At 72.6% G+C, this 57,671-nt stretch carries 45 protein-coding genes and 1 pseudogene (2 of these 46 only partly in view); 23 read left to right on the top strand and 23 right to left on the bottom strand.

Annotated elements, in window-relative coordinates; translation table 11 throughout:
• Window positions 1-1,183, bottom strand: the 5' portion of a protein-coding gene (locus QWJ41_RS04910; RefSeq protein WP_302706090.1) for a DNA polymerase IV. Its footprint begins 185 nt before the window's first position; 1,183 of the gene's 1,368 nt are visible here — the first part of the coding sequence; the start codon lies at window positions 1,181-1,183; the stop codon falls past the left edge of the window.
• A gap of 118 nt (window positions 1,184-1,301) precedes the next feature.
• Here QWJ41_RS04910 and QWJ41_RS04915 point away from each other — a divergent pair, with 118 nt between their 5' ends.
• Both QWJ41_RS04915 and QWJ41_RS04920 read left to right on the top strand, forming a co-directional pair.
• Window positions 1,302-2,264, top strand: a complete 963-nt coding sequence (locus tag QWJ41_RS04915; RefSeq protein WP_302706092.1) for a DUF4192 domain-containing protein — start codon at window positions 1,302-1,304, stop codon at window positions 2,262-2,264.
• A 41-nt stretch (window positions 2,265-2,305) separates the two neighbouring features.
• The gene (locus QWJ41_RS04920; RefSeq protein ID WP_302706094.1) at window positions 2,306-3,769 is read left to right on the top strand and encodes a glutamate-cysteine ligase family protein; all 1,464 of its coding nucleotides are present in this window, start codon (window positions 2,306-2,308) and stop codon (window positions 3,767-3,769) included.
• Here QWJ41_RS04920 and QWJ41_RS04925 read toward each other — a convergent pair.
• Window positions 3,766-4,230: a hypothetical protein gene (locus QWJ41_RS04925; protein WP_302706096.1), complete on the bottom strand. Its 465-nt coding sequence runs from the start codon at window positions 4,228-4,230 to the stop codon at window positions 3,766-3,768. The genes QWJ41_RS04920 and QWJ41_RS04925 overlap by 4 nt on opposite strands.
• A gap of 131 nt (window positions 4,231-4,361) precedes the next feature.
• Between QWJ41_RS04925 and QWJ41_RS04930 the strand changes: the two genes are divergently transcribed.
• Complete coding sequence (locus QWJ41_RS04930; RefSeq protein WP_302706098.1) at window positions 4,362-4,760, top strand: universal stress protein; 399 nt, start codon at window positions 4,362-4,364, stop codon at window positions 4,758-4,760.
• 56 nt (window positions 4,761-4,816) lie between these two features.
• A complete protein-coding gene (tpx, locus tag QWJ41_RS04935) occupies window positions 4,817-5,311 on the top strand; it encodes a thiol peroxidase (protein ID WP_302706100.1) in 495 nt (164 codons plus the stop codon).
• A 92-nt stretch (window positions 5,312-5,403) separates the two neighbouring features.
• On the opposite strand, the gene QWJ41_RS04940 is transcribed toward tpx, so the two are convergent.
• Entirely contained in the window at window positions 5,404-6,603 is a 1,200-nt protein-coding gene (locus QWJ41_RS04940) for an AI-2E family transporter (RefSeq protein WP_302706102.1), read from the bottom strand.
• 9 nt (window positions 6,604-6,612) lie between these two features.
• Complete coding sequence (locus tag QWJ41_RS04945; protein WP_302706104.1) at window positions 6,613-7,776, bottom strand: MFS transporter; 1,164 nt, start codon at window positions 7,774-7,776, stop codon at window positions 6,613-6,615.
• 85 nt (window positions 7,777-7,861) lie between these two features.
• Here QWJ41_RS04945 and QWJ41_RS04950 point away from each other — a divergent pair, with 85 nt between their 5' ends.
• Window positions 7,862-8,659 carry an SDR family NAD(P)-dependent oxidoreductase gene (locus QWJ41_RS04950; RefSeq protein ID WP_302706106.1) on the top strand — a complete coding sequence of 266 codons (798 nt, stop codon included), beginning with the start codon at window positions 7,862-7,864 and terminating at the stop codon, window positions 8,657-8,659.
• Between the two features lie 163 nt (window positions 8,660-8,822).
• A pseudogene (locus QWJ41_RS22035) lies at window positions 8,823-9,209 on the top strand (recombinase family protein); the annotation flags it as partial.
• Window positions 9,210-9,451: 242 nt separating this feature from the next.
• Here QWJ41_RS22035 and QWJ41_RS04955 read toward each other — a convergent pair.
• Window positions 9,452-9,838 carry a hypothetical protein gene (locus QWJ41_RS04955; RefSeq protein ID WP_302706108.1) on the bottom strand — a complete coding sequence of 129 codons (387 nt, stop codon included), beginning with the start codon at window positions 9,836-9,838 and terminating at the stop codon, window positions 9,452-9,454.
• A gap of 291 nt (window positions 9,839-10,129) precedes the next feature.
• Between QWJ41_RS04955 and QWJ41_RS04960 the strand changes: the two genes are divergently transcribed.
• Window positions 10,130-12,121, top strand: a complete 1,992-nt coding sequence (locus tag QWJ41_RS04960) for an ATP-dependent nuclease (RefSeq protein WP_302706110.1) — start codon at window positions 10,130-10,132, stop codon at window positions 12,119-12,121.
• A complete protein-coding gene (locus tag QWJ41_RS04965) occupies window positions 12,118-13,695 on the top strand; it encodes a UvrD-helicase domain-containing protein (RefSeq protein WP_302706112.1) in 1,578 nt (525 codons plus the stop codon). Before QWJ41_RS04960 ends, QWJ41_RS04965 begins: the two co-directional genes overlap by 4 nt.
• 73 nt (window positions 13,696-13,768) lie before the next feature.
• Here the strand turns inward: QWJ41_RS04965 and QWJ41_RS04970 are convergent, their stop codons facing one another.
• The 7 genes from QWJ41_RS04970 to QWJ41_RS05000 all read right to left on the bottom strand — a co-directional run bounded on the left by QWJ41_RS04970 (window position 13,769) and on the right by QWJ41_RS05000 (window position 27,778).
• Window positions 13,769-14,779 (bottom strand): putative endonuclease domain-containing protein, encoded by a 1,011-nt coding sequence (locus QWJ41_RS04970; protein ID WP_302706113.1) that lies wholly within the window; start codon window positions 14,777-14,779, stop codon window positions 13,769-13,771.
• The gene (locus QWJ41_RS04975; protein WP_302706114.1) at window positions 14,776-15,279 is read right to left on the bottom strand and encodes a hypothetical protein; all 504 of its coding nucleotides are present in this window, start codon (window positions 15,277-15,279) and stop codon (window positions 14,776-14,778) included. The genes QWJ41_RS04970 and QWJ41_RS04975 overlap by 4 nt, the downstream gene beginning before the upstream one ends.
• A 79-nt stretch (window positions 15,280-15,358) precedes the next feature.
• Window positions 15,359-16,465, bottom strand: a complete 1,107-nt coding sequence (locus QWJ41_RS04980) for a Wadjet anti-phage system protein JetD domain-containing protein (RefSeq protein WP_302706115.1) — start codon at window positions 16,463-16,465, stop codon at window positions 15,359-15,361.
• Entirely contained in the window at window positions 16,462-21,144 is a 4,683-nt protein-coding gene (locus QWJ41_RS04985; protein ID WP_302706117.1) for a hypothetical protein, read from the bottom strand. Before QWJ41_RS04985 ends, QWJ41_RS04980 begins: the two co-directional genes overlap by 4 nt.
• Window positions 21,145-21,227: 83 nt before the next feature.
• A complete protein-coding gene (locus QWJ41_RS04990; protein ID WP_302706118.1) occupies window positions 21,228-21,929 on the bottom strand; it encodes a hypothetical protein in 702 nt (233 codons plus the stop codon).
• Between the two features lie 119 nt (window positions 21,930-22,048).
• Window positions 22,049-23,656, bottom strand: coding sequence for a hypothetical protein (locus tag QWJ41_RS04995; RefSeq protein WP_302706119.1), 1,608 nt, complete (start codon window positions 23,654-23,656; stop codon window positions 22,049-22,051).
• A 180-nt stretch (window positions 23,657-23,836) separates the two neighbouring features.
• On the bottom strand, window positions 23,837-27,778 hold the full coding sequence (locus QWJ41_RS05000; RefSeq protein WP_302706121.1) for an AAA family ATPase: 3,942 nt from the start codon (window positions 27,776-27,778) through the stop codon (window positions 23,837-23,839).
• A 372-nt stretch (window positions 27,779-28,150) separates the two neighbouring features.
• On the opposite strand from QWJ41_RS05000, the gene QWJ41_RS05005 reads away from it, so the two are divergent.
• Entirely contained in the window at window positions 28,151-28,726 is a 576-nt protein-coding gene (locus QWJ41_RS05005; protein WP_302706123.1) for an HhH-GPD-type base excision DNA repair protein, read from the top strand.
• A gap of 172 nt (window positions 28,727-28,898) precedes the next feature.
• The gene (locus tag QWJ41_RS05010; protein WP_302706124.1) at window positions 28,899-30,395 is read left to right on the top strand and encodes an RNA polymerase sigma factor; all 1,497 of its coding nucleotides are present in this window, start codon (window positions 28,899-28,901) and stop codon (window positions 30,393-30,395) included.
• A 145-nt stretch (window positions 30,396-30,540) separates the two neighbouring features.
• Here the strand turns inward: QWJ41_RS05010 and QWJ41_RS05015 are convergent, their stop codons facing one another.
• Window positions 30,541-30,777, bottom strand: coding sequence for a DUF7455 domain-containing protein (locus QWJ41_RS05015; RefSeq protein WP_193670307.1), 237 nt, complete (start codon window positions 30,775-30,777; stop codon window positions 30,541-30,543).
• Between the two features lie 319 nt (window positions 30,778-31,096).
• Here QWJ41_RS05015 and QWJ41_RS05020 point away from each other — a divergent pair, with 319 nt between their 5' ends.
• Genes QWJ41_RS05020 through QWJ41_RS05030 form a run of 3 tightly spaced genes read left to right on the top strand, consistent with a single transcriptional unit; the run spans window position 31,097 to window position 35,191 of the window.
• Window positions 31,097-33,211 (top strand): DNA gyrase/topoisomerase IV subunit B, encoded by a 2,115-nt coding sequence (locus tag QWJ41_RS05020; protein ID WP_302706127.1) that lies wholly within the window; start codon window positions 31,097-31,099, stop codon window positions 33,209-33,211.
• Entirely contained in the window at window positions 33,208-33,444 is a 237-nt protein-coding gene (locus QWJ41_RS05025) for a hypothetical protein (protein ID WP_302706129.1), read from the top strand. Before QWJ41_RS05020 ends, QWJ41_RS05025 begins: the two co-directional genes overlap by 4 nt.
• A gap of 37 nt (window positions 33,445-33,481) precedes the next feature.
• Window positions 33,482-35,191, top strand: a complete 1,710-nt coding sequence (locus tag QWJ41_RS05030; RefSeq protein WP_302706131.1) for a glycoside hydrolase family 3 protein — start codon at window positions 33,482-33,484, stop codon at window positions 35,189-35,191.
• Window positions 35,192-35,209: 18 nt separating this feature from the next.
• Here QWJ41_RS05030 and QWJ41_RS05035 read toward each other — a convergent pair whose 3' ends face one another.
• From QWJ41_RS05035 to QWJ41_RS05050, 4 genes are read right to left on the bottom strand one after another with little or no spacing between them, the layout of a single operon-like run.
• Window positions 35,210-35,725 carry a beta-class carbonic anhydrase gene (locus tag QWJ41_RS05035; protein WP_302706133.1) on the bottom strand — a complete coding sequence of 172 codons (516 nt, stop codon included), beginning with the start codon at window positions 35,723-35,725 and terminating at the stop codon, window positions 35,210-35,212.
• Between the two features lie 10 nt (window positions 35,726-35,735).
• Window positions 35,736-37,547 (bottom strand): MFS transporter, encoded by a 1,812-nt coding sequence (locus QWJ41_RS05040; protein WP_302706134.1) that lies wholly within the window; start codon window positions 37,545-37,547, stop codon window positions 35,736-35,738.
• Complete coding sequence (locus QWJ41_RS05045) at window positions 37,544-38,257, bottom strand: LppX_LprAFG lipoprotein (protein WP_302706136.1); 714 nt, start codon at window positions 38,255-38,257, stop codon at window positions 37,544-37,546. Before QWJ41_RS05045 ends, QWJ41_RS05040 begins: the two co-directional genes overlap by 4 nt.
• Before the next feature lie 5 nt (window positions 38,258-38,262).
• Window positions 38,263-40,782 (bottom strand): DNA gyrase/topoisomerase IV subunit A, encoded by a 2,520-nt coding sequence (locus QWJ41_RS05050; protein WP_302706138.1) that lies wholly within the window; start codon window positions 40,780-40,782, stop codon window positions 38,263-38,265.
• Between the two features lie 77 nt (window positions 40,783-40,859).
• On the opposite strand from QWJ41_RS05050, the gene QWJ41_RS05055 reads away from it, so the two are divergent.
• From QWJ41_RS05055 to QWJ41_RS05070, 4 genes are read left to right on the top strand one after another with little or no spacing between them, the layout of a single operon-like run.
• A complete protein-coding gene (locus tag QWJ41_RS05055) occupies window positions 40,860-43,595 on the top strand; it encodes a bifunctional acetate--CoA ligase family protein/GNAT family N-acetyltransferase (protein ID WP_302706140.1) in 2,736 nt (911 codons plus the stop codon).
• Between the two features lie 28 nt (window positions 43,596-43,623).
• Window positions 43,624-44,277, top strand: coding sequence for a sulfotransferase family 2 domain-containing protein (locus tag QWJ41_RS05060; RefSeq protein ID WP_302706142.1), 654 nt, complete (start codon window positions 43,624-43,626; stop codon window positions 44,275-44,277).
• A 2-nt stretch (window positions 44,278-44,279) separates the two neighbouring features.
• Entirely contained in the window at window positions 44,280-44,876 is a 597-nt protein-coding gene (locus QWJ41_RS05065) for a DUF5998 family protein (RefSeq protein WP_302706144.1), read from the top strand.
• Window positions 44,873-45,991 (top strand): alkaline phosphatase family protein, encoded by a 1,119-nt coding sequence (locus QWJ41_RS05070; protein ID WP_302706146.1) that lies wholly within the window; start codon window positions 44,873-44,875, stop codon window positions 45,989-45,991. The genes QWJ41_RS05065 and QWJ41_RS05070 overlap by 4 nt, the downstream gene beginning before the upstream one ends.
• A 129-nt stretch (window positions 45,992-46,120) precedes the next feature.
• On the opposite strand, the gene QWJ41_RS05075 is transcribed toward QWJ41_RS05070, so the two are convergent.
• On the bottom strand, window positions 46,121-46,822 hold the full coding sequence (locus QWJ41_RS05075) for a hypothetical protein (RefSeq protein ID WP_302706148.1): 702 nt from the start codon (window positions 46,820-46,822) through the stop codon (window positions 46,121-46,123).
• Window positions 46,823-46,938: 116 nt separating this feature from the next.
• Between QWJ41_RS05075 and QWJ41_RS05080 the strand changes: the two genes are divergently transcribed.
• A complete protein-coding gene (locus QWJ41_RS05080) occupies window positions 46,939-47,370 on the top strand; it encodes an SRPBCC family protein (protein ID WP_302706149.1) in 432 nt (143 codons plus the stop codon).
• 18 nt (window positions 47,371-47,388) lie between these two features.
• On the opposite strand, the gene QWJ41_RS05085 is transcribed toward QWJ41_RS05080, so the two are convergent.
• On the bottom strand, window positions 47,389-48,060 hold the full coding sequence (locus QWJ41_RS05085; protein ID WP_302706150.1) for a thymidine kinase: 672 nt from the start codon (window positions 48,058-48,060) through the stop codon (window positions 47,389-47,391).
• 47 nt (window positions 48,061-48,107) lie between these two features.
• Between QWJ41_RS05085 and QWJ41_RS05090 the strand changes: the two genes are divergently transcribed.
• A complete protein-coding gene (locus QWJ41_RS05090) occupies window positions 48,108-48,944 on the top strand; it encodes a sulfurtransferase (RefSeq protein WP_302706152.1) in 837 nt (278 codons plus the stop codon).
• 7 nt (window positions 48,945-48,951) lie between these two features.
• Here QWJ41_RS05090 and QWJ41_RS05095 read toward each other — a convergent pair whose 3' ends face one another.
• Window positions 48,952-50,937, bottom strand: a complete 1,986-nt coding sequence (locus tag QWJ41_RS05095) for an SDR family oxidoreductase (RefSeq protein ID WP_302706153.1) — start codon at window positions 50,935-50,937, stop codon at window positions 48,952-48,954.
• Between the two features lie 48 nt (window positions 50,938-50,985).
• Window positions 50,986-51,882, bottom strand: coding sequence for a septation protein SepH (gene sepH, locus QWJ41_RS05100; protein ID WP_302706155.1), 897 nt, complete (start codon window positions 51,880-51,882; stop codon window positions 50,986-50,988).
• A 128-nt stretch (window positions 51,883-52,010) separates the two neighbouring features.
• Between sepH and QWJ41_RS05105 the strand changes: the two genes are divergently transcribed.
• Entirely contained in the window at window positions 52,011-52,646 is a 636-nt protein-coding gene (locus QWJ41_RS05105) for a trimeric intracellular cation channel family protein (protein ID WP_302706157.1), read from the top strand.
• Between the two features lie 18 nt (window positions 52,647-52,664).
• On the opposite strand, the gene QWJ41_RS05110 is transcribed toward QWJ41_RS05105, so the two are convergent.
• On the bottom strand, window positions 52,665-53,963 hold the full coding sequence (locus QWJ41_RS05110) for a D-arabinono-1,4-lactone oxidase (RefSeq protein WP_302706159.1): 1,299 nt from the start codon (window positions 53,961-53,963) through the stop codon (window positions 52,665-52,667).
• Between the two features lie 102 nt (window positions 53,964-54,065).
• Window positions 54,066-55,256, bottom strand: coding sequence for an MFS transporter (locus QWJ41_RS05115; protein WP_302706160.1), 1,191 nt, complete (start codon window positions 55,254-55,256; stop codon window positions 54,066-54,068).
• An 81-nt stretch (window positions 55,257-55,337) separates the two neighbouring features.
• Between QWJ41_RS05115 and QWJ41_RS05120 the strand changes: the two genes are divergently transcribed.
• From QWJ41_RS05120 to QWJ41_RS05130, 3 genes are all read left to right on the top strand, one after another.
• A complete protein-coding gene (locus QWJ41_RS05120) occupies window positions 55,338-56,462 on the top strand; it encodes a ferrochelatase (RefSeq protein ID WP_302706161.1) in 1,125 nt (374 codons plus the stop codon).
• Window positions 56,459-57,289 carry an inositol monophosphatase family protein gene (locus QWJ41_RS05125; protein WP_302706163.1) on the top strand — a complete coding sequence of 277 codons (831 nt, stop codon included), beginning with the start codon at window positions 56,459-56,461 and terminating at the stop codon, window positions 57,287-57,289. Before QWJ41_RS05120 ends, QWJ41_RS05125 begins: the two co-directional genes overlap by 4 nt.
• Before the next feature lie 146 nt (window positions 57,290-57,435).
• Window positions 57,436-57,671, top strand: partial view of a DUF4193 domain-containing protein gene (locus tag QWJ41_RS05130; protein WP_179616771.1) — the 5' portion only. It continues 55 nt past the right edge of the window; the window shows 236 of its 291 coding nt (coding positions 1-236); its start codon is at window positions 57,436-57,438; the stop codon falls past the right edge of the window.

The following is a 57,671-nucleotide window of genomic DNA, read 5'->3' on the forward strand; positions in this document are numbered from 1 at the left end:
CGTCCATGCCGGGCGCCCAGGCTCCGAGGTGGCGGGCCCGCGGCGGCTCCGGCAGCTCCTCGTCCTCGGCCTCGTCGTCAGCCTCGGTGTCGGCGAAGAGGTCCTCCTGCACCCAGTCGGCCAGCCCCGAGACGCCGACGCCGAGCAGCCGGACGCCGGCGCGCACCTGCGGACCCGTGTCGGGACCGGCGACCAGCTCGGCGAGCAGGGCCCGGGCGCTGCGCGCGACCGTCGGGCCGTGGTCGGTGGGGGAGGCCAGCGTCATCGAGCGGCTCAGGGTGGTGAAGTCGTGGAATCGGACCTTGATGCTCACCGTGCGTCCCGAGAGGCCCGCCGCCCGCAGCCGGGCCGCGACCTCGCCGGCCTGGCGGGCCAGCAGCCCCTCGATCAGGCGCAGGTCGGAGAGGTCGGTGTCGTAGGTGCCCTCGACGCTGACCGACTTGGCCTCCCGCTCGGCCACCACCGCCCGGTCGTCGCGCCCGCGTGCCATCTGGTGCAGCCCGCCACCGTGGGCACGGCCCAGCAGGCGCACCAGCTCGTCGAGGCCGGCGGCCTCGAGGTCGGCGACGGTGACGATGCCGGCCCGGCGCAGCCGCTGGGCCGTCGCCGGGCCGACGCCGGGGATGATCGTGGCCCGCATCGGGCGCAGCAGCTCCAGCTCGGTGCCCGGGGCGACCACGACCAGCCCGTCGGGCTTGTCGAGGTCGCTGGCGATCTTGGCCACCAGCTTGCTGGTCGCCAGGCCCACCGAGGCGGTGAGGCCGTCGGTCGCCTCGTGCACCCGCCGGCGCAGGTCCTGGGCGAAGTCGGTGACCGTCGGCACCTCGAGGTCGGGCAGGTCGGCGCGCTCGAGGTCGACGAAGGCCTCGTCGAGCGAGAGCGGCTCCACCAGCGGGGAGACCTCCCGCAGGAGTCCCATCACCACCCGGCTCGCCTCGCGGTAGGCGTGGAAGCGGCCCGACAGGAACGCGGCGTGCGGGCAGCGCGAGCGGGCCTCGCGCGTCGACATCGCCGAGCGGACGCCGTGCACCCGCGCCTCGTACGACGCCGTGGCGACGACGCCGCGTCCGCCGACCCCGCCGACCACGACGGGCTTGCCGCGCAGCGAGGGCTTGTCGCGCTGCTCGACGGCCGCGAAGAAGGCGTCGAGGTCCAGGTGGAGGACCGAGGCCTGGGAGCGCACCCCGGCACGCTACCCGCGCCGGCCCACCAGGCGTGCACAGGCGGGGCCTGCGGGGGGTGCGTCCCCAGGTCGCGGCGGCCCGCCGCCCCGCCGGCCGCCACCGGGGCAGCCTCGCGCCATGACGACTCCCGAGATGCCCTCCCTGCCCGCCCCTCCACGCGGCTTCGTGGCCCGCGAGCCCGCCGACGTCCTGGCCGTGGTGCCGCTGCTGCTCGGCTTCGAGCCCGAGGACTGCGTGGTGATGATGACCTTCGGCGCCGAGCACCAGTTCCACGCGCGGCTCGACCTGCCGCCGGCCGGGGCCACCGACGCCGAGGTCGCCCAGGTCGCCGCGCTGCTGGTCGAGCCGGCCGTGCGCCACCACGTCACCGGGGTGCTGCTGGTGTTCTACTCCGACGACGCCGAGCGAGCGCGGCGCAGCGCCCGCTGCCTCGTCGACGCCTTCGGCGCCGCTGGGATCGCGGTGCTCGACGCCATCCGCGCCGACGGGCAGCGGCACTGGCCGGCGACCGGCCCCGGCGAGGGCACGGCGTACGACGTGAGCGCGCACCCGGTGCGCGCACAGGCCGTGCTCGACGGCCACGTGACCCGCCGCTCGCGGGCCGAGCTGGCCGCGACCCTCGACCCCGACGCCCGCGGTCGCGCCGACGTGGCCCGGGCGCTGGAGCACCGCTCCGCGCTGCCGGCCGACGAGGTGTCCGCGCTGCTGCTCGGGTGCCTGGTCACCGGCAGCGCACCCGGCGCCGACGAGGTGGCCGGGCTGGTGCGGGCGGTCGCCGACCCGGTCGTGCGCGACGTGGCCTGGCTGGGGATGACCCGGCACGACGCCGACCGTCACGTCGCGCTGTGGTCCGACGTGGTGCGCCGCACCCCCGACGAGTGGCTGCCCGGAGCAGCGGCCGTGCTGGGCTTCGCGGCCTGGCTCTCCGGCAGCGGGGCCCTGGCCTGGTGCGCCGTCGACCGGTGCCTGGCGGTGGATCCCGACCACGTCCTGGGCGGCTACGTCGGGCAGCTCCTCGAGCGCGCGGTGCCGCCGCAGGCCTGGGCCGAGGCGGGGGCCGACGCCGGGCGGCCCGCCTGAGGGGGGTCCCTCCGGAGCGGGGGTGGGCCTAGGGTCGGGGCATGGGTGAAGAGGTCGAGGCTCAGGAGTTCAGCCGCGCGGACCGCACGCGGCACCGCGCCAAGGTACGACGCTGCCTCGACGTGTTCGCGCGGATGCTGCGCGAGGCGGCCTTCGACACCGACGACCCGATGACCGGTCTGGAGGTCGAGCTCAACCTCATCGACGAGCGTGGCGACCCGGCGCTGAAGAACGCCGACGTGCTCGAGCGGATTGCCGACCCCGACTTCCAGACCGAGCTCGGCCAGTACAACATCGAGATCAACGTGCCCCCGGCCCGGTTGCGCGAGGGCGGGCTGACCCAGTTCGAGGACGAGCTGCGTCGCGACCTCGACGACGCGGAGGCCAAGGCCTCCGAGGTCGGTGCCCACCTGCTGATGATCGGCATCCTCCCGACGCTGGCCGACGGCCACATGACCCGGCAGACGCTCAGCGCGAACCCGCGCTACGCGCTGCTCAGCGACCAGATACTCGATGCACGCGGCGAGGACATCTCGATCTCGATCTCGGGCGCCGAGACCCTCGAGACCACCGCCGACTCGATCGTGCCCGAGGCCGCCTGCACCAGCACCCAGTTCCACGTGCAGACCTCGCCCGACCAGTTCGCGGCCTACTGGAACGCCTCGCAGGCGATCGCCGCCCCCCAGCTCGCGCTGGCCGCCAACTCGCCGTACCTGCTGGGCCGCGAGCTGTGGCGCGAGACCCGCATCCCCCTCTTCGAGCAGGCCACCGAGACCCGCAGCGAGGAGCTGAAGGCCCAGGGGGTGCGCCCGCGGGTGTGGTTCGGGGAGCGCTGGATCACCTCGGTCTTCGACCTGTTCGAGGAGAACGTGCGCTACTTCCCGGCCCTGCTGCCGGTCACCGAGGACGAGGACCCGCTCGAGGTGCTGGAGTCGGGTGGCACCCCGGCCCTCGCCGAGCTGCGCCTGCACAACGGCACCGTCTACCGCTGGAACCGGCCGGTCTACGACGTGGTCGACGACGTGCCGCACCTGCGGGTCGAGAACCGGCTGCTGGCCGCCGGCCCGACCGTGGTCGACACGGTCGCCAACGCCGCCTTCTACTACGGCCTGGTGCGCGCGCTGGTCGACTCGCCGCGTCCGTTGTGGTCGCAGATGTCCTTCAGCGCCGCGGAGGAGAACCTCCACGTCGCAGCCCAGCAGGGCATCGAGGCCCAGGTCTACTGGCCCGGGGTGGGCCAGGTGCCGGCCACCGAGCTGGTGCTGCGCCGGCTGCTGCCGATGGCCCACGAGGGCCTGGAGTCGTGGGGCGTCGAGGCCGACGTGCGCGACCGGCTCCTGGGCATCATCGAGCAGCGCTGCCTGACCGGCACCAACGGGGCGGAGTGGTTCGTGGAGCGGATGCGGCGCCGCAGCGGTGAGGACCGCTACGACGCGCTGCGCGCCACGGTGCTGGAGTACCGCGAGCGGATGCACACCAACGAGCCGGTGCACACCTGGGACTAGCCCGACCGGGAGCGCAGCCGCTTCCAGGTGCGCGAGAGCCCCGACCGCGGGTCGCGCCAGCCGTGCCGGCCGACCAGCACCATCTCGACGGGGCGGCCCAGCTCGCCCGCGGCCGCCCGGGTGGCAGCCACCCAGCAGGCGTCGTCGTCCTGGGTACTGAGCTCGCCGGGGCGGGTGACCCACACCAGCAGCTCCGGCCCGTGCTCCGGCCCGTGCTCGAGCCGGGGGACGCGGGCCAGGAGGGCGAGGAGGACGTCGGTGCGCACGCCGAGGTCGACGGGGTCGTCGGCGGTGCAGGCGAAGACGACCTCGTGGCCGCCGGGGTGGCCCACGTGCACCACGGCGGGGTGCCGGCGACGCCGCTCGGCCTCGACGTGGGCCAGCACCGCGAGCCGCAGCATGCGTTCGAGCGGGCGGGGCAGCGGCTCGTGCAGGCCCTCGCCGTCGGGTGGTGGGTGCACGCGTCCAGCCTGCCCGCCGCGGCGCCGGTGCGCGCCGCTCCTCCACAGGCGCACGGGGGTGAGCCGTGATCGGTTAGCGTGCCAGGGAGCGCGGTCGGCACGACCGGGCACCAGGCATTCGAGGAGGACCGATGGGCACCGTCGTGGTCGGGTACGTGAACAAGCCCGAGGGGCGCGCCGCGCTGGCGCGCGGGATCGAGGAGGCCAAGCTGCGCGGGTTGCGCCTGGTCGTGGTGTCCTCGCACCGCGGCGGCCAGGAGTACGACACCGAGGCCGCGGGCAAGGCCCAGGTCGAGCTCGACGAGGTGCGCGCCGAGCTGGAGGGCACCGGCGTCGACTTCGAGCTGCGACAGCTGGTGCGCGGCTTCGAGCCGGCCGAGGACCTGATCGGGCTGGCCTCCGACAGCGACGCCGAGCTGCTGGTGATCGGGCTGCGACGCCGCTCGCCGGTGGGCAAGCTGATCCTGGGCTCCAACGCCCAGCGCATCCTGCTCGACGCGGCGTGCCCGGTGCTGGCTGTCAAGGCCTGAGCCGTCGACGCGGACACCTGCACGTCGGATGTGGGGTGCGGTGGTAGAACCTCCGCATGACCACCACCGCACTCGGAGGCACCCCCGTCACGCTCGTGGGTGACCTCCCCGCCATCGGCAGCCCTGCCCCCGACTTCCGTCTCATCGGCACCGACCTGACCACCGAGGTCACGCGTCCCACCGACAAGCGCACCGTCCTCAACATCTTCCCCAGCGTCGACACCGGCGTCTGCGCGGCCAGCGTGCGGGCCTTCAACGAGATGGCCGCCGGCCTGGCCGACACCCAGGTCATCTGCGTCTCGCAGGACCTGCCCTTCGCCCAGGCGCGCTTCTGCGGCGCCGAGGGCATCGAGTCGGTCGTGGCCGCCTCCACGTTCCGCTCCACCTTCGGCCACGACTACGGCGTCGCGCTGACCGACGGCAAGTTCGAGGGGCTGCTGGCCCGGGCCGTGGTGGTCATCGACCGCGACGGCACCGTGCTGCACACCGAGCTGGTGCCCGAGATCGCCCAGGAGCCCGACTACGACGCGGTGGCCGCCGCGCTCGCCTGAGCCGCACCCCCACGACGTACGACGCCCGCTCCCGCACTGCGGGGGCGGGCGTCGTGCTGTGTCGTGCTGGGTCGTGCTCGCGTCGAGCAGCCTCAGGCGTGGTCCTGCTCGTGGCCCACCGGCTGGTCGGAGTCGCCCTCGGCGCCGGACTCGTCGTCGTCGACCTCGGCCGCGGGGTGGTCGGGCTCGTCCTTGAGCGGCTCGCCGGTGCGCTCGCGCACCTGGGCGTCGAGGTAGCGCACCACCACGGCCAGCACCGCCACCGCGGGCACGCCGAGGAACGCCCCGGCCACCCCGAAGAGGGTGGAGCCCAGCACGATGGTGAGGAGCACGACGCCGGCGTGCAGGCGCAGGCTGCGGCCCTGCAGCCACGGCAGCAGCACGTTGCCCTCGAGCTGCTGGACGCCCAGCACTATCGCCATCACGATCAGCGCGGAGACCCAGCCGTTGGCGACCAGCGCCACCAGCACGGCCAGCGCACCCACCGTGATCGCCCCCACGATGGGGGCGAAGGCGGCGATGAAGGTCAGCACCGCCAGCGGCACCGCCAGCGGCACGCCCACGAGCACCAGACCGGTGCCGATGAGCACCGCGTCGATCAGCCCGACGAGGGCCTGGGTGCGCACGAAGCCGCCCAGCGTCGACCAGGCCCGCGAGCCGACCTCGACCAGGTGCGGGCCGGCGCGGTCCCCGGTGAGCTGGTGCAGCCAGGGCAGGAAGCGCGGGCCGTCCTTGATGAAGAAGAACGACAGCACCAGGGTCAGGACCAGGGTGATCAGGGCCGAGGTCACCGCTCCGACGCCGACCAGCACCCCGGAGGCGATGCTGCTGGCGCTGGACTGCAACCGGTCCTGGGCGGCGGCGACGAAGGTCTCGACCTGGTTCTGGGTGATCTGCAGGGAGCTCTCGGCGACCAGCCGCTCGATCTCGCCGAGGCCCAACGAGGCGGAGTCGGCCAGCTCGACCGCCTGCTCGCCCACCGAGGGCGCGATGGTCACGCCCAGGGCGGTGACCAGCCCGAGCCCGACCAGGATCACGACCAGGGCGGCCACGGCCGCCGGCAGCCGCAACCGGCGCTCCAGCCACTGCGCCGGAGGCTGCAGCACCGTCGTGAGGATCAGCGCCAGCACGACCGGCAGCACGATCGACCAGCCTTTGCCGACGAGCCAGCCCAGGGCGACCGCCCCGAGCGCGACGAGCAGCCAGCGCACGGTCCAGCGGGCCAGCCAGTCGATGCCGTGGCCGACGACCTCCTCGCGGGACGGGCTGCGGGAGGAGAGTTGGGGGTGCATGCCAGCAGACTAGGTCGTGCGGGCGCGTGCCCTCCGCACGGCCGCGCGCACCGGGAGGCCGGCAGCGAGCGCCGCGGCGCTGGTCACGGCCACGGCACCCGAGAGCACCAGCACCGTGCCCAGCCCGGCGTTGGGCACCAGCGCACCGGTCACCGCCGGCGTCACGATCGAGGTGACCGCCCCCACGACGAGCGCGATGGTGAAGGCGGTGCCGGGCCGTTCGGGCTCGACATGGGCGGTCCAGATGGCCAGCACCGACGAGCCGACCATGAAGCCCGCGCCCAGCACCACCGCGGAGCCGAGCACCAGCGGCGCGCCGGAGGCGAGCCCGAGCCCGCACAGGGCGGCACCGACCACGCCGAGGCTGGCCGCCCCGACGCCGCCGGGGCCCAGGGCCGCGGTCATCCGTCCCGTCCAGAAGGCCACCAGGCCGCCGAGCCCGATCAGGGCGAAGACCAGCGCCGGCGCCCAGTCGGCCAGGCCGGCCTCCTCGGCCGCGTCGCTGGCGTAGGTGAAGTAGACGGTGATCGCCACGAAGTAGGCCACCGTGTAGAGGAGCGGGACCAGCAGCCGAGCCAGGTGCAGGGGAGCGCCCGCATCCTCACGGTCCGGCGGGGGGAGCGCGGGCACCAGCCGGAGGTTGAGCGTGGCGGCCAGCGCCGCGGCCACGGCGATGCCAGCCCAGGTCAGCCGCCACGAGACGAACGGCGCCAGCAGACCCAGCGCCCCCAGGCCGACGAGCCCGACGCCGGTGCCGGTGGTGACCACCGCCAGCAGCGTGGGCCGGTGCCGAGGAGCGGCCACGGCCCGGAGCACGTCGGAGTACGGCGCCCACACCCAGCCCGCCGCGCTGCCGGCCAGCACGGCTCCGGTGGCCAGCACCACGGGGTTCGGCGAGAGCGCCACCATGGTGCAGCCCAGCGCGCCGCAGGCTCCGCCGACCGACGTGGGGGCGCGGGGTCCGCGCCGGGCCACGAGCACGGGGACGCCGAGCAGGCCGATGAGGTAGCCGACGAAGGTGGCGCTGGCCACCAGCCCCGACAGCTGCTCGGACAGGTCGAACTCGGCCTGCATGTCGGGCAGGGTCAGGCCGTAGGCGTAGCGCGCCATGCCGAACGCCACCCCGACCACTGCTGCGCCCCCGGCCGCGGCGCGCACCTCGTGCTTCTCCATGCGGCTGGGCTACCCGTCCACGGCTCCGCCCACACGCGCACAGGGGTGAGGCGCCGGCCCTGCCGCGCCGGGGGAGACTCGGGATATGACGACGATCATGGTGACCGGGGCGACCGACGGACTCGGGCTGGCGGCCGCCCAGCGGCTCGCGGGGCAGGGCCACCGGCTCGTCCTGCACGGACGCGACGAGGCCCGGCTCGACCGGGCCGCGGCCGCGGTCGCGGACGTGCGCGACGACGCGGTCGCCGGGACCGTCCACGCCGACCTCTCCGACCTCGACGACGTCGGGCGGCTGGCCGACGCCGCGGCCGGGCTGGGGCTCGACGTGCTGGTCAACAACGCCGGCGTCCTGCGCACCGGTCACGCCCCGGCCGACGGGCTCGACGTCAGGTTCGTCGTCAACACGATCGCGCCGTACCTGCTCACCCGCCGCCTCCTGGGCTCGCTGCCCGACCACGGACGCGTCGTGAACCTCTCCTCGGCGGCCCAGGCGCCGGTCGACCTCGACGCGCTCGCTGGGCGGGCGCGCCTGGACGACGACATGGCGGCGTACGCCCAGAGCAAGCTGGCGCTGACGATGTGGTCGCGGCACGTCGCCGACGAGATCGGCCCCGACGGTCCGGCCGTGATCGCGCTGAACCCCGGCTCGCTGCTCGCGACCAAGATGGTCAAGGAGGGCTTCGGCATCGCCGGGCACGACATCGCCGTCGGTGCCGACGTCATCGCCCGGGCAGCCGTCGGCGACGACTTCGCGGGGGCGACGGGCCGCTACTACGACAACGACGCGAAGCGGTTCGCCCCGCCCCACGCCGACGCCGCGGACGCGACCCGGAACGCCGCGCTCGTGCAGGTCCTCGACGACCTGCTCGCGCGCCTGGGCTGAGGCCGGACCGACGAGGGTGGTGGAGGATGGGCGCATGGCCATCCACATCACCGGCGACGACGCCGCCGACCAGGTGCTCACCGACGACCCGTTCGCGCTGCTCGTGGGCATGATGCTCGACCAGCACATCTGAATACGAACACTAGTGACGTAGGCTCGCGCCATGGTTCGCGCGAGACATGCTGACAGGCTGAAGCGGGGCGCAGAGGCAGCTCTCCACGAAGCCGAGGAGGCTAGAAGCGGCCCGGCGGTCGTCGACGTCGGGGCGTACGAGCGAATCTCTGATGACCAGGAAGATGCCGAGACGGGTGACCGGGGGGCTGGCGTTGAGCGCCAGCGTGAGGCGATCGAGCACCTATGTGCCTCGGTGAGCCACGAACGGCAGACCTGGCGGATCAAGATGCACCGCGTCGACAACGACATCTCGGCGTTCAAGGACGTGGTGCGGCCTGACTTCGAGCGGCTCTTGGCGGATCTTGAGGACGGTGTGATCGACGGGATCGTCGTCTACGACCTCGATCGGCTAGCTCGCCGCCCGCGAGACCTGGAGCGCGTGATCGACATCTGGCCCTGGCCGGCATCAGCCAGCTCGACGAGGTCGGCCGCCTGGCCGTCCAAGCGCACAGGGCACTCGAGAAGCTCATCGCCCTGGGGCGCGACACGCAGGAGAAGGTCCGCGCAACCCTCACCGAGGGCATCACCCTGCTGCACCCGTGAACAAGATGGGGAGGAGAGCATTCCGCTCTCCTCCCCATCTTCGCGCGCGGAGATGGGGACAACCGCGAGCTCCTGTCACTGTGGACGGGCGCGCTCGACCCGCAGCAGCGTGCGGCCACCGCGCGTCATGACGACCCAGCCGGGGGACCGGCGGCGACGTGCGTCAAAGGCCGGACGCTCGGCGGCCACCTCCGGCTCGGGCGGAGCGGCGGTATCTGCCTCCTGTTCGGGTCGCATCGCCTCGGCGTAGCGCTTCTGGGCTGCCTGCTTGGAGATGCCAAGCCCGTCGCCAATGAGGCTCCACGGCACCTGGGACGCGCGCGCCTCACGGACCGCCCGGACCTCAAGGTCGACGAGAAGGCTCCTCAGCTCGGTCGCTGCTGCGAGTCTGGCGAGTGGGTCGCCGTCACCCTCGATCCGGGCCGCCAAGGCCGTCAACGTGGGTGGTGCGGCGTCATCCATGGTTGTCGTCATTACCGCCACCGTGCGGGAGTGTGGCCTCGCGTCAATGGGCTCGGAATGCCGCCGACGTCGTCGAGCATGGCAGCGCCGGTGAGCGGCCAGCCCCGTCGAGTTCGGCCGTAGCCAACCTCGACTGTCGAGGCAGAGGGCGCGCCTCGCGGGCCTCCTGGCTGTGGGTGACCGCAGCTCGCAGACCCGGTCGGACCGGGCGGCAGGATGCGCTCGGTAGCATGCGATTGCGCCGGCATGCTCGGGATACAGGGGCCCGCCGGATACGAGGGGAGCCCGTTCATGTACCTGAGCCGCGTTCGCGTCCGCGGTCTTCGCGGAGCCGTAGATGGTCCGCTGGAGGTCCGCCTGCCCGGGCGGTTCGCTGTCATCGCCGGAGCCAATGGTGGGGGCAAGACCACTCTCACGGACGCGATCTACCTCAGCCACGGGAAGCGCTTCCCGCACCTACCGAGACATTCCGCCGCAGCCCTCGGGCCCGGCGACCGTGACATCGAGGTGGAGTACCGCTTCGACGACGATGTGGCCACCGAGGGGCCGCTCGGTCGTCAACTGCAGGCGCAAGGCGGGAGAAGCGCGCCCGGGACCGTTGCGGCCGAGTGGGCGAGGACCCTCCATCGGGACCTGGGCGCGATCCGTACGAAGTCCATAGATGGTCGGTCCAGCGATGTAGAGCAGCGAACCCTCCTGGTGCACCTTCCCGCCTGGCGGAACCCGCTCGACGAGCTCGCCCGCCGCGAAACCCGCGTCCTTGTCGAACTGCTGCGCGCGCAGCAGCAGAACCTTGGTCGCGGCCGCGACCTGTCTCGACTGCGTGGGAGAGCCTCGGGCCTGCTGGAGTCACTGGCCACGGACGACCTGCTGGTGGGGCTCGAGGAGAGGGTCAGCGAGCAGTTGCGCGCGCTGTCGGCGGGCGTATCCCGCAACTGGCCCTACATCCGGGGCCAGGTCGTTGACGACCGCTACCTGGCACGGGTGCTCGAGCTGATGCTCGCCACCACCGAAGGGCGAGCGGAAGCGCTCCCGCTTGAGGTGGTTGGGCTCGGCTACGTCAACCTCCTGCACATCGCCGTCACGTTGGCGGCCATCCCGGACTCCACGCGGATTTCGGCCGCTGCCGCCGCTTCCGCCGCCGCCCAGGCGGCGGCTGGCGGGCAGCCGTCGAACCAGGTCGACGGTGCGGCGGCAACCCCTCTGGAAGAGGCCGATCAGATTCTGCGGCAGGCCCGCGCCGAGAGCGAGAGCGTCGAGGACTCGTTCTTCCCTGATGATGCCTTCCACGTCACGTTGGTCATCGAGGAGCCCGAGGCACATCTGCACCCGCAGCTCCAGCACTCGCTCGTCAGGTACCTGCGCCGCCAGGTGCGCCTCCGTCCGGAGCTCCAGGTTGTGCTGTCGAGCCACGCGACGGACGTCATCACGTCCTGCGACCCGACCGAGGTGGTGATCGTCCGTCGTGACCGCCACGGGCAGCGGGTCTGCCGAGCGGTTGCCGAGATTCCTCTGGCAGCACGCGATGAGGTGCTCCGCAAGACCCGATTGCATCTCGACGCCAGCCGGTCGGCGTCACTGTTCGCAGAGCGGCTCCTGCTGGTGGAGGGCGTCACCGAGGCGGCCGTGCTCCGCGAGTTCGGGTGGGCATGGGCCGGCGACGACGCCGACAAGCAGGCGTTCGTCGATGCGTTGAGCATCGTGCCCATGGGAACCAAGGTCGGTCCGTGGGCGGTACGGCTGCTTGCCACCCGAGGCCACGAGCTGTGCAGCCGGTTGGCGGTGTTGCGCGACAGCGACCTCGACTTCGACGACTCCCCGGCCGGGCCGACCTGGGCAGACGACCATGACCCAGCGGTTCTGATGGTGGAGCACAGCCACCCCACCCTCGAGCCGCAGCTCACCGAGGGCAACGAGGCACTCGTCGAGGCCGCCCTGCGCGACATCGGTGTCACCGCGCCCGACGAGATCACGCCCTCGACGATCAGGGACCTCTTCCGCAGTCGGTCCAAGAAGGGCGACGTCACCGTGCCCGCCGGGCCGGCCGCCAGGCGTAAGGGCGAGTTCGCGGAGGCCTTCGCGGGTCGGCTTCGCGAGCTGCGCGACGTCGTAGGTGGCGGGGTGCGCGTGCCGGAACCGATGGAGCGGGTCTTCGACTTCCTGTACTCGGTACCCGAGGCTTCGCCGACGGCCGACACGGAGGGCGACGCCGTCGTGCCTAGTGTCGACACCGGTGCGGAACTGGCCGCCGGTACCACCGTGGAACCCGCTGCCGAGACGTGACCAGCGCGCTCGCCCATGCCGGGGCCATCGACGATCTCACCGCCGAACAGCGGCTGGCGGCCGCCACCTCGACCAGCAACGTCTTCGTCGAGGCGGGCCCCGGTACCGGCAAGACCACCGTGTCCGCGCAACGGTTCGGCGTACAACGGTTCGCCGCCGAACACCGGCACGACCCTCGCGCCGTAGTCGCCGTCAGCTTCACCCGCGCCGCGACCTACAACCTGCGTAGGCGAGTCCAGCGGCTGTGGGGCCCCGCCGCGTTGACGTGGCCGCACCGGATCGTCACCCTCGACACGGTCATGTGCGACCTGCTGCACGACCTGCTGCGCGAGCGGTTGGTGATCTGGCCGGACATGGACACGTTGTGGCCCGACGGGAGCGTTGTCCTCGACGTGCGGGACAGCTGGGCATCGTGTGGTGGCACCGTGTCGACTCGATCGATCTACAGCTTGTACCTGTCGGGACGAGAGCTGCGCCTTCGCGAGGAGTTCGCGCCCCAGTACGCGTCACGGGTGCCCGCGGTAGCGGTCGTGCCTCACATGCTCAAGGGCATCTGCACCCATCAAGACGTCCGCGACATCCTGGCACTTGCGCTCCAGGACCGGGCATCGGCCGACCGCGTGCGTCTGCGGCTCGGCGAGACGATGAGGGCTCTCATCGTGGACGAGGTGTTCGATGCGAATGACCTCGACATCGCGATCATCGAGTCTGCGATCGCAGCCGGCGTCGCAGTCACCCTGGTCGGTGACCCGTGGCAAGCCTTGTACCTATTCCGCGGTGCGCGGCCGCACGTGGTTCCGGAACTCCTCAAGCGGACCGGTGCTACGACGCTTCAGCTCAACCAGTCGTTCCGGTGGCGCAGTGACGATCAACGGGACCTCGCGGCGGACCTTCGCGACGGCCGAGGGGTGATCCTGCCGACCGGTCAGGAAGACCTCGACGTCGTGCTTGCCCTGTGGTGGAAGGAGCTGTGGGACCTCGGTGGTGGTGTCCTCCCGCTCGCGTTCCACGCATTCAAGGGCGGCTACGAGGAGGCTGCGGCCACGCTGCTGCTGAACCACGTGACACGCAACATCTTCGATCTCGATGCCACTTACCTCAACGATGCACTCACGGCGCTGAACGTGCAGGACCGTGATGCACCGAGACAGCTGGAGCCGGCCCTGCAGAGAGTGGTGGAGACGTTGCGGCCGGGCGGCAAGGACGCTGTGAAGGCGGCCTACCTTGAACTCGTCGAGGTCATCGGCACCGTTTCGGCGCGCGAGCTGCGCAGGCCGCACGCGGCCCACACTGGTCGTCTGGCTCTCCTTCAGCGGCGGCTCGTGTTTCCTGGCCGACCGGTGCCGGGACTGACGACCCACCAGGCGAAGGGCGGCGAGTGGGATGCCGTCGCCATCCGGCTGCGGGACGCCGAACGAGCAGCCCTCGCGGCTGGCCTCTCTTCAGCGGAGGACATGCACCGGAAGATCTACGTGGCTTGTACTCGTGCGCACCGGCGCACTATCGAACTCCTGCCTGATCCGCCACTAGCCACCCCCTCGCGCCGCCGAAGGTCGGTAGGGCGGGGGACCTGATCGCCGCCGGTATCCACGGGTCCTCGTCGAACACACCAAGCAACGGCTGGTGCCGAGGCACCCGGCCAGCCGATCAGCTCATCTTCGCGGTCAGCTGGTCGAAGAAGTCGCTCAACATGGCCTCCGCGCCGGGCCCAGCCAGTTCCGCGCCTCCGAATCGGTAAACCTCGTAGCCGTTCAGCCGCAGTCGCCGATCCTCGGCGACCATCTGTGCGTACAGGCTGGGGCTTGCGATGTCGCCATCCGCGTAGTGCTGGCGACCGTCGACCTCCAAGACGACCCGATGCCGGCTGCTGAACAGGATGAGGAAGTCCATCCGTTGTCGAGCCAGCGGACCCTCCTCTCCGGAGCGGCGCCGTCGGTGCTGGGTCTGCGGGTCGTAGTGCAGGTACACCTGAGGGATGAGTGCGGGGATGTCGAGCGATGCCCGGTACCGGGTCGCGTAGCTGTCGAACACCTTGAGCTCGGCGCCGTTGTCGCCAAGCGACGCCCGCAGGCGCGCATGGAGCGCGCGACCGACCTCGTGGTCGGTGACGTCGGCTGGGATGTTCTCCCGTTCGCGCCACCAACCGATCAGGTGAGTGAACCGGAGACCGTCGGCGGGAACTGGCTGGTCGAACACCAGGCAGTGCTCGCCGTTGCGGACGATCTCGATGTCGTTGTTCACCGCGTCCCGCAAGACCAGTTCCGGCTTGGGGCCGTTCGCGGCGAAGATGAGGTTCTTGGCCGGTGTGCCGACCCCTCCGCCCTTGTCGTACTCCGCTAACAGCGGGCCCAGCCTGTCGGAGTTCACGTCCAGCTCGGCCACGACCCGTCGAGCGAGGCCGATGAGCCGCGGCAGCTCCCAGCCCTTGGTGTAGGCCTGGATGACTTCCCGCTTGCTGTAGGCCCCGTCATCTGGCGCGGTGTCAGCGTGGGGCCACTCGATCGTGAGCTCGTCGGCGAGCACCACTTCCAGGTCTCGGCGGGTGTAGCTCATGAGGGTCTCTTCTAGCGCGAACCCGAGGGTGCGCACCGAGACGGTCGCCGGCGCTGATGAGAGCACCGGGTCGACCCGCTCCGCACGCGGATTCCAGAACGTCACCGCCCCAGTGTCGTCCAGCCCACCGACAGATGGCCGCGAACATCCGTCTGACCCGGGACTGTGTCGCGAGGACGCTGCGCGTGTCGTCTACGGAATGTAGACGTGTATCTCGTCGATGGTTCCCCCGTGCCGTCATCAACGGCGTCCCGATCGCACTGTCCGCCCGCCCATCTGACCCCCTGGGCGCGCATGGCGGTGATGCGGTGACCGCCGCTGGTGATCTGCGGTGTCGTGGCGTAGATCGGTTCGCGGTACAGCGACGACAGTCCCCCGAGGTCGGCGGAGCTGAGGCCGGCGGCGCGCCCGGACCGGATCGCGGCGGCATGGTCATCGGTCGGGTAGTCGGTGAGGTTGTGGCGCACCAGGTCGTTGACCTTCACCCAGTCGACGCCCATCGCCCACTCGAGACTCTCTGGCTTCCAGACCTCGTAGTCCGGGACCTTCTCCAGGTCGATGTCGAACCACAGCCACTGGTCAGGCAACTCCTTACGCATCGTCACGGCCACAAGTTCGCAGACGCGGGGCCGCGGGCGGCGGTCTTGCGGGTGCCGTTCACGCTCGCTGAGCTCTGGTCGCGGGTCACAGGCCGTGCAGCCAGCTGCGGTCTGAGCGGAGGGCGGTGAGGGTGAGGGCCTCCTGCGGCACCCGAATGCCGGCCTGCAGCAGGTCCGAGGACTGTTCCGCCAAGATCTCGTCGGCGAGCCAGTCAGTCAGATTGGGAGCCTGGTCCGGTGGCACCGGTGGCTGCCCGCCCTGGCGGACCGCGGTGGCAAGCAGGGCTCGGTACAGGCCATGCGCCGGCGCGACCTCGGGCAGGTCCTCGCGCGCCGCGGTCTCGGCGGCGTTGCGGGGGATCCGCAGCCCGGCGGCATCCAGGTCGCCGAAGTAGCGGACCCTCTCGATGCCCGGCAGATCACCGGTGGAGCGGACCGACGCCTCGAACGCGCCGCCGGCGCCCCACGCAACACACCCGACAGGTCCGCAGCCCTCGGACAGCGCGGTCCGGATGCTGTGGAAGGTGTCGTCGTTCTCGATGACCAGCAGCACCTGCCCGGCGCCGACCCGGACGATCGGCAGCGGCGGGTGAGTCCGGAACGTGCGGAGGTGATCGAGCGTGAGGCGGTCGGGGCCGAAGACGGTTGTGACAAGGAGAGAATCCAGGGCCTTTTCGTGTCCGAGGACCTCCAGTGACCGTTCCCGCAGGGGTACGACGTCGCCGTCGCGACCCCGGTCGCGAAGCCAGGAGTTGATGGTGCGCAGCTGCTCGACCTGCCCGATCGTCAGCCGCGCCCGAATCGCCCAGGACAGCTCGGGGCGCCACACGATGCCGCGCGCGACGGCCGCGGCGGACTCCGACGGGTCCGGTGCCTGGAGAGTCAACCGGACCGGCAGGTGGGGCCGGGCGGCGACGTCCTGCTTCTTCGACGGCGTGACCAGCCCGGCCGCCGCGAGCTGGGAGATCGCATGGGCCAGGTCGGAGCGGCGTTCGGGCCGCGCGACCGACGCTGGGTCAGCGGTGGCCCACAGCGTCCACAGTTCCGGCAACGGCACCGTCCGGCCCGGGACGCTCTCGAGGAGCGCGGCTAGTCGGAGCGCCCGGGTGCTCAGCAGGGCTGGGCTCCCCGCTTCGGGTGGGCTCGACGTGTCCGCGCCCGGCGATGTGCCCGCCCCGTTGGCGGAGGTCATGGCACGACCACGGTCTCGTCGGCGCTCCTGCCGCCACGCGCTTGAGTCGCGGCCGGGCCGGCACCTGCGGCCGGGCGGCGGTGGACGCGGGTAGCGGTCACGGTTCCCGGCGTCGCCAGGTCACCTGGCCCCGCTCCCGGTTCGACGTCCTCGGCAGCGTAGGGCGGCGGGAGCTGACGACGGACAACCTCGGCAACCTGGATGTGCTTCAACCCAGCCCGCAGGTCGGCATCGTTGCGTAGTCGGACCCACAACGGGAATGATGCGAGCACCCGGTCGTCGGAGATGCCGGTCGTGTAGATCAGCTGGACGCCGAGGGCGCGCGCCACCGACTTCTGCAGGTCGATGAGGTAGGACGCGTTCGCACGGCCGATCGGGTTGTCGAGGAACAGGACGCCGGAGTGCCGCGACCTCATCTGGCCGCGCTCGTTCGCGCTGAGTGCGGCAAGGGTGCAGTACAGAAGGATGGCCGCCGTCAGCTCCTGGCCGCCGGAGAACACGTCGCTCATCTCCTCGATAGGTGCGCGCTCGTCACGCAGCACAGAGTCCGGCTTGAGCACGTCGACGGTGAAGCCCTTGGGTACCGACGCGTGAACGGCCTCGAGGAGCAGCGCCATCCCGTCGCGGCGAGCGCTCTTCGACCTTCCGCCGACGGCACGGGACGCGTACTCGGCTGCGACGCGGTCGACGACCTCGCCGACCCGGACGCTGATCGAGGTCTGGTCCGGCTCGGAGAACTGGATGCGTAAGAACGCGCGCCCGCCCCACTCGGCCAGGTCGTCGGGAAGGCGGGACAGGCGGGCTGCCTGACGGAGCGTCTTCACCCCGCCGAACGCCAGCGCGCTGAGCCGGTCGACGATGGCCTTGCGGTGCCGATTCACGTTTTCCAAGTCGCTGGTCAGGGTCGCCAACCGGGCCTGAAGCGACGTCGACCAGTCCGCGGCCCGGGCCGCGAGGGCGTCCTGGGAGGTCTCCAGGATGCTGCGGCGGGCCTGAGTCTCCAGCGACTCGTACCGGCTCTGGTGCGCGTACGAGATGAGCTCCTGTGCGGCCGCGGTGAGCTCGGTGCGGGTCCGGTCAACCTCGTCCCGGGTGCGGCGCAGCGCCTCGACCGCAGCGGCGGCGGCTGCGAGCGCCGCGGTGACGTCCCCGGTGTACGTCTCGGCGGTGACGTCCTCAGGGACACCGCCCAGCAGGGTGGTCAGCGGCAGCAGCGCCTCGTTCACGCCACGAGCGGTGTCGTCTGCCTGCTCGCGCTGCCGTGCGAGGTCGCCCACGACACCCGAAGCCTCGTCGAGCCGGATCTGCGCCTGCCGTGCCTCGGCCTGCGCCTCGATCTCCAGGCCGCGTCCGTGCTCAGGGCTGGTCGGCTGCCAGCGCTCCGTGAGGTTGCTCCAGCTGCGTCGGCCCGGCTCGGTCGGTGACGCGGTCAGCACCGCCTGGTCGAGCTGGCCGGTCCGGGTCGCCAGCGCCTGAACCTCAGAGCGCAGCGTGGTCACGGTGCGGCGGGCGTTGTCAGCGCCGACGGTCCACGACGCGCGGTCCGCACCCGCGGGCGAAGCGCGGAGCCGCTGCGCCTCGGCGACGTGGGCCGGGTCGCGGAGCGCCAGCTCGTCGCGCAGGCTCTTGACCCGCGCTGCGGCCGCGTCAGCCTGCTGCCGCAGGTCGGGGTCGACCTCGAGCGCAAGGTAGATCTCGTGGGACGCGGCCGCGGCGGCCCGCAGGTCAGCCAGCGACTCCGCCGGAACCGACGCGGCTGGCTGCCCGCTGGTCGAGACGACATCGGCGCACGCCGCGCGGTGCCGTTGCGCCTGTGCTCGGGCCTGCTCGGCGCGCCGAGCGTGGTCGGCCTGCGCAGCCTCGGCGCGCCGGCGACGTTCGAGCGCCTCGTCGGCTACCTGCCGGTGTTGCCGGACCTCGGTCTCGAGCTCCGGTAGCTGCTGCTGAGCCTGTGTGGCTGACTCCACCAGGGCGGCGAGGGTCTCCAGCTTCGAGGCACGGTCCGCGGCCTGGCGCTCCTGCGCGGCGGCGCGCTCGAGTTCGGCGGCTGCGCGTTCGAGCGTCTCCTCGGTCTCCGTCAGCGTGCTGTGTGCAGCGGCCAGGGCTTCTTCTGCGGCCTGTTGGTGGGCGCGGGCCGTGGCGTCCACCTCGCGCAGCCGCGCGAGGTGCCCAGGCGGGCTAGCGCGCCGCCACCGCTGCAGGTCAGCGCGAGCGTCGGTGACCAGCTCAAGCTGGTCGCCCCCTGCGCGCAGCTGCTCGCCGCGTCGCGCCATCTGGCCGGTGAGTTCCTCGCGGCGCGCGGCCGCAGACTCCTCGTCGTACAGCGCCGGGGTCGGCTCGATGACAAAGACAGGCGAGGCGCCCGCCGGGACCGGCGCATCGAAGTACGCGCCTGTGGCTGCGTCCGCGCTGGTCGCGTCCACGGCGGCGCCCTGAGGGGCAGGCGCGAGGTCCAGGAGCGCGGCGCCGGGTCCGATGGCGACCGCCGCCGCGGGCAGGAGCCGAGCATCCTCCAGGGCGCGGCGGGCGGCGGGCATCTGGTCGGGGTCGACCAGGACGATGCCGTCGGCCAACGCCGGGTGTGCCGCGATCAGCTCGGCACGCTCGCTGGCCGGCACTGCCTCGTGGAGGTACCGCCACCCGGCGTGCGCGATGACGCCGGCCGCGTCGAGAACCTCCAGGGCGCGTTCGACCTCTTCCCGGGGCGGCAACAGGCCGCCGGCGCCGAGAGCTTCGACGACGCGAGCATCCTGCTGCTGCGTGGCACGCAGACTGTCGAGGTACTCGGTGTGGTTGTCGATGTCACGCCCGAGCTGGCCGAGGAGACGGTCCGCAGCCTCGTCGAGCTCGTCGACCGTCAACGACCTCCCGCCGTCGCCGTCTCGGGCGTCTCCGCTGCTGTCGGCGGCACCCGAATCGACGCCGGCGGCTTCGGCGATCGCGGTCAGCTGCGTGAGCCGCGCGGCCTCGGCCTCGACCCCGTGAAGCTCCCGGGCGGCCTCGGACGCCGCGGCCGTCAGTGATCGGGTCTTCCCCTCAGCGTCGGAGACGGCACGGCCCGCGGCCTTGACGTCGGCGTCGGCCGCACGCGCAGCGGCCTTCAGCCCGTCGAGCCGGGTGAGGGTCTCAGCGTGTTCGGCGCGGGCAGTCTCCGCGAGGCCGGCGACCTGTGCGGGGACGGTCGCGGTGGGGACCAGCCCCGCCGCGGCCGCGGTCGCGAGCCGCTCGTCGGCGGCCGCGACGATGCCCTGGGCGGCACGGTGCCGCTCTCCGGCCGTCGCCGCGAGTCCGAGCGTCTCGGTGCGCTCGTCGTCTGCCTCCCGAGCCGCACGTTCGGCGGCGAGGACGTCACGCTCCTGCTCGCCCGCCTCGAGGTCGCTGGCTTCTGCCTCGGCGAGGTACTTGGCCAGCAGCCGCCCGGCAGCTTCGTCGCGCCGGGCGAGCGCGGGTGCGGCGTCCTCGTCGGCGGCCGCTACCTGTGCCGCGAGCTGGTCGGAGGTCACGACGGCGCGGTCGAGCTCGTCAATCGCGGAGATCGTCTGCCACCCGCTCAGCTCGAGCTCGGCCGCGTCGAGACGGCCCTGGGTCTGCTCCTGCTGCGACTGCGCCTGCTCGTGCTCGAGCTTGAGCCGCTGCCGGTGCACCTCGTTGTACAGGGCACGTGCGGCGTCACGCTCGGTGGACCGGGACGCGACCTTCGCCTGCGCCGCCTGCTGGTCCTCCTTGAGCCGGTCGAGCGCGGCCCGTTCGGCGTCGCGGCGCCCGTCGAGCGACACCGCGAGCCGCTGGGCCGTGCGCAACGCGGTTGCGGCCTCGCGCTCGGCGGCTTGACGAGCCGCGTGCGCGTCGGCGAGCGGGTCGAGGCCCGCGATGACACCTTCGATGAAGTCGCGTTCGAGGAGCATCTGCTCGCGGTCGGCCAGGTTCGCGGCCCACTGGCTGAAGGTGTCCGCGACCGATGCGGCGTCGGCCGGGTCGGTGACCGTGGTCAGGAGCCAGTCGACGAAGTCCTTCGAGGAGGAGTATTTGAACGCCTTCGCGGCCTCACCCTCGTCGACGTTCATGCGCCGCTGGATGTCGAACAGGTCGGGCTCAATGCCGCGTTCGCGCAGGTGGTTGCGCCACCGGCCTTGGTCGTCCCCGAGCCAGGACAGCTCGGTGGCGGCCTCGAGCCGGTCGGCCTCCTCGACGGCCTCGCGGAAGCCGTCGAGCCGTCGTCGCCGTCCGTCGAGCATCACCGGGAGCGTGTCGAGGTCGAGGGCGTCGCTGGGCCGGAAGGAGTACCACGCCTCCGCGACCGGGTTCTTGTCGCTGCTTGAGCGGGTGCGGCGCTGGTAGACCTTCGCGGTCACGAGCCGCGCGCCGGTGCTCACGTGCATCCACTCCAACGCGACGTGGCCGGTGTCGCCGTCGAGGACGAATCTCTCCAGCGACGCGCCCCCTACGGTGTTGCGGCGGCCGGGAAGCACCACGCTGAACAAGAGCTTGAGCAGGACCGACTTCCCGCCGCCGTTCTCCAGCAGCAACAGCGAGAATGGCGCAGGTCGGCGCACGGGCGCGTCGAACAGGTTCTGGGACTGGACCTGTTCGCCGAGACCGGACAGGTCGAGGGTGACGTCGGAGTAGCGGGCACCTCGGGGGCCGATGCCCACCAGGCGGGCTCTGTTCAGCTCGTACATCGCGGCTCAGTTCTCGTGGGTGTCGTCGACGTCCGGGGCCGGGGTAGTCGGGCGGACCGGTTGAGATGTCGGAGTCGGACGGGTCACAGCAGGCTCACGTCCTTCTCGGTCCACTCGACGTGGGTCAGGGTTCCGGTGCCGTCGGTGATCTCGGTGATGCCAAGGGCGAGGAGCTCGGCGAACATCCGACTGCCGGCCTCGGCGACCTGGACGCGGTAGCGGCTGGTGGTGGCGTATGTACCGCCGTCGTCGTCGCTGCGCCGGGTGAGCATGCCTTGGTCGGCCAGGAACGTGAGCGCCTTGGCGACCATGCCGATGGTGGAGGACGCCACGCGGCGACCGTCTCCGGAGCCGGGAGTCGCGGCCCGGCGCTGGTAGACGCGCCACGCGGCCTCCAGGTCGGGCGCGTCCGCGGACGGGTCCAGGTCGTCGCCCGCTTCGACGGCGGCGTCGCTCAGGTGTCGGCATGCCTCGCGGACGAACGCCTCGACGCCGTTGACGGAGACACGTCCGACATAGGCGGGGTTGGACAGGTCGGCGGGCCGCGGGTAGGCGAGCGTCGCGGCACCCAGGTGGGCCAGGGCATGCAGAACGCGTTCGTGAGCCTTGCCCTCGCCTCCGGTGCGGCGGGCGTACTCGGTCATCCGTACTGCGAACACGCTGTCGTCAGTGCTGGCCACCACCAGGCCGTGACGCTCGTCGACGTCGAGGACGACTAGGTCGAGGCCCAGGCAGACCGCCTTGACCAGCTCGGCGAACCCGTCGTCGTCGCGGTACCGGCGCACGAGCTCGGCGTAGCCTTCGTCGCGCGCGGGCCGCTGTTTGGGACGGAGGGCGAACGCCACAAGACGCGAGGCGTCAGCCACCGCCCCGACGGAGCTCGCGGTTGTCTGACTGGTCGGGCTCACGCGGCCCCCTCCTCGTTCTCGTCGGTTTTCGTGGGGTCTGGGAGGGCCTCAGCTGCCGCGGTCTGCACGACTTCGGCGCGAGCGACCAGTAGGTCTGCGCCGGCGAAGTCCGGGTCGTCGAGCACGGTGCCGTCGTCGACTGCCATCAGCACGGTCGGATCCCGGTGACGGCGCGCGACGCCGATCTCCTGGGCGGCCAGCGCCAAGACACGCACCACGACCAACAGCGGCAGGTCCTTCGCCTGTGGGTCGGCGTCCTGACGTGCACGGGCGTCGGCGAGCAGCCCAGACAGCCGCTGCGGCGCAGCCGGATCGAGGTCGAGCAGCGCCTCGAGATGCTCGTAGCTGGCGTCGGGGAACCGTGCCGGTTCCTCGTCCACATCGAGGTCGAGGTCCTCGACCACCTCACCGAGCGTGTCGCGTTCGGCCGGCGGCGTGATGAGCCCGTCGAACAGGTCGGCCAGCCGCAGCGCATGCGGAACCACCAGTCCCGCGGCAGGGGAGAAGAAGCGCAGCAGTGCCACGTCGGCCTCAGCGACCGGACGAGCGAGTACCGGTTGCAGAAGCTGCGCGTGCAGGTCGAGCGCGGCCCGCATGGGGGCGAGGGCGAACGTCTGGCGGTCCTGCTCGACGCGGAACCGGCGGCCCGCGGTCTGCAGCCCGGCCTGAAGCTGGTCGTGACGGCGAAGGCAGTCCCGGACGACTTCGACGAGCCGCGCGGCCTGCGCCTTGCGGCTCGCGGTGTCCGCGGTGTCGCGGACCTCGGTCAGGTTGACCAGGATCGCGTTCTCGGCCCGATACCGCTCGATGATGTGGGCCAGCGCCTCGTCGATGAACGCTGGCATGGCCTCAGCCCAGTCCACGTTGCGTACGTCGCGGCTGGTCGCGTCCAGCCGTTGTCGCAGCATCTCGCCGTACTGGATCGTCCGGTAGCGCGCGTTCTGGGCGGCGGCCTGCGCCTCGTTGAGCCGGCCGCGCTTGATGAGGATGTCGAGGCGGACGTCTGCGGCGATGTGCGCAGCCTCCAGGTCGACCTCGAGAGCGCCGACGAGCACGTTCACTGCCTCGTTCGAGGCCCGAAGGTACAGCTCGCCGTCGGCGCCGCGGGTCTCCTCGAGCAACTTGAAGTCGAAGGTGCGCCGGTCGTACCCATCGGGCCCGGCCACGCCGTACACGGTCCGGAACCCCCGGTCAGCCGACCCGACGTTGAGTAGGTTCTCCAGGATCCACGATGCGACTCGGGCGTGCTCCCGGGAGGTCCGGTCCGGGGCCTGTGCTGCCACCCGTGCCGCCAGGTCGCGCAGCACCGCGTCGGGGTGGGCGCCGGCGTCGAAGTCCATCGCGATCGTGACCAGGTCGATGGCATGGAGGGCAAGCTCGGCCATCTGGTAGACGCTGTAGTCGGCCGCCTGAACCTGTGCCTTGCGCGCGTCCAAGTCGTGCAGCGGGGCGGTCGTTGCCAATGCCTTCACACGTTGCGCGAAGCCGGCCGAGGCGACTGCGTTCTCGCTGATGTACCCATCCTCGCCGTCCCTGGGGGCAGCGCGAAACGTGCCGGCACCGCTGCCCGCATCCGGAACTTCCGGTTCTACGTCGACCTCCATGCGCGTCACGCTAACCGTGAGCGGGGACACATGCAGGCGTTGACCTCGACTTGTGGGCCGGGCGAGCCGGGAGTCCGGCATCCTGTGGGCATGGCACTCCACATCACGGGTGACGACCACGCCGACCAAGTGCTCCTGTGCCGATCCCTTGCCGTTCTGTGGGGATGATGCTCGACCGGCTTACGAGTCGTCCTCGTCAGCGTCGCGCCGGAGGTCCTCGTCAATGAGTCTCTGCTGGGATGCCGCGGCATCTGCGTAGAACGCCCGGGCGCGCTCCGACAGATCGGGGTTCTCGGCCGCCGCCAGAGCCTGGTCTCGTCGACGCCCTTGTTCCTCGCTAGGTTGGCCTGGCCGCCGCGAGTAGCTGGCGGGATAGATCGAGATGCGGAGTCCGGCCAGCGCGCGGTCGCGTAGCGGTTGGGGGCAGGCGGCGATGCGGTCGATCAGCTGGGCGGTGAGCGCGACCTCGCGAACGGCGAACCCGTTGTCGCGGGCGATGCCGCCGGCCAAGAAGTCCACCTCCGCGTCCGTTCCGTTCGTGGCGACGTCCCTCACCACGCTGCGTGCTCCGTCGGTCAGCGGACGGCCCGAGATCGACGCCCAGAGCGCGGCGAGGTCGAACTGGCGCTCCTCCGGCTGCGTGGCAGCCTTCCGGAGCCAGGCCCGCAGCTCCTGCGGGTGCCCGGAGATTGCCTGCGCCAGCCCGCGGATTCCGGTCGTCTGCTCGGATGCGCTGAGCCCGCGCTCGCCGAGCAGCCGCAGCACGGGTTCGGGTAGTGCGGCGGCGAGTGCAACAAGCAGCTGATGGGCCGGGTAGTCCCACATCGGCAGCGCGGCGAGCAGGGCCAACAGGGACGACTGCTCCGAGGTCGACAACCCGCTCGGCCATCCGGGGCCGAGCCGGCGCACGGCGTTGGCCACGGCGGCGGCCACCTCGGACGGGTGTCGGGCGGCGGCCTCGGCGAGGCGGGGGACCCAGGTAAGGAGATCGGCCTCGAGGAGGCCCGAGGCCGCCGCCCACGCCGCCGCCTGGATCGCCGGGTCCGGCTGGTCCAGCGCGGCCACCAGCACCGGCTCCGTCTCGGGAACCCGGGCTGCCCAGCGATGGCGGGCGAACCCGCTCAGCACTGCTACCGCGAGCTCGGTGCGTCCCGCCATGAGCTTGGGCAGTGCCGCGGCGAAGGCATCGGTGTCGGCATCGGCCAGCACGTCGAGGAGGGCCCGAGCCCAGGGTTCGAGGGCCGATGCCTCGGATGTGCTGAGTGACCCGAGGACCGCGGGGATTTCGTCGGGCAGTGCGGCGGCCAGCCCTCGGATCACCTCCTCGACACCGTACGGCTCGTCATGCGGTGCGAGTTCGCGAAGAACGACCATCCGCTCAGCCACCATGTCGAGCGCGTCCGCCAGACCGCAACCGGTCAGGTCGGTGACCACCAAGTCCAGCTCAGCCTGCTGGCACCGATCTCGCAGTTCAAGCTCCTTCTCGGCCGCGGCCATGTCGGCGTCCCAATCGGCGTCCGCGTCCGGGTCCGGGTCCGGGTCCGGGTCCGGGTCCGGGTCCGGGTCCGGCAGGTCTAGCGCAGCGTCGCCAGCCGGGGAGGGCGGCAAGTGGGAGACGCCAGCTCGGGCGCCGCGTCGCGTGATCGTGGACCAACCGCCTCGAAGCACGTCGGTGAACAGGTCCTCGAGGTGATCGTCGACCGATGTGGCCAGCGCGGCGCCGGCCTGCCGGACCAGTGACGAGCGGGCGTGCCGGGCCAGCCAGTCCAACCGAGGCCTCATCGTGAGTCGGATCAGGGGCTCGGTCGCAGCGTCGGCGATCCGCTGCAGCACCGCCACAGTGGCCAGATCGTCGTCCTCCCAGGCAAGGATGACGTCCTCGGAGATGGAACGGCCGAAGTAGCCGACCGGCTCCTGCAGCGCTTCGGACAGGACGTCGACGGCGTCTGCCGCGCGGCGGAGCGACCCGGTGGCAGCTACGCGCTCGAGCAGGCTGCGCACCTGGTCGCGAAGTCCCCGCACCTTGTCGGGTGCGATGTCGTAGGGGTGCATCTCGATCGACCGATGGCCGGGGTCCATGGTGTAGCCGGACTTGGCGACCAGGGGCCTGAGCACGGTGATCGGAGTCAGGGGGGAGCCCGGCGGGTCCGGGGAAGCCAGCCAGCGCTCCACCGCCTCGAGGCAGGCCTGGGTGGTGACCGCGTCGTTGCTGCCGAGGTCTGCGATTTCCTCGAGCAGTCGCGCCGGGTGGTCGCTGTCCTGGTTCGGCGGCCGGGTGTCCAGCTGGGCGAGCTGCCACAGACGGTCGAGCACCTCGGGAAGCAGCTCGGGCGCCGCGGCACCGACGGTCCGGAGCAGGGGAGCGGCGGCGCGCCGCACGTCCGCGTGGTCGTACACCGCGAAGGTGCGGCGTTCGGGTGCGGTCGCAGGCCGGTCCAGAAGTTCGCTGACGAGGTCGAGGACCCGTCGCGGCTGCGTCGCCGCCACGGACGGCAGCCTGCCCAGGGCGGCGTAGCGGCCGGCGTTGCCGGCAGCTATCACCGCCGGCCGGATCTGAGCCCAGATCGGCGCGAACAGATCCGGGCGGGAGGCGGAGCCGCCGTGCTCGGCGAGCGCGGCGAGACGCCAGTCCAGCTCGGCGAGGTTGCGGACCAGATCCTCCGATCGGGTGGCGGCGAAGGCCTGCCACAGTCGGGAGACGAAGCCGGTGTCGGTGCCGACGACGACCGCTTGCGCGGCCAGCACCTCGTCGCCCAGCACGTCGGGCACCACGCGGACGTGTTCCTTGCGTAGCACGACCGTGCCGGCCTCGATCAGGTGGCCCAGATCGGTCAACAGCCCCAGCCGGTCGGTCCCGAGGAACGCAGCCGCCGTGTCGAGCTCGGTGTCGTCATCCAGATGCACCGTTCCCAGGGCCGCGATCACCGCGATGGTGCTGCGCGCCCGCTCCGGCGGCACGTCAGGGAGCCCAGCGGTAGCGACCTGGCCGTACGTGCTCATCACGTGTCGTCGGATGTCGGGGTTCAGGGTCAGGGCCGCCGTCAGCTCGCCGGACCGGATCATCGAAATCGCCAGCACCGCGATCACGGGCGCGTGGCGCGCCTCCCGAGCCAGGCGCTCGGCGCCCGCGGCGGTGAGCGGCACGTCGTCTGCCTGCAGTTCCTGCACCAGGCGCCGGGCCTCGGAGGGCGAGAGCGCGCCCAGCGTCATGGCAACGATCTCCCGGGTATCGAAGTGCGCCTGGGTGGCCGCGGTGAGTACCTGGGCCGCGGTCCCGCGGGCGGTGACGAGGACCCGAACGTCGCTGCGTCGGCGGGCGTACTGCAGCACGGCGGCGACCCCGTCGGCATCGCGGTGCGCGTCCTCCACGAGCAGGATCAGCGGGCCTTCGGGAAGCCGCGCGAAGGCGTCGTCATCGAGGACGCGGCTCTCCACGCGCACCATCACCCGGGGATCCTTATCCTCCGGAGTCGAGAGTCGGCGAAGCGCTTCGAGGACGAGACGGGACTTCCCGACGCCGGCGGGCGCAGTGAGCACCACCAACCTGGTGTCGGCAGCGGTGGTGAGTGCCGCGGTGAGGGCGTCCAGCTCGGCCTGGCGGCCGACGATGCCGGCGCGATGATCGAACCGCCGGCCGGGGGCGAGCGTGGGCGCGTAGAACTCCACGAGCGGGGCAAATGCGTCGAGGGCAGGATCGGCGTCCCGGGGCCGGGTTCGGTCCAGGAGCGTGCGGATGTCGTGCGCAGCCCAGCGCAGCTGTACGCCCAGGGCGACGAACGCGTCCTCCGTCTCGAGCGCACCGAGGACCTCGGACTGGAGCGCGGAGGCGATCGTGCGCGCTTGCGTGGTGCGCCTTCTGGATCGGATCAGGACGTCGTGACTCACCGCGTCCGCCAGCAGCTGGCGTGTCGTCGACCGGGTGTCGAGCAGCAGCGGCCAGGTCTCGGGGCGGCGGATCAGACGGCGCAGGAGGAGCCGCTCGACCCAGCGCAGCTTGATGTCCTCGTAGACGCCGAGGCGGCGCACCAGTTCTCGGCCGAGCTCCTTGCGTCGCAGGGTCGTCACCACCGCGTCGAGCGCGGCAGCGCCGAACTTCTCGCCAAGCCACTCCAGCCCGGTCACAATGACCCCTTCCGTGCGTGGCGCCGGGCGCGGCTGCCGGCCCGTCGGCACCCTACCGCCGGCGCGGAGGTGGCCCGCGCGAGCAATCGCGGCCCCACCAGTCAGTGCAAGGGGTCTCCTGCAGCATGGGCGACTGGGGAGCCGGCTCAGGCGGGGGACCGGGTCGCGCGGTGACATCCCTCAGCTATGACTCTGCGGCCTGGACTGGCAGCGCGAGGAGTCCACTCCGCTGCTCGGTTCAAGGCTGGCGCTCGTGCTCGCGGCCAGGTCAGCCTCCGGGGGCCAACGGGTGAGTCCTGCCGAGCTCCCGTCGAGAATCGGCGCGCCCATCAGCCCTCGGCCAGCGAAGGCATCTGCGGCATGCTGTGCGCCATGCCTCTCCACATCACAGGCGACGACTATGCCGACCGAGTCCTCTCGGACGATGCGTTTGCTGTTCTTGTTGGAATGATGCTCGACCAGCAGTACCCCATGGAGCACGCCTTCCGCGGCCCGGCCAAGGTGCTGGAGCGCTTCGGCAGCCTGGAGCCGGCCCGCATCGCGGCCGCTGACCCCGAGGAGTTCGCGTCGTTGTGCGCGACCCCGCCCGCGATCCACCGCTTCCCGGGCTCGATGGCCGCCCGGCTGCAGGACCTGGCCCGCATCGTCACCGACGAGTACGACGGGCACGCCGAGCGGCTGTGGCTCGAGGCCGCGGACGGCAAGGACCTGCTCAAGCGGGTGATGGCACTGCCGGGCTTCGGCAAGCAGAAGGCGCAGATCTTCGTGGCCCTGGTCGCCAAGCAGCTCGACGTGCGCCCCGAGGGCTGGGACGCGGTGGTCGGGGACTACTCCCAGGAGGGCTACCGGTCGGTGGCCGACGTCGTCGACGGCGCCTCGCTGCAGAAGGTGCGCGACTTCAAGAAGCAGAAGAAGGCCGCCGCGAAGCAGGCCTCGGCGCCGACCTGACCTGCTCCCGGATCCTCGCTAGGATCCTGAGCGCAGCCTGAGGGTGGGCTGAGGCGTGGCTGAGGGTGCGGACCGCCCTGATGCTGGCCGGCCACCACCCCCGTGGCAGAATGTTCATCGCGGCTCTTGACGACTCCGGGCCTTGCCGCGCCCACACGTCAGCACACGAGAGGTGTTCGTGTCCTCGAACGCACGCAAGATCCCGACCGAGGTGCTCGCCCACCCGTCCGTGGTGGCCCTGATCGAGCACGGCACCCCCACCGGCAGCCTGACGCCCGAGGAGGTGCGGCAGGCCAGCGAGGAAGCGGCGATCGAGCCCAAGCACCTCAAGGCGCTGCTCGCCCACCTGAGCGGACTGGGGATCTCGGTGCACATCGGCGCGGCCAGCAGTGCCCGCGCCGTGGCCGCGACCTCCACGCGCAAGACGACCACCGCCAGCGCCGCCAAGAAGGCCCCCGCCAAGAAGGCGGCGCCCGCGAAGGCCGCCGCCCCGGCGAAGAAGGCGGCGGCGAAGAAGACCGCCACCGCCAACACCGCCGGCGCCGACGCCGAGCCGGTCGACACCGTCGAGGCGGTCCTCGAGCCGGTCCCGACCGTGGGCCCCGACGGCAAGAAGATCCTGCCCGACGTCCCGGACGAGCAGTTCGAGAAGGACGTCAAGAACGACCCGACGATCAAGGAGGACGAGAAGGACGCGTCCTTCGTCGTCTCCGACGCCGACGACTCCGGTGAGCCGGAGCAGCAGGTCATGGTCGCCGGTGCGACCGCCGACCCGGTCAAGGACTACCTCAAGCAGATCGGCAAGGTCCCGCTGCTCAACGCCGAGATGGAGGTCGAGCTCGCCAAGCGCATCGAGGCCGGCCTCTTCTCGGAGGAGAAGATGGCCAAGGGCGGCCGGATCGGCCCCAAGCTCCTCGAGGAGCTGGAGTGGATCTCCGAGGACGGGCGCCGCGCCAAGAACCACCTGCTCGAGGCCAACCTGCGCCTCGTGGTGTCGCTGGCCAAGCGCTACACCGGTCGCGGCATGCTCTTCCTGGACCTGATCCAGGAGGGCAACCTCGGCCTGATCCGCGCGGTCGAGAAGTTCGACTACACCAAGGGCTACAAGTTCTCGACGTACGCCACGTGGTGGATCCGCCAGGCGATCACCCGCGCCATGGCCGACCAGGCCCGCACCATCCGGATCCCGGTGCACATGGTCGAGGTCATCAACAAGCTCGCCCGGGTGCAGCGCCAGATGCTGCAGGACCTCGGGCGCGAGCCCACCCCGGAGGAGCTCGCCAAGGAGCTCGACATGACCCCCGAGAAGGTCATCGAGGTCCAGAAGTACGGCCGGGAGCCGATCTCGCTGCACACGCCCCTGGGCGAGGACGGCGACTCCGAGTTCGGTGACCTCATCGAGGACTCCGAGGCCATCGTGCCCGCCGACGCCGTCTCCTTCACGCTGCTGCAGGAGCAGCTGCACGCCGTGCTCGACACGCTCTCCGAGCGCGAGGCCGGCGTGGTCAGCATGCGCTTCGGCCTCACCGACGGCCAGCCCAAGACCCTCGACGAGATCGGCAAGGTCTACGGCGTGACCCGCGAGCGGATCCGCCAGATCGAGTCGAAGACGATGTCGAAGCTGCGCCACCCGTCGCGCTCGCAGGTGCTGCGCGACTACCTCGACTGAGCAGGACAGCACCACACGCAGCGCCCGGGAGCCTGGCTCCCGGGCGCTGCTGCGTTCCTGGGGCCGGGACCAGGGCCCGAGACAACGCAGCAGGCCCCCGGACCGAGGTCCGGGGGCCTGCTGATCAAGCGCTAGGGGAGTGGCGTCACTCCGTCTCGGGGGCCTTGGCGGCCATCGGGGAGTCGGAGGTCAGCTTGTGCGTCTCGTCGATGACGTTGGACGCGACCTCCTTGAGCTTGTCGCCGTGCTCGCGGGCGTGGTGGGCGCAGAAGAGCAGCTCGCCGCCGCTCTGCAGCTCCACGCGGAGGTAGGCCTGGGCTCCGCAACGGTCGCAGCGGTCCGCTGCGGTCAGCGGGGCGCTGGGGGCAACTGTGGTGGTCACATCGGCCTCATTTCTTCGATCACTCGGTGCTTGGCTCAACGTAGCGAGGGGACCCAAGATTCCCGCGATCATCTGATTCCCCTGTTGTGAGCGTCTCAACCCGACCATCGGGGTGAGACCGCCTGTCCGTGCTCTCCCAGTGTGCGGGTCGGGGCGAGGGGAGCGGGGTGATCTCACGTTTCCCGTTCCGATCGTTTCCACATCGTGACGTGGCCGGCTCGCGTGCTGGGTCTCTCCACGCTAGCGGTGCCCCCGCGGGCGAGCCTGTGCGGGGCACCGGCGTGTCGTGACCTAGATTCGGAGCAGCACCCGCACCCGGATGGGTCGCGGTGCGCACCCGCCGTACGCACGTCCTGCCAGGAGCCCCACGATCGCCGACAACACCTACAACGCCGCCCACCTCCTCGTCCTCGAGGGGCTCGAGGCGGTGCGCAAGCGTCCCGGCATGTACATCGGCTCGACCGACACCCGCGGGCTGATGCACTGCCTGTGGGAGATCATCGACAACGGTGTCGACGAGGCGCTGGCCGAGTCCGCCACCCGGGTCGAGGTCGTGCTGCACCCCGACGGCTCGGTGGAGGTCCACGACGACGGTCGCGGCATCCCCACCGACAAGGAGCCCAAGACCGGGCTGCCCGGCGTCGAGGTGGTGGCCACCAAGCTGCACGCGGGCGGCAAGTTCGGCGGCGGCTCGTACGTCGCCACCGGCGGCCTGCACGGCGTGGGCCTCTCGGTCGTCAACGCGCTCTCCTCGCGCATGGACATCGACGTGGAGCGCTCGCCGGCGGTCCAGGGCCTGTCCTTCCAGCGCGGCGTGCCCGGCGTCTTCGACGGCGAGGGCCTCGGCGGTTCCTTCGAGCCGCGCTCGGGGCTGACCCGCAAGGGCGCCCGCGTGACCAAGGGCCGCTCCGGCACCCGCATCCGGTTCTGGCCCGACCGCCAGATCTTCACCAAGGACGCGACCTTCGTCTACGACGAGCTGGTCACCCGCGCGCGCCAGACCTCCTTCATCGTGCCCGGCCTCGAGCTCGTGCTGCGCGACCTGCGCGGCGAGGAGCCGGTCGAGGAGAGCTTCCGCCACGATGGCGGCATCTCGGAGTTCACCGAGTTCCTGGCCCCCGACGAGGCCGTCACCTCGGTGCTGCGGCTGCAGGGCAGCGACACCTTCACCGAGACCGTGCCGCTGCTCGACGACAAGGGCCACATGACGCCCCAGGAGATCGAGCGAGAGCTCGTCGTCGACGTCGCGATCCGCTGGGGCACCGGATACGACACCGAGATGCGCTCCTTCGTCAACGTGATCGCCACCCCCAAGGGCGGCACCCACCTCAGCGGCTTCGAGCAGGCGCTGACCAAGACCTTCAACGACGTGATGCGCCAGAGCAAGGCGCTCAAGGTCAACGACGCCGACGTCATCAAGGACGACGTGCTCGAGGGCCTCACCGGGGTCGTCACGGTGCGCCTGGCCGAGCCGCAGTTCGAGGGCCAGACCAAGGAGATCCTCGGTACGCCGGCCGCGCGCACCGTCGTGCGCAAGGTCGTGGCGCGCGAGCTGAAGGAGTGGCTGACCTCCTCCAAGCGCGAGCAGAAGGCCCAGGCCAAGCTCGTGATGGAGAAGGTCGTCGGCGCCGCCAAGACCCGCCTGGCCGCGCGCCAGCACAAGGAGACCCAGCGCCGCAAGAACGCCCTGGAGTCCTCGGCGCTGCCGGCCAAGCTGGCCGACTGCCGCGACAACGACAACGAGCGCACCGAGCTGTTCATCGTCGAGGGCGACTCCGCGCTCGGCACCGCCAAGCTCGCCCGCGACTCCTCCTTCCAGGCGCTGCTGCCGATCCGGGGCAAGATCCTCAACGTGCAGAAGGCCTCGGTCGGCGACATGCTCAAGAACGCCGAGTGCGCCTCGATCATCCAGGTCGTCGGCGCCGGGTCGGGCCGCACGTTCGAGCTCGACGCCCGCCGCTACGGCCGGATCATCTTCATGGCCGACGCCGACTCCGACGGCGCGCACATCCGCTGCCTGCTGGCCACCCTGTTCTTCAAGTACATGCCCGAGCTGATCACCGAGGGCCGCGTCTACTCCGCCGTGCCTCCGCTGCACCGCATCGAGCTGTCCAACCCCAAGAAGGGCATGGACAAGTACGTCTACACCTACTCCGACGACGAGCTGCAGCGGAAGCTGGCCGAGCTGAAGAAGAAGAACGTGCGCTGGAAGGACCCGGTGCAGCGCTACAAGGGCCTGGGCGAGATGGACGCCGACCAGCTGGCCGAGACCACCATGGACCCGCGCCGTCGCACGCTGCGACGGATCACCGTCGACGACGCCGACGTGGCCACCCAGGTCTTCGAGCTGCTGATGGGCTCCGAGGTCGCGCCCCGCAAGGAGTTCATCGTGCAGGGCGCCTACGACGTCGACGTGGAGGCGCTCGACGCATGAACGTCGCGTGGCGGGCCCTCCTGTGGTCGCTCGTCACGCTCGTCGTCGTCTGGTGGGCCTTCCAGGCCGGGGTCGAGTCCTTCGATCGCGAGCACTGCGGGCCTGATGCCACCGACTGCGACCTCGGGTTCCTGCGCGGCGCACCCTGGGCGGGCCTGGCGCTGCTCACGATGGCGCTCATCATCGGCGCCGCCGAGACGTGGCTGCGCCGACGCCGCGCGCTCGACGCCTGAGTGTCGTCCTCACCGCCGGCCTGGGACGATGGAGGGCGTGCCCGCCTCCGTCTCCCCGCACCGCCGCGGGATCGCCGCGCTGCTCGCGCTGGGGGTGCTCGCGGCGGGCTGCACGGGCGACACCGAGACCCCGGAGCCGGGCAGTGACGGGGCCAGCGCGGAGGCCGCCGCGCCCGACCCGCCCAGCGCCTCGGAGCGGCTGGGGCTGCGCCCGGGGTGGGGTCCGAGTCGCGCCGAGCTCGACCTGGCGGCGCGGCGTACGAACCGGATGACGCTGCCCCAGCTGGCCGGGCAGGTGATCGTCGCGAGGTGGAGCGGCACCGGGGCGCCGACGGCGCTGGTGCGCCGCCTGCACCTGGGCGGCGTGGTCGCCTTCGCCGGCAACGTCTCGTCGACCGACCAGCTGCGCCGCGCCACCCGCGCGCTGCAGCGCGACGCCGGGCGGGACTGGCCGGTCATGGTGGCCGTCGACCAGGAGGGCGGCACCGTGGCACGGGTGCGCGGCTCGGCCACCGGCTTCCCCGCGTTCATGTCGGCCGGCGCCGCCGCCCGGCCGGCGCTGACCCGGCGCACGTACGCGGCCAGCGGCCGCGAGCTGCGCGGCCTGGGCGTTAACGTCGACCTCGCGCCCGACGCCGACGTCACCACCGGCCCCGGCGACCCCGTCATCGGCAGCCGCTCGGCCGGCTCCGACCCCGCGACCGTGGCCCGTCACGTGGTGGCCGCCGCCCGCGGCTTCCGCGACGCCGGCGTCGTGCCGGTGGTCAAGCACTTCCCGGGCCACGGCTCGCTGGGCACCGACAGCCACCTCGCACTGCCGGTGCAGCGGCGACCGCTGGCGGCGCTGAGCCGCACGGACCTGCGACCCTTCCGGGCCGCGGTCGAGGCCGGGCTGCCGGCGGTGATGACCGGTCACATCGCCGTCGCCGACGTCGACCCCGGGGTGCCGGCCAGCCTCTCGCGGCCGGTGGTGACCGGGCTGCTGCGCCAGCGGCTCGGCTTCGAGGGCGTGGTGATGAGCGACGCGCTCGACATGGGTGCGGTCAGTGGGCGGCGTACGCCGGCGGTGCAGGTGCTGCGCGCCGGCTCCGACGTGGTGCTGATGCCGCCCGACCCGGCCGCGACCCGCGCCGCGATCGTGCGGGCCGTGCGCGACGGGCGCCTCGACCGCACCCGCCTGCGCCAGGCCGCTGCCCGCACGATCGCGCTGCTCGAGCACCACGCCACCGGCGACCCCGCCCCGCCCGGCAGCGGACGGGCGGCCTCGCGCCGGCTCTCCGCGGCGGCGGTCACCGTGGCCGCCGGGCCGTGCCGGGGCGCGCTCGTCTCCGGGCCGGTGGTGCCGCTGGGTGGCGACGCGGCGGTGCAGGCGTTCCGGGGAGCGGCGCGCTCGGCGGGCCTGTCGCTGGGCGAGGTCCGCTACGAGAAGCCGCCGCGCCCCGAGCGCACGGGGCGGAAGAAGAAGGACCGCGCCGCCCTGCGCCGCTGGCGGCGCACCGAGCCGGTGCGCGTCGTCGACGGCACACCGGTGCACCTGCTGAGCGGCGGTGCCGCGCCCGACACGGGTGTCGTGGTCGCCACCGACCGGCCCTACCTGCTCGGCGGCTCCAGCGCCCCCGTGCGCATCGCGACGTACGGCGAGACGCCGGGCGCGATGTCGGCGCTCGTCGACGTGCTCCTCGGGCGCGAGCGCGCCCCCGGGCGGCTGCCGGTCGAGGTGCCGGGGGTGCCGCGCCGGGGCTGCTGACCGGCTGCTGGGCGCCGCTCAGACGTGCTGGGTCAGCAGCCCGGTGTCGACGTCGTAGACGAAGCCGCCCACGGCCACGGTGTCGGGCACCAGCGGGTGGGTGCGGACCTTGGCCACGTCGTCGGCCAGCGCGGCGAGCTGGTCGGTGACCACGTGGAAGGGCTGCCACGTCGAGTCGGTGCCCGCGGACGCGGTGACCCGCTCGTGCAGCTCGGCCTCGGTGGCGCTGGCCATCGCGCAGCGGGTGTGCGGGATGACCAGGACGCGCTGCACGTTGAGCAGGTGCGCGCCGAGGACGAGAGCCTCGAGGGCCTGCGGGGTGACGCGGCCGCCGGGGTTGCGGAAGATCTTCGCGTCACCGGCGGAGAGCCCGAGCATGCCCAGCGGGTCGATGCGCGAGTCCATGCAGGTCACGATCGCCACGCCGGCCTTCGCGACGCCGTCGAAGCCGGCGTACTCGAAGGAGTCGGCGAAGGTGCGGTTGGCCTCGAGGAGGTCCTCGAAGCCGGCGGAGGTGGGGTGCGTGTCGGCCATGGCCCGCAACCTAGCCGACGACGGGCACCCCGGTCGCGGCGTCTCGGCCGTGACCTGCGGCACGTGTGTCGGCGCCGCGCAGCAGCACCAGTGCCAGCACCGCGGCCAGCAGCGCGCACCCCGCGGCGCCCAGGAAGACGGTCTGCTCCTGGGCGATGCCGGCCGCGCGCAGCAGGTCGGAGTACTCCGCGCACCGGGTGGTGCCCTCGGGGCAGACGTCCTGGATGGGCGGGATGTCGGCCTGCTCGGCGTAGTAGCGCCGCAGCCCGATCGTGGTCAGCGCCGAGATGCCGACCAGCATGCCGACCATGCGGGCCACCACGACCATGGCCGAGGCCAGCCCGTGCACGGCGTCGGCGGTGTGGGCCAGCACGGCGGCGTTGACCGGGGCCAGCGCCAGGCCGAAGCCCAGCCCGCCGACGACGAGCGGCACCGTGGCCGTCCAGCTCTCCAGCGCGTCGACGCCCCAGCGCGACATCATCACGAAGCCGACCGCGGCCATCGCCATGCCCACCGCCGTGATTACCCCGGCCGGCAGCACCCGGGTCAGGTAGCCGCCCACGACCGCGCCGATGGGCAGCGCGACCAGGAAGCGCACCAGCACCAGGGCGGCGAGCAGCTGGGAGTCCTGGTAGATGGTGGTGCGGGCGAAGAGCGGCACGTCGATCAGGGCCGCGATCAGCGCGGCACCGATCAGGAAGCTGACCACCACCGAGCCCCACGCGGGCCGCTCGCGCAGCGCCCCGCGCGGCAGCAGCGGGTCGCTGGCGCGGCGCAGGTGCACCACGAAGGCGACCGAGGCGACCGCGGCGCCCAGCAGGTACCACAGGCCCTGGTCGGAGAAGACCTGCACCTTGGGGTCGGCGGTGGCGAAGGCGAGGATCACCCCGCCGAGGGCGACCGCGAGGTACGTCGCACCCGTGACGTCGGCCTCGCGCAGTGAGCGGCCCCAGGCGCGCAGGTCGACCAGCGGCCGCCGCGCGGTCAGGGTGCGGGCGACCAGCAGCATCGCCAGCACCACGGTGACGGCGCCGACGGGGGTCAGCCACCGGCTGCCGCCGTCGACGAACGGGATGAAGAGCCGGCCGTAGTCGACGTCGGCGCGCAGCGAGCCCGGTGGCTGGAAGGCCAGGGCGCCCGCGAGGAGCAGCAGCAGGAGCAGGCCGAGCCCCACCAGGTCGGGCAGCCCGCGGCGTCGCGCACGAGGGCTGCCGGGGCCGGTGCTGGAGCCGTTGCGCGCGGCCAGCGCGGCGATCCCCGCGGCCAGCACCAGGCCCACGGCCAGGTTGATCAGGAAGATGGCGCGCCAGTCGGCGAAGGCCAGCACCGCGGCGCCGTACAACGGGCCGATGACGCTGCCGATCTCCTGCACCGCCGAGACCAGGCCCAGCGGCACGCCGCGTCGCTCGCGGGGGTAGAGGTCGGCGACCAGCGCCAGGGTGGCCGGCACCAGGCCGCCGCCGCCGACGCCCTGCAGGAAGCGCCCGGCCACCATCGAGGGCAGGTCGTAGGAGGCCGCGGTGATGATCGAGCCGACCGCGAAGACCACCAGCGAGGCGGTCAGCACCGGCACCCGGCCGCGCAGGTCGGCGATCCGCCCGATCAGCGGCAGCATCGCGACGTAGCCGAGCAGGAAGCCCGAGATGATCGGCGCCGCGCGCTGCAGCTGGTCGGGGGAGAGCCCCACCCCGGCCATCATGTCGACCAGCGCCAGCACCACCACGTAGGTGTCGGCGGCCGCGAAGGCCACCGCGACCGCGGCCAGTCCCAGCAGCAGCCGGGCGCCCCGGTCGGTGCCGCCGGCGGCGCTGCTCGTGCTCACTCGGGCGCGGTGATCTCGGGCGAGGAGCCGTAGTCGTCGAAGTCGATCGTGTAGGTCATCGACTCGCCGTCGCCGTAGAAGGCGCCGGTCAGCTCCATGGAGCGCAGCTCGCCCTCGTCGGTGACGGCGTAGGAGGCGTCGAAGTCGCCCTCGGCGCTCGGGATGATCGTGGCCGCGACCTCCTGGGAGATCGTGCCGGTGTAGGTGGTCAGCACGTCGCGGTTGTCGGTGCCGCCGCGCACCTGCTCGCCCACCTCGAGGTCGTCGGTGCTGGTCAGCAGCGACGAGAACCCGCCCTCCGGGCCCAGCAGCCCCGAGGGGTCCGGGGCGCCGTACTCGGCCGGGTCGATCTGCGACCAGCCGGTCGTCAGCGGCACCTGGGCGTAGACCACGTCGTCGACGGCGACGACCGGCACCTCGGGCTCGAAGCCGGCGAAGCGCACGGTGATGACGCCGTCGAAGGCGGCCGGGCTGGGGGTGCCCACGCCCTCGGCGCTGAGCAGTCCCTCGACCCCCTCGGGCAGGTCCTCGGTGACGAGGCTGACCTGCACGCCGCTGGTCTCGTCGAGGGTCGTCTTGGCCTCGGCGAGCACCTCCTGCGCGCTGGGGGCGTCGTCGGCCGCTCCTTCGTCGTCGCTGCTGCAGGCGGAGAGGCCGCCGAGGCCCAGGAGGCCGGCCGCGGTCAGGGCCGCGAGGGTGGGAGCACGCATGTCACTCAGCCTTGCACATCGTCGGCAACGGTCGGCTCGACCGCGGGCACGTCTGCGGCGTTGGCCGGGACGCGCAGCGCGACCGGACCGGCGCACGCCGCAACGGCCTGCGAGCCGGGCACCCCGGAGCCGTCGCGGCGCCCGGTCGCGGCGGGCAGCTCGACCGGCGCGCCGCTGGCCGCGGCCCCGCGGGCGGGGGCGGTGCCGGCCCAGGCCAGCACCAGCGCGTCCTCGCCCTTGAGGAAGCGGTGGCAGCGCACGCCGCCGGTGGCGCGGCCCTTGGCGGGGTACTCGTCGAACGGCGTCACCTTGATCGCGCCCACCTCGGTGCCCGGCAGGGCGGTGGAGGAGCCGGAGGCGGTGACCAGCACCGTGCCCTCCGGCGCGGCCGGGTCGACGACGCCGAACCACAGCACCGACTGGCCCTCGGTGAGCCGGATGCCGGCGATGCCGCCGCCGGAGCGGCCCTGGGGACGCACCGCGTCGGCGGAGAAGTGCAGCAGCTGGGCGTCGGTGCTGACGAAGCACAGCGTCTCCTGGCCGGTGACCAGCTCGGCGGCGCCGACGACCTCGTCGCCGTCCTTGAGCCCGATCACCTCCCAGTCGTCGCGGTTGAGCACCTCGGGGTTGACCCGCTTCACGACGCCCTGCCGGGTGCCCAGGGCCAGGCCGGGGCCGTCGGTGGCCAGGGTGCACAGCGACAGCGCCCGCTCGCCGGCGTCGAGGGTGAGCAGCTCGCTGAGCGGCACCCCGCCCTGCAGGTTGGGGTCGTTGGCCGAGGCCGGGATGGTCGGCAGGTCGAGCACCGTCAGGCGCAGCAGCCGCCCGCGGCTGGTCAGCACGCCGACCTCGGCGCGCGCGGTGGTGGCCACCGCGGAGACGACCACGTCGTGGTTGGTGCGTCCGCCGCCCACGCCCGGCGCCTCGGCGCTCGAGGAGCGCGCCAGCAGGCCGGTGGAGGAGAGGAACGCGAAGCACGGGTCGTCGGCGACCTCCAGCGGCGTGGCCGCCGCGGCGGCCGGGGTGCCGGCCGACTCCAGCAGCACGGTGCGCCGCGGGGTGCCGTAGGTCTTGGCGACCTCGGCCAGCTCGTCGGAGACCACCTCGCGCAGCAGCTGGTCGTCGGCCAGGATCGCGTCGAGCGCCTCGATCTCGCCGCGCAGCTGCTCCTGCTCCTTCTCCAGCTCGATGCGGCTGAAGCGGGTCAGGCGGCGCAGCTGCATCTCGAGGATGTAGTCGGCCTGGGCCACCGAGAGCTCGAAGACCGTGGTCAGCCGCTCCCGGGCGGCGCCGGCGTCGTCGCTGGTGCGGATGACCTGGATGACCTCGTCGATGTCGAGCAGCGCCACCAGCAGGCCTTCGACCAGGTGCAGGCGCTCGGCCTTCTTGGTGCGGCGGAACTGCGAGCGGCGGCGTACGACGTCGTAGCGGTGGCCCAGGAAGACCTCCAGCATCTCCTTGAGCCCCAGGGTGCGGGGCTGGCCGTCGACGAGCGCGACGTTGTTGATGCCGAAGGAGTCCTCGAGCGGGGTCTGGCGGTAGAGCTGCTCGAGCAGCGCCTCGGGCACGAAGCCGTTCTTGACCTCGATCACCAGCCGCAGGCCGTGCTCGCGGTCGGTGAGGTCCTTGATGTCGGCGATGCCCTGGACCTTCTTGGCCTGCACCAGGGTCTTGATCCGCTCCACGATCTTCTCGGTGCCCACGCCGTAGGGCATCTCGGTGACCACGATGGCCTTGCGCCGCCCGATGGTCTCGATGCGGGCGGTGGCGCGCATCTTGAAGGTGCCGCGCCCGGTCTCGTAGGCGTCGCGGATGCCGTCGAGGCCCACGATCTTGCCGCCGGTGGGCAGGTCGGGGCCGGGGATGAAGCGCATCAGGTCGTCGATGCCGGCACCCGGGTGGATGATCAGGTGGCGCAGCGCCTGGACGACCTCGACGAGGTTGTGGGGGGCGCAGTTGGTGGCCATGCCGACCGCGATGCCGGTGGTGCCGTTGACCACGAGGTTGGGGATCGCCGACGGCAGCACCGTCGGCTCGGTCTCGCGCGAGTCGTAGTTGGGCTTGAAGTCGACGGTGTCCTCGTCGATCGAGGCGGTCATCGCCACCGCCGGCGGGGCCATCCGGCACTCGGTGTAGCGCATGGCGGCGGGGGAGTCGTCGGGCGAGCCGAAGTTGCCGTGCCCGTCGATGAAGGGCAGCCGCATCGACCACGACTGGGCGGTGCGCACCAGGGCGTCGTAGATCGCGGAGTCGCCGTGGGGGTGCAGGCGACCCATCACCTCGCCCACCACGCGCGCGCTCTTGACGTGCCCGCGGTCGGGGAAGAGCCGCATCTCGCTCATCGTGTAGAGGATCCGGCGCTGCACGGGCTTGAGGCCGTCGCGCGCGTCGGGCAGCGCCCGGGAGTAGATGACGGAGTAGGCGTACTCCAGGAACGAGCTGCGCATCTCGTCGCCGACGTCGATGTCGAGGATGTGCTCCTCGAAGTCGTCGGGCAGCGGCTGCTTGGTGGAACCCTTGGCCATGGGCCCATTCTCCCCGGAGGCGTCCGGGCTGCGCGCCCGGGCACGCCGGTCGGTGGTCTTCGGTAGATTCTCCTCTCGTGAGCGGCGGCCCCCAGCAGGACGACATCGAGACCTCCACCGAGCCCGCGGCTCCCGGGGCCCCACGGCACTGGGAGGCCGACGTCCTGCTGCGCGACGGGCGCACCGCGCACATCCGGCCGATCCGCCCCGACGACGCCGAGCGGCTCGTCGAGTTCTACAGCCGGGTCTCGGACCGCTCGAAGTACTACCGCTTCTTCTCCCCGATGCCGCGGCTCTCCGACCGCGACGTGCAGCGCTTCACCCGCGTCGACCACCACGACCGGGTCGCGCTGGTGCTGGTGCTGGCCGACCGGATGATCGCGGTGGGCCGCTACGACCGGGTCCGCACCGGCGAGGCCGAGGTCGCGTTCCTGGTCGAGGACCAGCACCAGGGGCGCGGCATCGCCCAGCTGCTGCTGGAGCACCTGGCCCAGGCCGGTCGCGAGCGCGGGCTGGAGAAGTTCACCGCCGAGGTGCTGCCCGACAACTCCCGGATGATCCAGACCTTCCGCGACGCCGGCTACCGGGTGGCCAGCGAGTTCGAGGACGGCGTCATCCAGCTCGAGTTCCCGATCGATGCCACCGACACCGCGATGGGGGTGATGCAGGACCGCGAGCACCGCGCCGAGTCCGCCTCGATCGAGAAGTTCTTCAACCCCCGCTCGGTGGCCATCATCGGCGCCTCGCGCCGCCAGGACACGATCGGCCAGACCCTGGTGCGCAACCTGGTGATGGGCGACTTCACCGGGCGCGTGTACGCCGTGAACCCGTCGGCCGGCGCGGTGTCGGGCCTGCCGGCGTACACGAGCGTGGGCGACATCCCCGACCACGTCGACGTCGCGATCGTGGCGGTCCCCGCCGACGCGGTGCAGGACGTCGTGCTCGACTGCGCGGCCAAGGGCGTGCACGGGCTGGTGGTGATCTCCAGCGGCTTCGCCGAGACCGGCGAGGAGGGCCGCCAGCGCCAGCGGCGGCTGGTGGGGCTCTCGCGCTCCTACGGCCTGCGCCTGATCGGGCCCAACTGCCTGGGCGTCATCAACACCGACCCGGGTGTCTCCATCAACGCCTCGCTGTCCTCGGTGATGCCGCCGCGCGGGCGGGCCGGCTTCTTCTGCCAGTCCGGCGCGCTCGGCTCGGCGATCCTCGAGAAGGTGCAGAACCGGGGCCTGGGCCTGTCGACCTTCGTCAGCGCCGGCAACCGCGCCGACGTCTCGGGCAACGACCTGCTGCAGTACTGGGAGGAGGACGACTCCACCGAGGTCGTGCTGCTCTACCTGGAGTCGATCGGCAACCCGCGCAAGTTCTCGCGGATCGCGCGACGGGTCTCGCTGCGCAAGCCGATCATCGCGGTCCGCTCGGGGCGCACCACCCAGGGCGTGCCGATGGGTCACGCGGTGCGCAAGATCGCCGCCCCGCCGGCCGCGGTCGACGCGATGTTCCGCCAGGCCGGGATCATCCAGGTCGACACCCTCGACGAGATGTTCGACGTCGCCCAGCTGGTGGCCCACCAGCCGCTGCCGCGCGGGCGCCGCGTGGCGATCGTCGGCAACTCCGACGCGCTGGGCCTGCTGGCCGCCGACGCCGCGGCCGCGGTCGGGCTGGTGGTCAACAAGTCGGTGCCGCTGGGCGCCGAGGCGACCGCCGAGGACTTCGAGGACGCCCTCGACGCCGCCATCGACGACCCCGATGTCGACTCCGTGGTGGCCGTCTACACCCCGCCGCTCAACGTCAGCGGCGAGGAGGTCGCCAACGTGCTGGCCGCGATCGGCGAGCAGTCCGACAAGCCGCTGGTCTCCACCTTCCTGGGCGTCGAGGGCGTGCCCGAGCTGCTGCGGGTGCCCGACGTGGCCGGCTCCACCGCCGGGCGCGGCTCGGTGCCGTCGTACCCCGCCGTCGAAGCCGCGGTGCGGGCGCTGGCCCGCGTCGTGGACTACGCCGTGTGGCTGCGCACCCCCGACGGCCCGCCCCTGGACCCCGCGGGCGCCGACGACGACACCGCGCGCGGCATCGTCAACCGGGTGCTCGCCGAGCACCCCCAGGGTGCCGAGCTGGGTCGCGACGACCTGCGGGCGCTGCTGGCGGCCTACGACATCGACCTGTGGCCCTCGCGCATCGTGAGCAGCCTCGGCGAGGCCAACGCCGCCGGCGCCGAGCTGGGCTGGGACGTGGTGCTCAAGGCGACCGCCGACCACCTGCGCGAGCGGCCCGACCTGGCCCACGTGTGGCGCAACATCGACGGCGTCAACCAGATGCGCGACGCCTGGGCCTCGCTGTCGGCCCTGGTGGGCGAGGAGGACCTCACCGACGCGTTCCTGGTGCAGGGCACCGCCCCGCCCGGGGTGCCGGTGTCGATCTCGAGCATCGAGGACCCGCTCTTCGGGCCGGTGGTCTCCTTCGGCATCTCCGGGCCGCTCACCGAGCTGCTCGGTGACCGGGCCTACCGGATCCCGCCGCTGGGCACCCGCGACGCCGCCGCGATGGTGCGCGAGGTGAAGGCCAGCCCGATGCTCTTCGGCTACCGGGGCAGCGAGGTCGTCGACGTCGGCGAGGTCGAGAGGCTGATCGGCCGGGTCTCGCAGCTGCAGAACGACATGCCCCAGCTCTCCGCGCTCGAGCTCGGCCTGGTGCTGGCAGGGCCGTCGGGATCGACGGTCCTCGACGCCTCGGCGCGGGTCGAGCCGGCCGCCGACGCGCGCTCCGACTGGTTCGTGCGGCGGATGCCCTCGCAGCCGGGAGACACCATTCCGAGCTGAGGTCGTCCTACCCGTATGCTCCGTGGTCATGGTGATCTCTGACAGCGCGCGCCTGCTCTTCGTGCACGTGCAGAAGACCGGTGGGTCGACCATCCACAACCGGCTCACGGAGGTCCTGCCCGACGCCCGCCAGGTCAAGGGCGTCGACCGGCACGGCACGCTGGGCCAGATCCTGCGCGCCGAGCCCGAGCTGTCGACGTACTGGACCTTCGGGATCGTGCGCAACCCGTGGGCGCGGATGCTGTCGTGGTTCCGGATGGTCGAGCGCTTCCGCGACTCCGAGCAGGACGGCGAGCGCCGCCTGGACCGCAAGAACCAGTTCATCCGCTCGGTCGCCGAGACCTGCCCCGACTTCGAGGCCTTCATCATGAAGGGCCTCGACGAGTTCTCCCGGCTGCAGACGCCGCAGTGGCGCTACCTGGCCACCAAGACGCGCCGCGCCGACATGATCGGGCGCCAGGAGAGCCTCGAGGCCGACCTGCGCGCCGTGCAGGCCCGCTTCGACATCCCGTGGGAGCCGCTGAAGAGCGTCAACATCGACCGCACCCGCCCCGACTACAAGGCGGGCCCCGAGCTCGGCGGCCGCGACACGCGCTACCGCAGCGAGTACACCGACGAGATGGCCCGTCGCGTCGAGGCGGCCTTCGCCCGCGACGTCACCGCCTTCGGATACGAGTTCTGAGCATGCGCGCCCGCACCGACGACCGCGACCGCCTGCGCGAGCTGCGCGCCGCGATCGACCGCACCGGCTACTACCCGGAGGTGGTCGGCGAGGGCGTCCAGGCCGCCGTGGCCGGCGAGCAGGTGGTCTCGTTCTTCGTCCACCACGAGCCGACCTTCGAGCACGACGAGGTCCGCCGGCACCTGTCGGTGGTGGTGCTGACCCCGACCCGGCTGGTGCTGGCCCACACCGACGAGCACACCGGCGACGACCTGCTGCCCGAGCCCTACACCTCGACCTCCACCGAGGCGATCCGGCTCAGCGCGGTGCGCTCGGTGGTGGTGACCCGGATGGTCGCCAACCCGACCTCGGGCCCGGGCCACCCGGCCGAGGCCGTGATGACGATCGGCTGGGGCGGGGTGAGCCGGGTCGACCTCGAGCCGGCCGGCTGCAGCGACCCCGAGTGCGACGCCGACCACGGCTACACCGGCGTGCTGGCCCCCGACGACTTCTCGCTGCGGGTCTCGGCCGCCGCCGACGGCAAGGACGCCGTGGCCGGGCTGCTCGCCTTCGCCGAGTCGCTCTCCTCGCGCACGCACCAGGCGCCCTCGGCGCCGTGACGTTCCTCCAGCCCGGGTACGGCGACCGGTCGCTGGCCGACGTGGTGCCCGCGGTCGGCGCCGCCCTGGGGGTGCGCCTCGAGGGCGCGGCGCACGAGGGGCTGGTGCTGCCCGAGGCGCCGGCGTACGTGGTGTTCCTGGTCGACGGGCTCGGGGCACGGCTGCTGGAGCGCTACGCCCACGTGGCGCCGTACCTGTCGTCGCTGCGCAGCGCCGCGCCGGCCGCGACGGCCGGGGTGCCGTCGACGACCGCGACCAGCCTGACCTCGCTCGGCACCGGCCTGCCGCCGGGGGCGCACGGCGTCGTCGGGTTCACCTCGCGGGTGCCGGGCACCGAGCGGCTGCTGAACGCGCTGATGTGGCCCAAGGACGTCGACCCCGCCGAGTGGCAGCCGCACCCGACGGTCTTCGCGCGGCTGCGCGAGCGCGGGGTGGCGGTGAGCGTTGTGAACAAGCGCGACTTCGCCTCCAGCGGGCTCACCCTGGCCGCGCACCGGGGCGCCGACTTCGTGGGCGCCGACAAGGTGGGGGAGCGGATCGCCGCGGCCGTGGCCGCCTCCGACCACGCGCCGTCGCTGACCTACCTCTACGACGGCGACCTCGACTGGACCGGCCACCGGCACGGCGTGGCCTCGAGCGAGTGGCTCCAGCAGCTCGCGATGATCGACCACGAGGCCGAGCAGCTGCGCGAGGCGCTGCCGCCCTCCACGCGCCTCGTCGTGGTCGCCGACCACGGCATGGTCGACTCCCCGCCCGAGGCGCGCGTCGACGTCGACACCGTGCACGAGCTGCGCGACGGGCTGGTGCTCTTCGGCGGCGAGGCCCGCTTCCGCCAGCTCTACTGCCAGCGCGGGGCCGTCGACGACGTGCTGGCCACCTGGCGCTCGGTGCTCGGCGACAAGGCGGAGGTGCTGACCCGCGAGGAGGCCACCGCCCTCGGCTGGTTCGGCGAGGTCTCCTCCACGGTGCGCCCGCGCATCGGCGACGTGCTGGTCGCCTGCCACGACGACGCCGCGGTCATCTCCAGCGTCGACTGGGCCTACGAGGCCCGCCTGGTGGGCCTGCACGGCTCGCTGACGCCCGAGGAGATGCTGATCCCGGTCCTGGTCGACTGACGCGTCTGCCGGCCGCTGCATGAGTCCCCGGCCGGCCGGGGACTCCGGCGCATGTCAGGGGTTGCAACACCCATCAAGCGCAGGACTTCCCTGACAGGTTCGCGGTGCCGCCACCCGCCGTACGCCGGCTCAGGGCACGTCGGGGCAGTCCGCCCAGACCGCGGCCGACCGGCCGGTCTCCGTCTCGAGGTCTGCCGCCAGGGGACGCCCCTCGGTCCAGAACGGCTCCCAGGTCGTCTCGAGGATGCGCTGCTCCTCGGGCACCTCGCCGGCGGCGGCGCCCCACGCCGTGATCCGGTCGCGCAGGGTGTGGCTGATCGGCAGCCGGTCGAGGGGGACGGGTCGGTTGGTGTCGCGGTCGGACACCGACGTCTCCGGGTCCGGCGAGAGGCAGAACCGGTCGGGGAGCGGGGCGCGGGTGACGGCCTCGGCGCTCAACCACTCAGCGAACGTCTCGACCGGCACGGCCTCGCGGGACACCACGGGCACCTTCGGGCGCGCCCAGCCGTGCTTGAGCTCCCGCTCGGCGCGTCGGCGGGGCCTGCCGGTCAGCCCGGCGATGTGCTCGGCCCACCAGGGCCGCGACACCGTCAGGGTGAGGGTGCCCGGCATCTTCGGGAGGAGCAGCCCTGGGTCGGGGTCGGAGCCGTCGGCGAAGCCCAGGTGCGCCCAGGCGACGAACAGGTCGCGGGCCACCAGCAGCACGCCCTCGTGATCGACGCGCGCGACCACCCGTCGCCCAGCCACGAGCTCGACGGCCTCCAGGCTGAGCTCACGCGACCACTCCGCCCACAGCTCCGCGGCCGGTCTCTGCTTGTGTCCACCGAACACTGCGGCTCCTCTCGACCCGCGCACCCTACGGCCGGTCACCCGCGGGGGTGGACGCGGGGCGAGCCGGCGCGGGTACCGATGAGGTGGACAGGCAACCACCACCAAGGGAGCACACCGTGCCGTCAGTCGAGCGCACCGTCACCGTCGACCAGCCGATCCAGAAGGTCTGGGACTACCTCAGCGACTTCCGCAACAGCGAGGAGTGGGACCCGCCCTCGGTCAGCACCGAGCGCACCAGCGGCGACGGGGGAGTCGGGACGACTTACCACAACGTCTCGAAGCTCCTCGGCTCCGAGCAGGAGGTCGACTACACCGTCACCCGGTACGACGCCCCGCACACCTTCCAGCTCAAGGGCGACGCCGGCTCGATCCAGCTGCTCGACACCATCACCTTCGAGGAGCGCGACGGGCGCACGTCGGTCACCTACCACGCCGAGTTCGACCCCCAGGGTGCCGCGAAGCTGGCGGAGCCGCTGATGCCGGCCGGCCTGAAGGTGCTGGCCGACAAGGTCGCGGCCAGCATGGAGGAGCACCTCAGCAGGCTGTGAGCGCCGGGGCCGAGGGGCTCAGCCGAACGGCAGCGGCTCGGGCGCGAGGGAGACCGCCTTCGCCCGGGCCGCGGTGAGCCGGCGCCGGTGGTGCTGGCGGCAGAGCACCTCGTAGGCCACGTCGGCGTCTGCGTCGGAGGTGGGCTCCGGCCCCTCGACGTCCTCGACGTCACCCACGACGACGACCTCGCCCTCGGTGACCATCACGCCGTTCTCGGTGCGGGCGTTGTGGGTGGCGCGCTTGCCGCACCAGCACAGCGCCTCGACCTGCAGCACGTTCATCCGGTCGGCCAGCTCGACGAGGCGCCCCGAGCCCGGGAAGAGCTCGGTGCGGAAGTCGGTGAGGATCCCGAAGGCGAAGACGTCGATCTGCAGCTCGTCGACGATCTTGGCCAGCTGGTCGACCTGGTCGCGGGTGTAGAACTGCGCCTCGTCGCAGATCACGTAGTCGATGCGGGTGCCCTGGGTCAGGCTGTCGACGACGTGGCGCCAGAAGTCGAAGTCGGCGTCGACCTCGAGGGCCTCGTGGGTCAGGCCCAGGCGGCTGGAGATGCGTCCCTGGCCCGCCCGGTCGCGGGTGACGAAGATCCGTCCCTGCCGCCCGCGGGCGGCGTGGTTGTGGTTCGTCTGGAGCGCCAGGGTGCTCTTGCCCGAGTCCATGGTCCCGGTGAAGAAGTGCAGTTCGGCCACGGGGCGCGATCCTCTCACGCCCGTGCCGGTGCGGCACGATGGGCGCCATGAGCAGCCCCCTCATCAGCGTCCCGGTGCTCCGCGGACTCCTCGACGACCCGCACGCCCCCGAGGTCACGCTCCTCGACGTCCGCTACCGCCTCGGGGGCCCGGCCGGCCCCGAGGAGCACGCCGCCGGCCACCTGCCGGGGGCGGCGTACGTCGACCTCGACACCGACCTGGCCGCCCCGCCGGCCAGCACCCCCGACGGGGGTGGGCGCCACCCGCTGCCGGCCACCGAGGACTTCGAGGCCGCCATGCGCCGTCTCGGCGTCGACGACGGGCGGCCCGTGGTCGTGTACGACGACTGGTCGGGGCTGGCGGCCGGGCGCGCGTGGTGGCTGCTGCGCCACCACGGCCACACCAACGTGCGGGTGCTCGACGGCGGCTGGTCGGCGTGGCTGGCCGCGGGCGGTGCCGCCGAGACCGGCCCGGTCGTCCCGACCCCGGGCGGCTTCACCGCACGGCCGGGGCGGATGCCGGTGGTCGCCCTCGACGGCGTCCTCGACGTCGACGTGCTCGTCGACGCCCGGGCCCCCGAGCGCTACCGCGGCGAGGTCGAGCCGTTGGACCCGGTCGCGGGCCACGTGCCCGGCGCCGTCAACGTGCCGACCAGCACCAACCTGACCGCTGCCGGCACCTTCCGCGACGCCGCCACGCTGCGGGCCCTCTACGCCGCGGCCGGCGTCGAGCCCGGCGCCGACGTCGCGGCGTACTGCGGCTCGGGGGTGAACGCCTGCCACGACGTGCTGGCGATGGAGGTGGCCGGCATCCGCGCCGCGCTCTACCCGGGCTCGTGGAGCGAGTGGAGCGCCGACCCGTCTCGCCCGGTCGAACGGGGCTGAGCCGGGCCTACCAGTGCACGCCCTTGAAGATCTTGGCCAGCATGATCTGCTCCGACTCACGGGTGCCGCCCTCGCCCTTGGCCGCGGCCGAGTCGGGGAAGACGTGGTAGGCCATGTTGAGCAGCCGGAAGGTTGCCTTGGGCGCCACCGTGTGCATCACCGCCCCGACGTTGCCGAGCAGGGTGTTGATCTCGTGGGGGCGCCCGACCATCGCCTCGACCACCAGGTCGGCGGCCTGCGCCGGTGAGATCGTGGGGAACTTGTCGTAGATCTTGGTCGGCGCGATCATCGGAGTGCGCACCAGCGGCATGTGGATGCCGGTGAAAGTGATCCCGTCGCCGACCAGCTCGGAGGCCACCACGTTGCTCCACGAGTCGAGCGCCGACTTCGAGGCGACGTAGGCCGAGAACCGGGGCGGGTTGGTCTGCACGCCGATGGAGCTGACGTTGACCACGTGGCCGCGCTGCTGGGCCTGCATGGTGGGCAGCAGCCCCATCACCAGGCGGATCGCGCCGAAGTAGTTGAGCTGCATGGTGCGCTCGAAGTCGTGGAAGCGGTCGTGCGAGAGCCGCAGCGAGCGCCGGATCGAGCGCCCCGCGTTGTTGACCACGAAGTCGATCGAGGGCACCTCGGCGGCCAGCTGCTCGCACAACCGGTCGATCGCCTCGAGGTCGGAGAGGTCGCAGGGGTAGACCAGCGCCTGGCCGCCGCGCATCTCGATGGCCGCCCGCACCTCCTCGAGCTTGTCCTTGCCGCGCGCGACCAGCACCGGCACACCGCCGGCCTGGGCGACCTTGTGGGCGGTGACCTGGCCGATGCCGGAGGAGGCGCCGGTGATGACGACGTGCTTGCCCTGCAGCACCGCGCGGATGCGCGGGTCGCGCGCCGTCGTCTCGTCGAGGTGCTCCTCCCAGTAGGAGTAGAGCGTGCGGGCGTAGGACTCGAGGTCGGGCACCGCGATGCCGGAGCCCGCGAGCGCCCGCTCGGTGCGCCGGGAGTCGAAGACGGCGGTGAAGCTCGTGTGCGCCAGCACCTCGGCCGGTACGCCGACGCGGCTGGTCACCAGGTCGAGCGCGGCCTGCAGCGGCGTCACCTTGCCCACCGCCCCGAGGAGCCCGGCGGGCTGGAGGGCCCGCGGCAGGCGGCGGGTCAGGCCACGGTCGAGACCGGTCGCGAAGGTCGGGGCCCCGGCGGCGGCGCAGAAGGCGTTGATCATGTCGACGACCGGCTGCGGCTCGGGGTTGACCAGGTGGAAGGCCTCGCCGTCGCGGCCGGGCAGGTGGGCCAGGTGGTCCATGGCGCGGGCCACGTAGTCGACCGGCACCACGTTGGTGTCGCCCATGTCGACGCCCGCGAGCGGCAGCCAGGCCGGCAGCACGTCGCGCATGGTCTTCATCAGCCCGAAGAAGTAGTAAGGGCCGTCGACCTTGTCCATCGCGCCGGTCTCGGAGTCGCCGACCACGATCGAGGGCCGGTAGACCCGCCAGGGCACCGTGCCCTCCTCGCGCACGATCCGCTCGGACTCGTACTTGGTGCGGTGGTAGGGCGAGGGCAGGTGCTGGCCCTCGGCGAACATCGTCTCGTCGAAGGCGCCGCGGTGCTCGCCGGCGGCCGCCACCGAGCTGACCTGGTGGAAGCAGCCGACCTCGAGATCGGCGGCCAGCGCCAGCGCGTGCCGGGTGCCGCCGACGTTCATCGCCTCGTTGGTGGCGTCGGAGGCGGTCATGTCGTAGACCGCGGCGAGGTGGAAGAAGTGCTCGATCTCGCCGCGGTGCTCGGCGACCCACGCGGGGTCGACCCCGAGCGCCTCGGTCGACAGGTCGCCCACGACGGGGACGACCCGGTCGGTGCCCCAGTGCCGGACCAGCGCCTCCATGCGGTGCAGCGAGCCCTCGCGCACCAGCACGAAGACCTCGCCCTCGCGGTGGTCGAGCAGCTCTTCCACCAGGAAGCGGCCGATGAACCCGGTGGCGCCGGTCACGAAGTAGGACATGGCCGGACAGTACTCGCCCGGCACCGCGGGCGGGAGGGTCGCGAGCGGCTACTCCTGCTTGCCGCCGCCGAACATGATCTCGTCCCAGCTCGGCACCGAGGCCCGGCCACGGCTCTTGCGGACCGGTCGACGCACCGGGGGTTCGGGCTGCGGCTCGGGCTCGGGGTCGGCCTCGGCGACCGGCTCCGGCTCGACCGCGGGCTCCGGCTCGGGCTCGGTGTCCATCGCGGGCTCCGGCTCCGGCTGGGGCTCGGGGGAGACCATGCCGATGGCGTCCTCGCCCAGCGGGAGCTCCTCGTCATCGAGGGAGACGCGGCGCCGGGCGCGGGCCTGCTGCAGGTCGTCGAGCGGCGCGGCCAGGGTGGCGGTGGCGATGACCTCGCCCACCAGCCAGCGCGCGTCCTCGTCGTCGAGCTGCACGTAGTTGCCCGGCATGTCGTAGGTGAAGTGGGCCAGGCCCGAGCGCGGCCGGGTCTCGAACTCGGCGGTCAGCGTCCAGCGCCCGTCCTCGCGGCGCCAGGCGTCCCAGGCGACCACGTCGGGCCCGACCTGCTCGGCGCGCAGGTGCGCCTCGACGGCCTCGCCGAGGGTGCGCACGCCGTCGGCGCCGGCGGTGCGCCGCACCGAGCTGCGCTGGGCCCGCTGGGCCACGTGCTCGCGCTCGGCGAGCACCGGGCCGGCGTACGGCATGATCTTGTCGACGCTGGTCTGGGCCGCCTCGGCCACGGCCTCGGGGCTCTCGCCCGACCGGATCCGTGCCTGGATGTCGCGCGGTCGCAGGACGCTGTCCATTGTCATCTCCAACTGGCCGAGTCGTGAGGTCTCGCCGCGCAGGGCGGCCCGGAGCCTGGCGTCGACGTCGAGGTCGTGCTCGACACCGGTGTCGTCGACCATGAGCAGGCGCTTCCCGTCCTCGCTCACCCCCGCGAGGGTCAGGTGCACCATCTCAGGTCCACCTCCTCGATCACCGGTGCCGGCGACGTGCCGACAGCTGTCCTGAGCCTACGCCAGCAGAGGGTCCCGACAGTGGACGCCGTGCCCTCGGACCAGCGGGTCGTGGGTAGCCTCGCCGGGTGCCACCTGTCGAGCCCGCTCCCACCCTCGTCGTCCTCGACCTCGTGGGCATCTTCGTCTTCGCGATCTCCGGAGCCCTGGTGGCGGTGCGCAAGGAGCTCGACCTCTTCGCGGTCCTCGTCCTGGCCGGCACCACCGGCCTGGGCGGCGGGTTCCTGCGCGACGTGCTCATCGACGCCACCCCGCCCGCGGCCCTGGCCGACTGGCGCTACCTCCTGGTGCCGGTGGGGGCGGGGCTGCTGACCTTCGCCTTCCACCCGACGCTGGGCCGGATGGAACGGCTGGTCACGGTCTTCGACGCCTTCGGCCTGGCGCTCTTCTGCGTCGCCGGCGCCCTGAAGGCTGTCGACTACGGGCTCGGCCCGCTGCCCGCGGCGCTGCTCGGCATGGTCACCGGCATCGGCGGCGGGATGGTGCGCGACGTGCTGGCGGGCCGGGTGCCGATCATCTTCCGCGGCGAGCTCTACGCGACCCCCGCCCTGGCCGGGGCGATGGTGGCGGTGCTGATGGAGCGTGGCGGTCTGCCGGTGGTGGTGGCCGCGCTGACCGGCGCCACGGTCTGCCTGGCGTGGCGGCTGCTGGCGGTCTGGCGCGACTGGCAGGCGCCGCTGCCACGGGGCTCGGCCAGCGTCTGACCCGCTGCCGGCACCGGGTCAGTCGCCCAGCACGCGGCGCAGGTAGGCGTTGGTGAGCACCCGGTCGGGGTCGAGCCGGTCCCGCATCGCCAGGAACTCCTCGAAGCGCGGGTAGGCGGGGGCCAGGTCGGCGGCGGTGCGGGTGTGCAGCTTGCCCCAGTGCGGTCGCCCGTCGTGGGCGCGCAGGATCGGCTCGAGCAGCGCGAAGTACTCCTCGTGCGGCACCGAGCGGTGCGTGTGGAAGGCGAGGTACGTCGTGTCGCGCCCGGCCGCGGTCGAGAGCGGCACGTCGTCGGCGGGGGCCGCCCGGACCTCCACCGGGAAGCTGATCCGCAGCCCCGAGGCCTCGATCGCGGCCCGCGCCTCGCGCAGCGCCGCCACCCCGGCCTCGCGCGGCACGGCGTACTCCATCTCGCGGAAGACCACCGACCGGCGGGCGGTGAAGACCCGGTGCGGCACGTCGCTGTAGGTGCGCTCGGAGAGCAGCGCCGAGCTGAGCCGGTTGAGTGGCGGCACCGCGGCGGGCACCCGGGCCGTGGCGGCGGTCAGGGCGCCGAAGACGGTGTTCTGCAGCAGGTCGTCGTCGAGCCGGTGCCGCCAGCGGGGCAGCGGCCGGGCGTCGTCGAGGGCCACGTCGAGCCGGTCGTTGCACTTGGCCTGGACCCTGTCGGTGTGCGGGAACCAGTAGAGGTCGACGTGGTGGTGGGCCGCGACCAGGTCGTCGAAGGACTCCAGCGCCTCGTCCCAGCCCAGGGGACGCTCGTGCGCCTCGAGGACGAAGAGCGGCTCGACCGCGAACGTGAGCGTGGTCAGCACCCCGAGCGCCCCCAGCCCGAGCCGGGCCACGGCCAGCACGTCGGGGTGCTGCTCGGCGTCGGCGCGCAGCACCTCGCCGGCGCCGGTGACCATCTCGAGGCCGACCACCTGCGCGGCCAGGCCGGCCGCGACGCCGCCCGTGCCGTGGGTGCCGGTCGAGACCGCCCCGGCCAGGGTCTGCTCGGCGATGTCGCCCATGTTGTGCAGGCTCAGGCCCAGTCCCTCGAGGGTGGCGTTGAGGACGTGCAGCGGCGTGCCCGCCAGCGCGGTCACCGTCATCGCGTCGCGGTCGACGCCCAGCACGCCGCTCATCGCGCCGGGGGAGAGCATCGTGTGCTCGGGCGCGGCGATGCCGGTGAAGCTGTGGCCGGTGCCGACCATCTTCAGCGTCGTGCGCTCCTCACGGGCCCGGCGCACCAGGGCGAGCACGTCGTCGGTGCCGCGGGGCTCGGCCACCCGCACGGGGTGCGCCGACTCGGTGCCCGACCAGTTGCGCCACATGGGTGGGACGCTAGCGCCCGGTGCGATGACACAATGGGGACATGACGTTGTGGACCGTGGTCGCCCTGCTCGTGCTCGTCCCGCTCGCGGCCTGGGCCGGGATCAGGATCCTGCGCGACCCGCACCGGAAGTGATGGTCTGCGCCGCGAGCACCGCCAGCAGGCCGGCGCCCAGCGGCAGCAGGTAGGCCGTCGAGGCACCCGCGGCGTCGACGACCAGCCCTGAGAGCGTGGCCCCGGGCGCGACGCCGGCCACCAGCCCGGTCTGCACCACCGACATGCCCTCGGTGAGCCGGCTGCGCGGCATCGTGGCCTCGGTCAGCGACATGGTCGCGATCATCGTCGGCGCGATCGCGGCGCCACCCACGAGCAGCACCAGGCCCATCACCGGCACCGACCCTACGAGGGGGAGCGGCGCCATCGCCGCCGCCATCGCGAACGCGCCCCACTTCAGCCGGGTGGCCGGGCCCGCGCGCCAGATCACCGCGCCCGACACCACCCCGGCGACCAGGCTGCCCAGCGCCCACAGCGCCAGCAGCGGCCCGGCCCACGCGCGGCTGCCCTGCTCGTCGGCGAACGCGATGGTGGTGACCTCGGCGGCGCCGAAGAGCACCCCGAGCATGCCCGAGACGGCCGCCAGCGGCACCAGCGTGCGCCACGGCAGCGGGGGGCGCGGCCCGGTGTGGCGGTCGTGCGGCTGCGGCGGCGGCTCGGTGCCGCGTTGGGCGGCGAAGAGCAGCCCGCCGAGGGTGCCGAAGACCATCGCGGAGCCGAGGCCGGCCACCGGGTGCACCGCCGTGGCGAGCACGGTGACCAGGATCGGGCCGAGGATGAAGCAGGCCTCGTCGACGACGGCCTCGAGCGCGAAGGCGGTCTGCACGTCGGCCGGCGCGTCGAGCACGTGCGACCAGCGCGCCCGCACGCACGAGCCGATCTGCGGCAGGCTCGCACCGGCCAGCGCCGCGGCGGCGTACGTCGCTGCCACAGGCCACCCGGCCTGCACCGACCAGATCAGCGTGGTCAGGGCCAGCCCGAAGACGACGCTGGCCGCGGCCAGCACGGGTGCCTGGCCGAGCCGGTCGACCAGACGGCCCTGGGCGATGGCCAGCAGCGCGTTGGCCAGCATGTACGCCGCCGACACGGCGCCGGCCAGGCCGTAGGAGCCGGTGGAGGCCTCGACCAGCAGCACGATGCCGAGACCGACCATGCTGATCGGCAGGCGCGCGAACATCCCGGTGAGGCTGAACCGCAGGGCACCGGGACGGCCCAGCACGCGGGCGTACGACGTGAACATCCGAGCGGAGCGTAAGCCCGCTCCTCACCGCCCGGCGAATCGATTGCGGGGGGTGATGGGGGCCCTCCCTACGATGTCGTCATGGCCACTCCCGACGTGCACCCCTACGACGCGCTCCTGCTGGTCTCCTTCGGCGGTCCGGAGGGTCCCGACGACGTCGTGCCGTTCCTCGAGAACGTGACCCGCGGCCGGGGGATCCCGCGCGAGCGCCTGGAGGAGGTGGGCAAGCACTACCACCTCTTCGGCGGGCGCTCGCCGATCAACGACCAGTGCCGCGAGCTCAAGGCCGCGATCGAGGCCGACCTCGCCGAGCACGGCGTCGACCTGCCGGTCTACTGGGGCAACCGCAACTGGGACCCCTACCTCTCCGAGACGCTGCAGCAGATGGCCGACGACGGCGTCACGCGAGCGGCCTGCTTCGTGACCAGCGCCTACTCGTCGTGGTCGTCGTGCCGGCAGTACCGCGAGAACCTCTACGACGCCGTCGACGCGCTGCCCGGCGGTGTCGAGGGCGCGCCGGTGCACCTCGACAAGCTGCGCCACTATTTCAACCACCCGGGCTTCGTGGAGCCCAACGTCGACGCGACCCTGGCGGCCCTGGCCGACCTGCCCGACGACGTGCGCGCCGGGGCGCGCCTGGTCTTCGTGACCCACTCGATCCCCACCGCCATGAACGAGAACAGCGGCGACCCCGAGGCCACCTACGAGGGCGGGGGCGCCTACGTCGCCCAGCACCGCGACGTGGCCCGCGTGGTCACCGAGAAGGTGGCCGCCGAGACCGGCACCACCCACGAGCACGACCTCGTCTTCTGCTCGCGCAGCGGCTCCCCGCACGTGCCGTGGCTCGAGCCCGACATCAACGACCACCTCGAGGCGCTGCGCGAGCAGGGCGTGCCGGCCGTGGTGATGGTGCCGGTCGGCTTCGTCTCCGACCACATGGAGGTCATCTACGACCTCGACACCGAGGCCGTCGAGACCGCCGAGCGGATCGGCCTGCCGGTGCGCCGCGCGGCCACCGCCGGCATCGACCCGCGCTTCGTGGCCACCGTGCGCGACCTGCTGGTCGAGCGGGCCACCGTCGAGCGGGGCGAGGAGGTCGCCCGCGCCGCCGTCGGCGAGACCGGCCCGATGTGGGACGCCTGCCCCGTGGGGTGCTGCGCCAACCCGCGCGCCGAGCGCCCGGCCCTGTGCGGCCGCGGGGCGTGAGCGCCTCCGGGGCAGTGGAGGCCGAGGGCCTGCGCGACCTCGCCCTCGACGTGGCGCGCGCGGCGGCCGCCCTGGTGCGCGAGCACCGGGCCGGCGACGTCGCCGTGGCCGACACCAAGACCAGCCCGGTCGACGTCGTCACCGAGACCGACCGCGCCAGCGAGGCGCTGGTCCGCCGGCTGCTGCTGCAGGCCCGTCCCGACGACGCCGTGCTCGGCGAGGAGGGCGACGACGTCGCCGGCACCTCCGGGGTCCGCTGGGTCGTCGACCCGATCGACGGCACCGTCAACTTCCTCTACGGCCTGCCCCAGTACGCCGTGTCGATCGCGGCCGAGGTGGAGGGCGACGCCGGCCCCGAGGTGGTGGCCGGGGTGGTGCTCAACGTCGCCACCGGTGTCGAGTACGCCGCCCACGTCGGCCCGCACGGCCCGGTCGCGACCCGCGACGGGCGACCGGTCGGCGTACGCCCGGTCGCGCCGCTGTCGCAGATGCTGGTGGCGACCGGCTTCTCCTACGACGCCGACGTGCGCGAGCGCCAGGCGCGCTCGCTGGTGCACCTGCTGCCCCGGGTGCGCGACGTACGCCGCCTGGGCTCCTGCGCGCTCGACCTGTGCGGCGTCGCCGAGGGCACCCTCGACGCCTACGTCGAGGAGGGCGTGCACCTGTGGGACCACGCCGCGGGCGCCCTGGTGGCGCGGGCGGCGGGTGCGAGGACCGAGCTGATGACGGGGGCCAGCGGTCGCGACCTGCTGCTCTGCGGGCCCGCGGGCAGCTTCGAGGAGCTGCGGGCGCTTGTGCTCGAGGCCGGCTACGCGGCCGGGGAATAACCGCAACCTCATCCGCTGTTCACGACGCGTGACACCGACCGGTGTGTCGCTGTCGACGGCCATGGTGCACAATCTGGCGCCGACGACACTCACGGGGCGCCACCCAGGCATCACGCACACGAGACGACGAGGGGAGTGAGGCGACGATGGCCACCGACTACGACGCACCGCGCAAGAACGAGGAAGACCAGTCCGAGGAGAGCATCGAGGAGCTCAAGGCTCGCCGCCACGACAAGAACTCCGGCAAGGTCGACGAGGACGAGACCGAGGCCGCTGAGTCCTTCGAGCTCCCCGGCGCCGACCTGTCGCACGAGGAGCTCGCGGTCGAGGTGAAGCCCAAGCAGGAGGACGAGTTCACCTGCATGAGCTGCTTCCTCGTGCA

This window comes from Nocardioides cremeus, assembly GCF_030518195.1.
Taxonomy (GTDB): Bacteria; Actinomycetota; Actinomycetes; order Propionibacteriales; family Nocardioidaceae; genus Nocardioides; species Nocardioides cremeus.

What these genes read in the sequence shown, in the direction of transcription:
- QWJ41_RS05110 (WP_302706159.1), bottom strand. Translation starts at nt 53,963, where the DNA reads ATGTGGCGCAACTGGTCGGGCACCGAGTCGGCGCACCCCGTGCGGGTG.
- QWJ41_RS04950 (WP_302706106.1), top strand. Translation starts at nt 7,862, where the DNA reads ATGACGACGATCATGGTGACCGGGGCGACCGACGGACTCGGGCTGGCG.
- QWJ41_RS04985 (WP_302706117.1), bottom strand. Translation starts at nt 21,144, where the DNA reads ATGTACGAGCTGAACAGAGCCCGCCTGGTGGGCATCGGCCCCCGAGGT.
- QWJ41_RS05065 (WP_302706144.1), top strand. Translation starts at nt 44,280, where the DNA reads ATGCGCGCCCGCACCGACGACCGCGACCGCCTGCGCGAGCTGCGCGCC.
- QWJ41_RS04920 (WP_302706094.1), top strand. Translation starts at nt 2,306, where the DNA reads ATGGGTGAAGAGGTCGAGGCTCAGGAGTTCAGCCGCGCGGACCGCACG.
- QWJ41_RS05095 (WP_302706153.1), bottom strand. Translation starts at nt 50,937, where the DNA reads ATGTCCTACTTCGTGACCGGCGCCACCGGGTTCATCGGCCGCTTCCTG.
- QWJ41_RS05115 (WP_302706160.1), bottom strand. Translation starts at nt 55,256, where the DNA reads ATGTTCACGTCGTACGCCCGCGTGCTGGGCCGTCCCGGTGCCCTGCGG.
- QWJ41_RS05005 (WP_302706123.1), top strand. Translation starts at nt 28,151, where the DNA reads ATGCCTCTCCACATCACAGGCGACGACTATGCCGACCGAGTCCTCTCG.
- QWJ41_RS05045 (WP_302706136.1), bottom strand. Translation starts at nt 38,257, where the DNA reads ATGCGTGCTCCCACCCTCGCGGCCCTGACCGCGGCCGGCCTCCTGGGC.
- QWJ41_RS04945 (WP_302706104.1), bottom strand. Translation starts at nt 7,776, where the DNA reads ATGGAGAAGCACGAGGTGCGCGCCGCGGCCGGGGGCGCAGCAGTGGTC.
- QWJ41_RS05020 (WP_302706127.1), top strand. Translation starts at nt 31,097, where the DNA reads ATGGGTCGCGGTGCGCACCCGCCGTACGCACGTCCTGCCAGGAGCCCC.
- QWJ41_RS04955 (WP_302706108.1), bottom strand. Translation starts at nt 9,838, where the DNA reads ATGGATGACGCCGCACCACCCACGTTGACGGCCTTGGCGGCCCGGATC.
- QWJ41_RS05025 (WP_302706129.1), top strand. Translation starts at nt 33,208, where the DNA reads ATGAACGTCGCGTGGCGGGCCCTCCTGTGGTCGCTCGTCACGCTCGTC.
- QWJ41_RS04980 (WP_302706115.1), bottom strand. Translation starts at nt 16,465, where the DNA reads ATGACCTCCGCCAACGGGGCGGGCACATCGCCGGGCGCGGACACGTCG.
- QWJ41_RS05035 (WP_302706133.1), bottom strand. Translation starts at nt 35,725, where the DNA reads ATGGCCGACACGCACCCCACCTCCGCCGGCTTCGAGGACCTCCTCGAG.
- QWJ41_RS04995 (WP_302706119.1), bottom strand. Translation starts at nt 23,656, where the DNA reads ATGGAGGTCGACGTAGAACCGGAAGTTCCGGATGCGGGCAGCGGTGCC.
- QWJ41_RS04930 (WP_302706098.1), top strand. Translation starts at nt 4,362, where the DNA reads ATGGGCACCGTCGTGGTCGGGTACGTGAACAAGCCCGAGGGGCGCGCC.
- QWJ41_RS04940 (WP_302706102.1), bottom strand. Translation starts at nt 6,603, where the DNA reads ATGCACCCCCAACTCTCCTCCCGCAGCCCGTCCCGCGAGGAGGTCGTC.
- QWJ41_RS05050 (WP_302706138.1), bottom strand. Translation starts at nt 40,782, where the DNA reads ATGGCCAAGGGTTCCACCAAGCAGCCGCTGCCCGACGACTTCGAGGAG.
- sepH (WP_302706155.1), bottom strand. Translation starts at nt 51,882, where the DNA reads ATGGTGCACCTGACCCTCGCGGGGGTGAGCGAGGACGGGAAGCGCCTG.
- QWJ41_RS04960 (WP_302706110.1), top strand. Translation starts at nt 10,130, where the DNA reads ATGTACCTGAGCCGCGTTCGCGTCCGCGGTCTTCGCGGAGCCGTAGAT.
- QWJ41_RS05090 (WP_302706152.1), top strand. Translation starts at nt 48,108, where the DNA reads ATGAGCAGCCCCCTCATCAGCGTCCCGGTGCTCCGCGGACTCCTCGAC.
- QWJ41_RS05060 (WP_302706142.1), top strand. Translation starts at nt 43,624, where the DNA reads ATGGTGATCTCTGACAGCGCGCGCCTGCTCTTCGTGCACGTGCAGAAG.
- QWJ41_RS04915 (WP_302706092.1), top strand. Translation starts at nt 1,302, where the DNA reads ATGACGACTCCCGAGATGCCCTCCCTGCCCGCCCCTCCACGCGGCTTC.
- tpx (WP_302706100.1), top strand. Translation starts at nt 4,817, where the DNA reads ATGACCACCACCGCACTCGGAGGCACCCCCGTCACGCTCGTGGGTGAC.
- QWJ41_RS05120 (WP_302706161.1), top strand. Translation starts at nt 55,338, where the DNA reads ATGGCCACTCCCGACGTGCACCCCTACGACGCGCTCCTGCTGGTCTCC.